This window comes from Micromonospora sp. C28ISP2-4, assembly GCF_030519385.1.
GTDB classification, from domain to species: domain Bacteria; phylum Actinomycetota; class Actinomycetes; order Mycobacteriales; family Micromonosporaceae; genus Micromonospora; species Micromonospora tulbaghiae.
This window is the reverse complement of the sequence record NZ_JAUMKG010000003.1, coordinates 1-55408: the sequence shown is the minus strand read 5'-3', so window position 1 is coordinate 55408 and position 55408 is coordinate 1. Positions and strand designations below refer to the sequence as shown.

At 73.3% G+C, this 55408-nt stretch carries 53 protein-coding genes, 1 tRNA gene and 1 pseudogene (1 of these 55 cut by a window edge); 27 read left to right on the top strand and 28 right to left on the bottom strand.

Annotated features, from left to right (window positions below; translation table 11 throughout):
- From Q3W68_RS13550 to Q3W68_RS28325, 3 genes and pseudogenes are all read left to right on the top strand, one after another.
- Positions 1 to 448: the final stretch of a replication initiator gene (locus Q3W68_RS13550; RefSeq protein ID WP_302906182.1), read on the top strand. It extends 1103 nt beyond the left edge of the window; 448 of the gene's 1551 nt are visible here — the last part of the coding sequence; its start codon lies beyond the left edge, outside the window; it ends in the stop codon at positions 446 to 448.
- Positions 445 to 642, top strand: coding sequence for an excisionase family DNA-binding protein (locus tag Q3W68_RS13545; protein ID WP_089008620.1), 198 nt, complete (start codon positions 445 to 447; stop codon positions 640 to 642). The genes Q3W68_RS13550 and Q3W68_RS13545 overlap by 4 nt, the downstream gene beginning before the upstream one ends.
- Positions 642 to 1861, top strand: a pseudogene (locus Q3W68_RS28325) (tyrosine-type recombinase/integrase). The gene Q3W68_RS13545 and the pseudogene Q3W68_RS28325 overlap by 1 nt, the downstream one beginning before the upstream one ends.
- A gap of 78 nt (positions 1862 to 1939) precedes the next feature.
- On the opposite strand, the gene Q3W68_RS13525 reads toward Q3W68_RS28325, so the two are convergent.
- A tRNA-Val gene (locus Q3W68_RS13525) sits at positions 1940 to 2011 on the bottom strand.
- A 50-nt stretch (positions 2012 to 2061) separates the two neighbouring features.
- Positions 2062 to 2601, bottom strand: coding sequence for a TIGR02611 family protein (locus Q3W68_RS13520; protein ID WP_302905751.1), 540 nt, complete (start codon positions 2599 to 2601; stop codon positions 2062 to 2064).
- 273 nt (positions 2602 to 2874) lie between these two features.
- On the opposite strand from Q3W68_RS13520, the gene Q3W68_RS13515 reads away from it, so the two are divergent.
- Entirely contained in the window at positions 2875 to 3306 is a 432-nt protein-coding gene (locus tag Q3W68_RS13515; protein WP_007457244.1) for an SsgA family sporulation/cell division regulator, read from the top strand.
- 73 nt (positions 3307 to 3379) lie between these two features.
- On the opposite strand, the gene Q3W68_RS13510 is transcribed toward Q3W68_RS13515, so the two are convergent.
- Positions 3380 to 4156: a glucose 1-dehydrogenase gene (locus Q3W68_RS13510; protein ID WP_302905750.1), complete on the bottom strand. Its 777-nt coding sequence runs from the start codon at positions 4154 to 4156 to the stop codon at positions 3380 to 3382.
- 187 nt (positions 4157 to 4343) lie between these two features.
- Between Q3W68_RS13510 and Q3W68_RS13505 the strand changes: the two genes are divergently transcribed.
- Together Q3W68_RS13505 and Q3W68_RS13500 are read left to right on the top strand one after the other, a co-directional pair.
- Positions 4344 to 5261, top strand: coding sequence for a helix-turn-helix transcriptional regulator (locus tag Q3W68_RS13505; protein ID WP_302905749.1), 918 nt, complete (start codon positions 4344 to 4346; stop codon positions 5259 to 5261).
- A 7-nt stretch (positions 5262 to 5268) separates the two neighbouring features.
- Positions 5269 to 5724 (top strand): Rrf2 family transcriptional regulator, encoded by a 456-nt coding sequence (locus Q3W68_RS13500; protein WP_013284925.1) that lies wholly within the window; start codon positions 5269 to 5271, stop codon positions 5722 to 5724.
- On the opposite strand, the gene Q3W68_RS13495 is transcribed toward Q3W68_RS13500, so the two are convergent.
- The 7 genes from Q3W68_RS13495 to Q3W68_RS28320 all read right to left on the bottom strand — a co-directional run bounded on the left by Q3W68_RS13495 (position 5725) and on the right by Q3W68_RS28320 (position 11133).
- Positions 5725 to 6336, bottom strand: a complete 612-nt coding sequence (locus tag Q3W68_RS13495) for a malonic semialdehyde reductase (protein WP_302905748.1) — start codon at positions 6334 to 6336, stop codon at positions 5725 to 5727. It lies immediately after the preceding gene.
- Complete coding sequence (locus Q3W68_RS13490) at positions 6333 to 6893, bottom strand: flavin reductase family protein (RefSeq protein ID WP_302905747.1); 561 nt, start codon at positions 6891 to 6893, stop codon at positions 6333 to 6335. The genes Q3W68_RS13495 and Q3W68_RS13490 overlap by 4 nt, the downstream gene beginning before the upstream one ends.
- The gene (locus Q3W68_RS13485) at positions 6890 to 8224 is read right to left on the bottom strand and encodes an LLM class flavin-dependent oxidoreductase (RefSeq protein ID WP_302905746.1); all 1335 of its coding nucleotides are present in this window, start codon (positions 8222 to 8224) and stop codon (positions 6890 to 6892) included. The genes Q3W68_RS13490 and Q3W68_RS13485 overlap by 4 nt, the downstream gene beginning before the upstream one ends.
- A gap of 11 nt (positions 8225 to 8235) precedes the next feature.
- Entirely contained in the window at positions 8236 to 9084 is an 849-nt protein-coding gene (locus tag Q3W68_RS13480; protein ID WP_302905745.1) for an ABC transporter permease, read from the bottom strand.
- Entirely contained in the window at positions 9077 to 9895 is an 819-nt protein-coding gene (locus Q3W68_RS13475) for an ABC transporter ATP-binding protein (RefSeq protein WP_302905744.1), read from the bottom strand. The genes Q3W68_RS13480 and Q3W68_RS13475 overlap by 8 nt, the downstream gene beginning before the upstream one ends.
- Positions 9892 to 10920, bottom strand: a complete 1029-nt coding sequence (locus Q3W68_RS13470; RefSeq protein WP_302905743.1) for an ABC transporter substrate-binding protein — start codon at positions 10918 to 10920, stop codon at positions 9892 to 9894. The genes Q3W68_RS13475 and Q3W68_RS13470 overlap by 4 nt, the downstream gene beginning before the upstream one ends.
- Positions 10921 to 11055: 135 nt before the next feature.
- On the bottom strand, positions 11056 to 11133 hold the full coding sequence (locus Q3W68_RS28320; RefSeq protein ID WP_349881247.1) for a putative leader peptide: 78 nt from the start codon (positions 11131 to 11133) through the stop codon (positions 11056 to 11058).
- Between the two features lie 264 nt (positions 11134 to 11397).
- Between Q3W68_RS28320 and Q3W68_RS13465 the strand changes: the two genes are divergently transcribed.
- Positions 11398 to 11571: a DUF4236 domain-containing protein gene (locus Q3W68_RS13465; protein ID WP_064498970.1), complete on the top strand. Its 174-nt coding sequence runs from the start codon at positions 11398 to 11400 to the stop codon at positions 11569 to 11571.
- A gap of 178 nt (positions 11572 to 11749) precedes the next feature.
- On the top strand, positions 11750 to 11875 hold the full coding sequence (locus Q3W68_RS13460) for a hypothetical protein (protein WP_302905742.1): 126 nt from the start codon (positions 11750 to 11752) through the stop codon (positions 11873 to 11875).
- Here Q3W68_RS13460 and Q3W68_RS13455 read toward each other — a convergent pair.
- Entirely contained in the window at positions 11841 to 12743 is a 903-nt protein-coding gene (locus Q3W68_RS13455) for a hypothetical protein (protein WP_302905741.1), read from the bottom strand. The genes Q3W68_RS13460 and Q3W68_RS13455 overlap by 35 nt on opposite strands.
- A 47-nt stretch (positions 12744 to 12790) precedes the next feature.
- Positions 12791 to 13312 carry a VOC family protein gene (locus Q3W68_RS13450; RefSeq protein WP_302905740.1) on the bottom strand — a complete coding sequence of 174 codons (522 nt, stop codon included), beginning with the start codon at positions 13310 to 13312 and terminating at the stop codon, positions 12791 to 12793.
- A gap of 50 nt (positions 13313 to 13362) precedes the next feature.
- On the opposite strand from Q3W68_RS13450, the gene Q3W68_RS13445 reads away from it, so the two are divergent.
- Together Q3W68_RS13445 and Q3W68_RS13440 are read left to right on the top strand one after the other, a co-directional pair.
- The gene (locus Q3W68_RS13445; protein ID WP_302906181.1) at positions 13363 to 13833 is read left to right on the top strand and encodes a MarR family winged helix-turn-helix transcriptional regulator; all 471 of its coding nucleotides are present in this window, start codon (positions 13363 to 13365) and stop codon (positions 13831 to 13833) included.
- 48 nt (positions 13834 to 13881) lie between these two features.
- On the top strand, positions 13882 to 15450 hold the full coding sequence (locus Q3W68_RS13440) for a tetratricopeptide repeat protein (RefSeq protein ID WP_302905739.1): 1569 nt from the start codon (positions 13882 to 13884) through the stop codon (positions 15448 to 15450).
- A gap of 3 nt (positions 15451 to 15453) precedes the next feature.
- On the opposite strand, the gene Q3W68_RS13435 is transcribed toward Q3W68_RS13440, so the two are convergent.
- Both Q3W68_RS13435 and Q3W68_RS13430 read right to left on the bottom strand, forming a co-directional pair.
- Entirely contained in the window at positions 15454 to 16857 is a 1404-nt protein-coding gene (locus Q3W68_RS13435) for a cell wall metabolism sensor histidine kinase WalK (protein ID WP_302905738.1), read from the bottom strand.
- Positions 16854 to 17510: a response regulator transcription factor gene (locus Q3W68_RS13430; RefSeq protein ID WP_302905737.1), complete on the bottom strand. Its 657-nt coding sequence runs from the start codon at positions 17508 to 17510 to the stop codon at positions 16854 to 16856. Before Q3W68_RS13430 ends, Q3W68_RS13435 begins: the two co-directional genes overlap by 4 nt.
- 95 nt (positions 17511 to 17605) lie before the next feature.
- On the opposite strand from Q3W68_RS13430, the gene Q3W68_RS13425 reads away from it, so the two are divergent.
- Positions 17606 to 18727 (top strand): sigma-E factor regulatory protein RseB domain-containing protein, encoded by a 1122-nt coding sequence (locus tag Q3W68_RS13425; protein WP_302905736.1) that lies wholly within the window; start codon positions 17606 to 17608, stop codon positions 18725 to 18727.
- Positions 18728 to 18967: 240 nt separating this feature from the next.
- Positions 18968 to 21193, top strand: a complete 2226-nt coding sequence (locus tag Q3W68_RS13420) for an AAA family ATPase (protein ID WP_302906180.1) — start codon at positions 18968 to 18970, stop codon at positions 21191 to 21193.
- A 156-nt stretch (positions 21194 to 21349) separates the two neighbouring features.
- Here the strand turns inward: Q3W68_RS13420 and Q3W68_RS13415 are convergent, their stop codons facing one another.
- Entirely contained in the window at positions 21350 to 21772 is a 423-nt protein-coding gene (locus tag Q3W68_RS13415; protein WP_302905735.1) for a hypothetical protein, read from the bottom strand.
- A gap of 272 nt (positions 21773 to 22044) precedes the next feature.
- Between Q3W68_RS13415 and Q3W68_RS13410 the strand changes: the two genes are divergently transcribed.
- Positions 22045 to 22422 carry a hypothetical protein gene (locus Q3W68_RS13410; RefSeq protein ID WP_302905734.1) on the top strand — a complete coding sequence of 126 codons (378 nt, stop codon included), beginning with the start codon at positions 22045 to 22047 and terminating at the stop codon, positions 22420 to 22422.
- Positions 22423 to 22482: 60 nt separating this feature from the next.
- Here the strand turns inward: Q3W68_RS13410 and Q3W68_RS13405 are convergent, their stop codons facing one another.
- The 3 genes from Q3W68_RS13405 to Q3W68_RS13395 form a co-directional block, all read right to left on the bottom strand.
- Positions 22483 to 23469, bottom strand: a complete 987-nt coding sequence (locus Q3W68_RS13405; RefSeq protein ID WP_302905733.1) for a sporulation protein — start codon at positions 23467 to 23469, stop codon at positions 22483 to 22485.
- Between the two features lie 103 nt (positions 23470 to 23572).
- Complete coding sequence (locus Q3W68_RS13400; RefSeq protein ID WP_302905732.1) at positions 23573 to 24349, bottom strand: DeoR/GlpR family DNA-binding transcription regulator; 777 nt, start codon at positions 24347 to 24349, stop codon at positions 23573 to 23575.
- Positions 24350 to 24383: 34 nt separating this feature from the next.
- Positions 24384 to 26393, bottom strand: a complete 2010-nt coding sequence (locus Q3W68_RS13395) for a beta-galactosidase (protein ID WP_302905731.1) — start codon at positions 26391 to 26393, stop codon at positions 24384 to 24386.
- Between the two features lie 279 nt (positions 26394 to 26672).
- Between Q3W68_RS13395 and Q3W68_RS13390 the strand changes: the two genes are divergently transcribed.
- Genes Q3W68_RS13390 through Q3W68_RS13375 form a run of 4 tightly spaced genes read left to right on the top strand, consistent with a single transcriptional unit; the run spans position 26673 to position 32068 of the window.
- Entirely contained in the window at positions 26673 to 28004 is a 1332-nt protein-coding gene (locus tag Q3W68_RS13390; protein ID WP_302905730.1) for an ABC transporter substrate-binding protein, read from the top strand.
- A 22-nt stretch (positions 28005 to 28026) separates the two neighbouring features.
- Positions 28027 to 28983 (top strand): carbohydrate ABC transporter permease, encoded by a 957-nt coding sequence (locus tag Q3W68_RS13385; protein ID WP_302905729.1) that lies wholly within the window; start codon positions 28027 to 28029, stop codon positions 28981 to 28983.
- Positions 28980 to 29861: a carbohydrate ABC transporter permease gene (locus tag Q3W68_RS13380; RefSeq protein ID WP_302905728.1), complete on the top strand. Its 882-nt coding sequence runs from the start codon at positions 28980 to 28982 to the stop codon at positions 29859 to 29861. Before Q3W68_RS13385 ends, Q3W68_RS13380 begins: the two co-directional genes overlap by 4 nt.
- Positions 29858 to 32068, top strand: coding sequence for an alpha-galactosidase (locus Q3W68_RS13375; protein ID WP_302905727.1), 2211 nt, complete (start codon positions 29858 to 29860; stop codon positions 32066 to 32068). The genes Q3W68_RS13380 and Q3W68_RS13375 overlap by 4 nt, the downstream gene beginning before the upstream one ends.
- A gap of 85 nt (positions 32069 to 32153) precedes the next feature.
- Here Q3W68_RS13375 and Q3W68_RS13370 read toward each other — a convergent pair whose 3' ends face one another.
- Positions 32154 to 33542: a cellulase family glycosylhydrolase gene (locus Q3W68_RS13370; RefSeq protein WP_302905726.1), complete on the bottom strand. Its 1389-nt coding sequence runs from the start codon at positions 33540 to 33542 to the stop codon at positions 32154 to 32156.
- 293 nt (positions 33543 to 33835) lie between these two features.
- Here Q3W68_RS13370 and Q3W68_RS13365 point away from each other — a divergent pair, with 293 nt between their 5' ends.
- The 3 genes from Q3W68_RS13365 to Q3W68_RS13355 all read left to right on the top strand — a co-directional run bounded on the left by Q3W68_RS13365 (position 33836) and on the right by Q3W68_RS13355 (position 36450).
- A complete protein-coding gene (locus tag Q3W68_RS13365) occupies positions 33836 to 34798 on the top strand; it encodes a TIGR03557 family F420-dependent LLM class oxidoreductase (RefSeq protein WP_302905725.1) in 963 nt (320 codons plus the stop codon).
- Positions 34795 to 35631, top strand: coding sequence for an alpha/beta fold hydrolase (locus tag Q3W68_RS13360; protein ID WP_302905724.1), 837 nt, complete (start codon positions 34795 to 34797; stop codon positions 35629 to 35631). The genes Q3W68_RS13365 and Q3W68_RS13360 overlap by 4 nt, the downstream gene beginning before the upstream one ends.
- Positions 35632 to 35796: 165 nt before the next feature.
- Complete coding sequence (locus Q3W68_RS13355) at positions 35797 to 36450, top strand: GAP family protein (RefSeq protein ID WP_302905723.1); 654 nt, start codon at positions 35797 to 35799, stop codon at positions 36448 to 36450.
- Here the strand turns inward: Q3W68_RS13355 and Q3W68_RS13350 are convergent.
- The 6 genes from Q3W68_RS13350 to Q3W68_RS13325 form a co-directional block, all read right to left on the bottom strand.
- Positions 36437 to 37234, bottom strand: coding sequence for an endonuclease/exonuclease/phosphatase family protein (locus Q3W68_RS13350; RefSeq protein WP_302905722.1), 798 nt, complete (start codon positions 37232 to 37234; stop codon positions 36437 to 36439). The two genes, Q3W68_RS13355 and Q3W68_RS13350, sit on opposite strands and share 14 nt — an antisense overlap.
- A gap of 4 nt (positions 37235 to 37238) precedes the next feature.
- Positions 37239 to 38729, bottom strand: coding sequence for a phosphatase PAP2 family protein (locus Q3W68_RS13345; protein WP_302905721.1), 1491 nt, complete (start codon positions 38727 to 38729; stop codon positions 37239 to 37241).
- 100 nt (positions 38730 to 38829) lie between these two features.
- Positions 38830 to 39831 carry a YihY/virulence factor BrkB family protein gene (locus tag Q3W68_RS13340; protein WP_302905720.1) on the bottom strand — a complete coding sequence of 334 codons (1002 nt, stop codon included), beginning with the start codon at positions 39829 to 39831 and terminating at the stop codon, positions 38830 to 38832.
- The gene (locus tag Q3W68_RS13335) at positions 39824 to 40831 is read right to left on the bottom strand and encodes a diacylglycerol kinase family protein (protein ID WP_302905719.1); all 1008 of its coding nucleotides are present in this window, start codon (positions 40829 to 40831) and stop codon (positions 39824 to 39826) included. Before Q3W68_RS13335 ends, Q3W68_RS13340 begins: the two co-directional genes overlap by 8 nt.
- Before the next feature lie 91 nt (positions 40832 to 40922).
- Positions 40923 to 41498, bottom strand: coding sequence for a Clp protease N-terminal domain-containing protein (locus Q3W68_RS13330; RefSeq protein WP_302905718.1), 576 nt, complete (start codon positions 41496 to 41498; stop codon positions 40923 to 40925).
- On the bottom strand, positions 41498 to 41734 hold the full coding sequence (locus Q3W68_RS13325) for an HTH domain-containing protein (RefSeq protein ID WP_302905717.1): 237 nt from the start codon (positions 41732 to 41734) through the stop codon (positions 41498 to 41500). Before Q3W68_RS13325 ends, Q3W68_RS13330 begins: the two co-directional genes overlap by 1 nt.
- A gap of 98 nt (positions 41735 to 41832) precedes the next feature.
- Here Q3W68_RS13325 and Q3W68_RS13320 point away from each other — a divergent pair, with 98 nt between their 5' ends.
- From Q3W68_RS13320 to Q3W68_RS13305, 4 genes are all read left to right on the top strand, one after another.
- On the top strand, positions 41833 to 42633 hold the full coding sequence (locus Q3W68_RS13320; protein WP_302905716.1) for a PP2C family serine/threonine-protein phosphatase: 801 nt from the start codon (positions 41833 to 41835) through the stop codon (positions 42631 to 42633).
- Positions 42634 to 42716: 83 nt separating this feature from the next.
- A complete protein-coding gene (locus tag Q3W68_RS13315) occupies positions 42717 to 43547 on the top strand; it encodes a universal stress protein (protein WP_302905715.1) in 831 nt (276 codons plus the stop codon).
- 128 nt (positions 43548 to 43675) lie between these two features.
- Entirely contained in the window at positions 43676 to 46078 is a 2403-nt protein-coding gene (locus Q3W68_RS13310) for a phosphoketolase (protein WP_302905714.1), read from the top strand.
- The gene (locus Q3W68_RS13305) at positions 46075 to 46941 is read left to right on the top strand and encodes a universal stress protein (protein WP_302905713.1); all 867 of its coding nucleotides are present in this window, start codon (positions 46075 to 46077) and stop codon (positions 46939 to 46941) included. The genes Q3W68_RS13310 and Q3W68_RS13305 overlap by 4 nt, the downstream gene beginning before the upstream one ends.
- Position 46942: 1 nt before the next feature.
- On the opposite strand, the gene Q3W68_RS13295 is transcribed toward Q3W68_RS13305, so the two are convergent.
- A complete protein-coding gene (locus Q3W68_RS13295; protein ID WP_368045736.1) occupies positions 46943 to 49291 on the bottom strand; it encodes a heavy metal translocating P-type ATPase in 2349 nt (782 codons plus the stop codon).
- Positions 49292 to 49445: 154 nt separating this feature from the next.
- Between Q3W68_RS13295 and Q3W68_RS13290 the strand changes: the two genes are divergently transcribed.
- Both Q3W68_RS13290 and Q3W68_RS13285 read left to right on the top strand, forming a co-directional pair.
- Positions 49446 to 50456, top strand: coding sequence for a nitroreductase (locus Q3W68_RS13290; RefSeq protein ID WP_302905712.1), 1011 nt, complete (start codon positions 49446 to 49448; stop codon positions 50454 to 50456).
- A 93-nt stretch (positions 50457 to 50549) separates the two neighbouring features.
- Positions 50550 to 52217, top strand: a complete 1668-nt coding sequence (locus Q3W68_RS13285) for a GAF domain-containing sensor histidine kinase (RefSeq protein WP_302906178.1) — start codon at positions 50550 to 50552, stop codon at positions 52215 to 52217.
- Positions 52218 to 52223: 6 nt separating this feature from the next.
- Here the strand turns inward: Q3W68_RS13285 and Q3W68_RS13280 are convergent, their stop codons facing one another.
- Entirely contained in the window at positions 52224 to 52862 is a 639-nt protein-coding gene (locus tag Q3W68_RS13280) for a response regulator transcription factor (RefSeq protein ID WP_302905711.1), read from the bottom strand.
- Positions 52863 to 53046: 184 nt separating this feature from the next.
- On the opposite strand from Q3W68_RS13280, the gene Q3W68_RS13275 reads away from it, so the two are divergent.
- The gene (locus Q3W68_RS13275; protein WP_302905710.1) at positions 53047 to 54021 is read left to right on the top strand and encodes a nitroreductase; all 975 of its coding nucleotides are present in this window, start codon (positions 53047 to 53049) and stop codon (positions 54019 to 54021) included.
- Between the two features lie 156 nt (positions 54022 to 54177).
- Here Q3W68_RS13275 and Q3W68_RS13270 read toward each other — a convergent pair whose 3' ends face one another.
- Positions 54178 to 55179: an NAD-dependent epimerase/dehydratase family protein gene (locus tag Q3W68_RS13270; protein WP_302905709.1), complete on the bottom strand. Its 1002-nt coding sequence runs from the start codon at positions 55177 to 55179 to the stop codon at positions 54178 to 54180.
- Positions 55180 to 55408: the final 229 nt, after the last annotated feature.

Below are 55408 nucleotides of genomic sequence, written 5' to 3'. Positions count from 1 at the left end.
CACGATCGACGACTACGCCGCCCCCGCAGGCGACCACGTCGCCCGCCTCATCGACGCCTGTTGGCACCTCGGCCGCCCCACCCACACCGACACAACCGGCGGCGCCGCAACCGCCGACGACCGTCAAGACAGCCTTGACACCAAACCCAACATCTACGGCGGCCTGCGCCGCTGGGCCCACATGCTCGGCTACGGCGGCCACTTCCTCACCAAAGCCCGCCGCTACTCCGTCACCTTCGCCCAGCTCCGCGACACCCGCACCACCTACCGCCGCACCGAAGACGACGAACCCGACGACACCCTCACCGTCGGCACCCTCACCTACATCGGCTCCGGCTGGCTTTCCGAGGGAGACGCCCTGCTCGCTAACACCGCCGCCCGCCAGCGGCGCGAGAGCAGACGCATCGGCCGAGAAGAACTCACCCACGAAACCTGGGTGGCCGCATGAGCCGACACCTGACCCCGCGCTGGTACTCCCCCGCTGAGGTCGCCGTGCTGCTCGGCTTCGGCATCTCCAAGGTCAAGATGAAGATCGCCACCGGCGAGCTGCGCTCCATCAAGGACGGCAAGTACCGCCGCATCCTCCCCGAATGGGTCGACGACTACATCCGCGAACAGGTCGAACGCCAGGAGGCCGCCTGATGCCCGCACGCGCCCGAGCCAACGGCGAAGGCTCCATCTTCCCGTACCGGAACGGCTTCGCCGCGTACGTCTGGGTCACCAAGCCCGACGGCCGGCGCACTCGCAAGTACGTCTACGGCAAGACCCGCGACGCCGTCCACGACAAGTGGATCAAGCTGCACCAGCAGGCGAAGCAGGGTCCGGTGGCGACCAGTGTCCCCACGGTCGGCAGCTTCCTCACCTACTGGCTGACCGAGATCATCAAGCCGAACCGGGCACCCCTGACCTACGCCACCTACGAGACGTTCGTCCGCCTCTACATCTCCCCCGGCGTCGGCGCGAAGCGGCTCGACCGGCTCTAGTCACGCGACGTGCAGACCTGGATCAACCAGGTCGCCCGCACCTGCCAGTGCTGCGCACAAGGCAAGGACACCGCCCGCCCGAAGCACAAGCGCCGCTGCTGCGCGATCGGCCGCTGCTGCCAAGCGGTCCCGTCGACTCGCACAGTGAGCGACATCCGGGCCGCACTGCGGGCCGCCCTCACCCACGCCCAGGCCGAAGACCTCATCACCAGGAATCCCGCCGTGCCGGTCACCCTCGCCACCGTCCGCCGTCGGCGGGGCAAGTCCTGGTCGAGCGACGAGGCACGGAAGTTCCTGGAGTCCGCGAGAGCCGACGACGACCCGCTCTACGCCGCCTACGCCCTGGTCCTCGTCACCGGCCTCCGCAAGGGCGAAGCGCTGGGATTCACCTGGGAGGACGTCGACCTCGACGCCGGAGAGCTGACCATCGGCCGCCAGCTCCAACTCGTACGCGGACAGCTCCTGCACCGCGACACCAAGACCCAGGCATCCGACGCCACCCTCCCCCTGCCCGACATCTGCCTCACGGCCCTGAAACTGCGAAGCGAGCAACGCGACGAGGCGAGAGCAGTCGCCGGCAAGGCGTGGCACGAAACCGGACTCGTCTTCACCACCCCTACGGCACACCGGTCGAGCCCCGCAACTTCCAACGCTCCTGGCAGACGCGATGCGACAAGGCAGGCGTCAAGCCGATCACCGTCCACGACGCAAGAAGAACCTGCGCCACCCTCCTGGCCGACCTCGACGTCCACCCCAGAGTCGCCATGCAGGTGCTGAGGCACGCCCGCTTCTCCGTAACGATGGAGATCTACACGCAGGTCACATCGACAAAGACGAGAGAAGCGCTCAAGCGCCTCGGCGATTCCCTGAGCCGCTGACGAGAACTGCTGTACAAAGCTGCTGTACGCAAGCAGAAAGGCCACCTCCCGAAGCCGGGAAGTGGCCTTTGACCTGCGTGGGCGATACTGGGATCGAACCAGTGACCTCTTCGGTGTGAACGAAGCGCTCTCCCGCTGAGCTAATCGCCCTCAGCGCGCATGACTCTACCCGATCACCCGCCCGGACCAAAAACCGGGCCTCAGTGCGTCGCGAGGTAGTGCAGCGCCTCCGCCACCACGTCGATGCCGAAGCTGTACTTGAGCGACAGCCACACCACCACCGACACGAACACGAGCCCGACCGCGCCCAGCACGAACCGCACGCCCAGCGACTGCCTCTTCACCCATTGCGTCCAGGAGTTGACGTGCCGGCGGGTGAACGCGAGCAGCCGTCGCGCCCAGTGGAACTCGACCGCCCAGACACCGAGGCCGGCGATGACCAGCAGCCAGCCGGGGCCCGGTAGCGGGATCAGCGCGATGCCGACTGTGACGACGATGGCGCCGAGGATGCCGATGAAGATCTTCAGGGCGACGCGGCCGGTGGGGTTGGCGCGGATGAGGTCGAGCGTCGTGTGCAGGCGTCCCCGCCAGCCCTGTCGCCGCCGGCGCTGCTCCATGAGAGCGCCTTGCGACCGCCCTTCCACCGGCACCTCGTACCCCCGACTTTCGGCTGCTCGGACCGCACCTTTCGGCGATTCGGCCGTGGTCCGCGACGTCACCGAGGAGCCCCTCGTGACCATTTCCACCCCCAGTGTCGCGCGGGACCGTCACCCCTGCTCACGACTGGACGTTACCGGAGTAAGTCGACGACTGAACCACCCGTTGCCGGGCGGAACGACGGAGTGGGCGGAACCGGAAATTCTACGCGGGGCCAGGCGGTCCCGGGGGCTTTCGGAACCCCTTCCCACCACTGGGTGAAGTCAGCGTATGGCGGAGCGTAGCCAGGAGCAGCACCTGAGTATGGGAAAAGCGGGACACGCGCGTTCCGCAGCGGTGCCGGGGGGAGAACGTCCATGAGTGTCATCCGACCGACGACCGTAGAGGTCGAGACGTCGCTAAGGCTCGTCGCGCCTGACGCCACCGCCTTGCCGGTGCGTGCCAGTCTGCGTTACGACCCTGCTGACCCGTATGCGGTCCATGTCCTGTTCCATGCCGAGTCCGCCGGCGGCGAGGCGGTGAGCTGGTCGTTCGCACGCGAACTGCTGGTCACCGGGCTCGACGAACCGGCCGGCATCGGTGATGTGCGGGTCTGGCCGTGGGCCACTCCGCGCGGCGACTTCGTCGCGCTGGCGCTGTCGTCCCCGGACGGCAATGCCCTGTTCGAGGTTCCGCGCAGCGTGCTGGTGCGTTTCCTGCGCCGGACCTACGTCGTCGTCCCGCGCGGCCGCGAGGCCGAGCACCTGGACGTCGACACCGCGGTGAACCGGCTGCTGGCCGGTCGCTGACACGGCGACACCCGGGGCCGCGCGGATCTGCCGAGTCCGCGCGGCCCCGGGCCGTCTCCAACCGGGGTACGCCTCAGCCGCGCGTGGTGATCCCGCCGTCGACCGGGATGACCGCTCCGGTCAGGTACGCGCCGGCACGCGACGCCAGGTAGATCGCCGTGCCCGCCATGTCCTCGGGCCGGCCGATCCGGCCCAGCGGCACCTGCTGCTCGATGGCGGCGCGCGACTCGGGGTCGTCGAGTGCGAACGCCATCATCTTGCTCTCGAACGGTCCGGGTGCGATCGCGTTGACGGTGATCTGCTCGCCGGCGAGCTGGTGGGCGAGGCCACGGGTGAGCATGTGCACTGCCGCCTTGGTGGCGGAGTACGCATACACCTCCATCCACGGCACCCGGATGCCGTCGATCGACCCGATGTTGATCACGCGGGCGGGGTCGTCGGCGCCGGCCGCGGCGCGCAGTTGCGGCAGCAGCGCGGTGGTGAGCCGGAAGACGGCCTTGACGTTCACCGCCCAGAGCTTGTCGAAGGCGCTCTCCGGGTATTCCTCCAGCGGCGCGCCCCAGGTGGCGCCCGCGTTGTTCACGAGCACGTGCAGCCGGTCGTGGCGTTCCCGCACGGCCTCGGCGAGCGCCAGCGCGCCCGCGTCGCTGCCCAGGTCGGCCGGGATCGCCTCGCAGTGGCCCTCGGCGGAGAGTTCCTTGGCGACCGACTCGCACACGTCGGCCTTGCGCGAGGAGATGATCACCTTGGCGCCGGCCCGGACGAAGCCGCGCGCGATCATCAGCCCGATGCCGCGTGAGCCGCCGGTCACCAGGACCGTCTTGCCGTCGACCGAGAACAGATCCGTCATGCCCATCCCATCGCCGTCGCCCGGCCGCGGGCCGGTCGGCCGGGGCCGCGTGGCCGGGTGTCCAACGCACGCCGGCCCGAGTCTTACCGATCGGTAACCTAACCGTCCGGCTCGGCTGCCGACAAGAGCGGCCCGAGCGGGTGAAACCGTCGAGATGCAACGTGCGGGCGCTCCGGTTACCGTCGGGATGATGGTCACTACCGGTCAGCCCTCCCCGGCCACGCGCACCGGCCTGCCGGATTTCCACCCCGGCGCCGACGAGATCGTCACCGGTGTGCTCGGCGACCTCGCCGCCGAGCCCGGCTGGCCCCGCCCGGTCCTGCTCGACCGCGATCTGCTGATCCTGGTCACGCACGGCCACGGCACCGCCGAGCTGGACTTCCGGACGGTCCCCTGCCGTCCGGGCACGCTGCTGCGCGCCCACCCCGGCCAGGCGCTGCGGTTCGTCGGCTCCCAGCTCGACGCGACTGTGGTGAGCTGGGCGCCGGACGCGCTGCGCGGCCTCGACGTCGACCCGGACGCGGTGCCCGCCCACCGTCAGCTCGCCGGCGAGGACGAGGACGCGGTGATCAGCGAGGTGAGCCAGCTCGCCGTGGACGCCGACCGGCACGCGCTGGTGCCGGCCGCCGCGGCGCTGTTGCGCCACCAGCTCGCCGTACTGCTGCTGCGGCTGAGCCTGCTGCCGCATCCGCGCAACGGCGCTACGCCCCGGGCCGAGACGGAGACGTTCCGGCGGCTGTGCCGGGAGGTGGAACGCGGCTACCGGCACACCCGCCGGGTGGAGGACTACGCCGCCCAGCTCGGCTGTTCGGTGCGTACCCTGACCCGGGCCTGCCTGGCGGTGACCGGCCGCAGCGCCAAGCAGGTGATCGACGAGCGGGTGGCGTTGCAGGCGTGCCGGCTGCTCGCCGCCACCGACGAGTCGATCGCCGCGATCGGCCGGGAGCTGGGTTTTCCCGAGCCGACGAACTTCGGCCGCTTCTTCACCCGGGAGGTCGGGGTGAGCCCGGGGACGTTCCGGGCCGAGCGGGAACGCCCGCTGCCCGTCCGTCTGGTGCGACCCCGGCCGCCCGCCGACTCCCCCGCACCCGGCGGCCAGGCATGATGGCACTGTGCAGATCTCCGCGCGCGGCGACTACGCGGTCCGGGCAGCCCTGAGCCTGGCCACCGCGTACCCCACCCTGCTGTCCACCCAGGCCATCGCGGCGGAGCAGGACATGCCGCGCAAGTTCCTCGAGGCGGTCCTGGCGGACCTGCGCCGGGCCGGGGTGGTCCGGGCGCAGCGCGGCGCCGAGGGCGGCTACACGCTGGCCCGGCCGCCGCGGGAGATCACCATCGGGCACGTGTTGCGCGCCGTCGACGGTCCGCTCGCCGGGGTACGCGGGCTGCGCCCCGAGGAGACCCGGTACGAGGGGGCGGCGGAGAACCTGCCCCGCCTCTGGGTGGCGGTGCGCGCCTCGGTGCGCCGGGTGGTCGACGAGGTGAGCCTGGACGAGCTGGTCAGCGGCCGGTTGCCGGCCCACGTGCGCAAGCTGACCGCTCAGCCGGACGCGTGGGAGCCGCGCTGATCACAGCGTGCTGACCACCTCCTCGTAGGGCAGGCGGGGCAGCCGTTCCCGCCAGGCGTCCGGCGCCGGGCGGCCGATGTTCATCAGCAGCAGCACCCGGTGCCGCCCGTCGGGGAAGAACTCCCGTTCCACGCCTGCGGCGTCGAACCCGGCCATCGGCCCAGCGGCCAGCCCGGCGGCGCGTACGCCGACCAGCAGGTAGCCGATCTGGAGCGCGGCGTTGAAGCGGGCCTGTGCCTCCCGGCCGGCCGGGTCGCCGGCGAACCAGTCCCGCGCGCCGGGGCGGTGCGGGAACAGCTCGGGCAGCCGGTCGTGCCAGTCCACGTCGGCGGCGAGCACGGCGGCCAGCGGCGCGGCGGCCGTCTTGTCCCGGTTGCCGGAGCTGAGGTACGGCAGCAGCCGCGCCCGGGCCTCCGCCGAGCGCAGCAGCAGCACCCGCAGCGGCTGGGCGTTCATCGCGGTCGGGCCGTACCGGACCAGGTCGTGGATGGCGCGGACGTGCTCGTCACCGACCGGCTCGGCGGTGAACGCGTTGGCCGTGCGGGCCGCCCGGAACAGCAGGTCCTGGGCGGCCCGGTCGAGCGCGATCAGCTCGTCGGCGGCGGTGGTCACCACGCCTCGGGCCAGTCGCCGAGCGTGGTGGTGTAGCGGCCGCGGTGGTGCAGCAGCGGGTCGCCGTCCTCGCCCGCGCCGAGCGCGAGCGGCTCGCCGAGCAGGATGGTGTGGTCGCCCGCCTCGATCCGGCGGACCACCCGGCACAGCAGCACTGCGAGCGCGTCGCCGATCAGCGGCACGCCGAACGGCCCTGTGGTCCAGCCCGGATGGGCGGTGAACCGGTCGATGCCGCTGGTGGCGAAGATCTGCGCGATCTCCTGCTGGCCGGAGGCGAGCAGGTGCACCGCGACGTGTTCGGCCTGCTCGACAGTGGGCCAGCTCGACGAGGCGCGGCCGAGGCAGACCGAGACCAGCGGCGGGTCCAGCGACACCGAGGTGAACGAGGTGGCGGTGAAGCCGGCCGGCGGCAGGTCCGGCCGCATCCGGTTGCCGCGCAGGCCGGGGGTGGTGACCACGGTGACGGTGGACGCCTGGCGGCGCAGCAGGCCGCGGAACGAGTCGACGTCGACCGGGCGCAACTCGACGGCGGCGCCGGGCCGGTCCACGGTGGTCACGACGCCACCAGCTCACGGGTCGCGTAGACGCTGGCCGGGCGGGGCAGGCCGTAGTGCTCGCGCAGGGTGCGCCCGGTGTACGCGGACCGGAACAGCCCGCGCCGGCGCAGCAGTGGTACGACGTGGTCCACGAAGGCCTCCAGTCCATCGGGTAGCAGCGGTGGCATGACGTTGAAGCCGTCGGCGGCGCCCTGGGCGAACCAGAGCTCGATCTGGTCGGCGATCTGTTCCGGGGTGCCGACCACGACGCGGTGCCCGCGCCCTCCGCCGAGGCGGCCGATGAGCTGCCGCAGGGTGAGCAGTTCCCGCCGGGCCAGGTCGACGACGAGCTGGTAGCGACTCTGGTGGGACTGCACGGCGCCGGCGTCCGGCAGGTCCGGCAGCGGGCCGTCCAGCGGCAGCCCGGTCAGGTCGAGCCCCGTCATGCCGGAGAGCTGGGCGAGCGCGTGCTCGGGCACGATCAGGGCCTCCAGTTCGTCGGCGAGGTCGCGGGCCTCCTTCTCCGTACCCCCGATGACCGGCGCGATACCGGGCAGCACCTTCACCAGTTCCGGATCACGGCCGGCGTCGGCGGTGGCCCGCTTCAGCGCGGCGTAGAACGCCTGCCCGTCGGCGAGCGTCTGCTGGGCGGTGAACACGGCCTCGGCGTACCGGGCGGCGAACGCGATGCCGTCGGCGGACGAGCCGGCCTGCACCAGCAGCGGCCGGCCCTGCGGCGGGCGGGGCGTGTTCAGCGGTCCGCGGACCCGGAACCGCTCGCCGGCGTGGTCGATCTCGTGCACCCGGCCGGTGTCGGCGAACACGCCCGCGGCGGTGTCCAGGACCAGCGCGTCGTCCTCCCAGCTGTCCCAGAGCTTGATCGCCACGTCGACGTACTCGGCGGCCCGCCGGTAGCGGTCGGCGTGCGCGGGGTGGTCGTCGAGGTTGAAGTTGCGGGCCTCCCGGGCCTGGGCGGAGGTGACGATGTTCCAGCCGGCCCGGCCGCCGCTGAGGTGGTCGAGCGACGCGAACGCGCGGGCCAGGTTGAACGGTTCGGTGTACGTGGTGGAGGCGGTGGCGATCAGGCCGATGTGCTCGGTCGCGGTGGCGAGCGCGGCGAGCAGCGTGATCGGTTCGAAGACGGCCTGGATGTTGTGCCGCACGGCCGGTCCGACGGCGAGCCCGTCGGCGAGGAACACCGAGTCGAGCGTGCCCCGCTCGGCGATGCGGGCCAGTTCCTGGAAGTGGCGTACGTCGGCCAGGCGGCTCGGGTCGGCGCGCGGGTGCCGCCAGGCCGCCTCGTGGTGGCCGACACCCATCAGGAAGGCGTTGAGGTGCAGGGTCCGGGACATGGCGGTTCCTCTCAGGCGGTGGTGACGTCGGCGCGCCAGGTGGAGAAGCGACGTTCCCCGGCGACGAGGAGCTGGTTGACCACCAGCCCGATGGCGGAGATGGTGATGATCCCGGCGTACATGTCGGGGATCGCGAAGTTGTACTGCGCGTAGTTGACGAGGTAGCCGAGCCCGGCCTTCGCGCCGACCATCTCGGCGGCGACGAGCACCAGGATCGAGTACGCCCCGGCGAGCCGGACGCCGGTGAACACAGTGGGCACGGCCGCCGGCAGGATCACCTTCTGGAACAGCCGCAGGTGGTTCAGCCCCATCGAGCGGGCCGAGCGGATCAGCAGCGGGTCGACGCCCTTCACGCCCGCGACGGTGTTGAGCAGGATCGGCCAGGAGCAGGCGTAGACCACCAGGGCGATCTTCGACGTCTCACCGAGCCCGAGGATGAGCACGAAGACCGGCAGCAGCGCGAGCGCGGCGGTGTTGCGGAACACCTCCAGCAGCGGGCTGAGCAGGTCGGCGAGCGGCCGGTACCAGCCGATGAGCAGGCCGAGCGGGATGGCGGTGACCACAGCGAGCGCCAGGCCGGTCAGCGAGCGGGTGAGGCTGGCGCCGACGTGGTCGGCGAGCTGCCCGCTGCGCAGCAGCTCCCACCAGGCGGCGAGCACCTCGGACAGCGGCGGCAGGAAGACCCGGTCGACCAGCCCGGCGCGGGGTGCCGTCTCCCAGATCGCGGCGAGGGCCAGCAGCGCGGCGCTGCGGTGCAGCACCCGGCCGCCGAGGCCGAGCAGGCGGCGGGGCCGGGCGGGCACGGCCGCCGGGGCGGGGGGCGCCACCGGCCGGGCCGGCGGTGCGGCGACGTCAACCAACGCGGGCCTCCTCGCGTACGGCGGACTGCGCGGCGCGTACCTCGTCGCGCAGCAGCGTCCAGATCCGGTGCCGGTGGTGGCGGAACGCGTCGGTGGAGCGGACGTCCTCCTCCGCCTCCCGGTCGCCCAGCTCGATGTCGATGACCTGCTTGATCCGGCCGGGCCGCGACGTCATCACGGCGACCCGCTGGCCGAGGTGCACCGCCTCGTCGATGCCGTGCGTGATGAACACGACGGTCTTGCCGGTGGCCTGCCAGATCCGCACCAGCTCGTCCTGCAGCGAGTCGCGGGTCTGCGCGTCCAGCGCGGCGAACGGCTCGTCCATGAGCAGCACGTCCGGGTCGTACGCGAGGCTGCGGGCGATGGCGACGCGCTGCTTCATGCCGCCGGACAGCTCGTGCGGGTAGCGGTCGGCGAAGCCGGTCAGCCCGACCAGGTCGAGGTGGTACGCGACCAGTTCGGCGCGCTCGGCTCGGGGCAGGGCCTTGGCCTCCAGTCCGAACGCGACGTTGCCGGCGGCGGTGCGCCAGGGCAGCAGCGCGTACTGCTGGAAGACGATGCCCCGGTCCAGGCCGGGCCCGGTGACCGGGCGGCCGTCGACGAGCACCTGCCCGCCGGTCGGGGTGGCCAGCCCGCCGAGCAGGTCGAGCAGCGTGGACTTGCCGCAGCCGCTGGGACCGACGACGACGAGGAACTCGCCGGGGCGTACCCCGAGGGTGAGCCCGTCGAGCGCGGTGACCGCGCCGCCGCCGCCACGCCGCCCCGGGAAGACCTTGCGCACCCGGTCGAAGAGGATCTTGTCGGTGCTCACGCGCCACCGCCGGGGGCCGCGAACGTGTTGAACCGGTTGGTGTAGAGGTCGGACGGCTTCGGCCGCTCGCCCTTCAGCTCGCCGGTGTCGGCGAGCCAGTCGATCCAGGTGGCGAACTCCCGGTCGGTGATGACGCCGCCGGGTTCGGCCACGCCGCTGGACTTCCAGTACTCGACGAGCGTGGCGTCCTCGTTGTGCCCCCGCTTGGCGATGACGGCCTTGAGCCGGGCCACCACCGTCTCGCGCGGCTGGGTGCGCGCCCACTCGATCGCCTTGCCCACTCCGGTGACGAACGTCCGGACCGTGTCCGGGTTACGGGCGAGGAAGTCGTCGCGGAAGACGTAGCTGCCGGCGCTGAACGCGCCGAGGAGTTCGTAGTCGGTGAAGACGGTGCGGATGCCGCCGTTCGCGACCGCCTTGTCGCGGATCACGCCGCCGAGCACGGCGACGTCGATCTGCCGGGCGCGCAGCGACTGCTCGGTGTTCACCGGCGGCAGCGCGACCAGCTCGACCTTGCCGATCTCGGCGGCGGTGAGGCCGCCCCGGGCCAGCCAGGTACGCAGGACGGCCTCGGCGTGCGCGCCGAGCGTGTTCATGCCGACCCGCTTGCCGATCAGGTCGCGGGGGCCGCGGATCGGGCTGTCGTCGAGCACGTAGTAGCCCTGGAACGTCTGGGCGTCGGAGCCGTAGTAGCTGACCACTGCGGTGATCGGCGCGTTCGCGGCCTGGAGCTTGACGATCGCGCCGTTGAACGCGCCGCCGAAGTCGCTCTGACCGGTGGCGGTGGCCTGGATGTCGGCCGGGCCGCCGGTGACGTTGCCGATCCAGTTCAGCTTGACGTCGCCGAGGTAGCCGAGGTCGGCGGCGAGTTCGGGGAGGGTCACCTGGCCCACCGAACCCTGGTAGCGCAGTTCCTTGGTCTGTGCGCCGCCGGCGGCGTCGGCGCCGCACGCGGTGGCGGTGGTGAGGGCGAGCAGGGCGACGGCGGCGGTGAGGGCACGCCGCGGTGATCGGGTCGAGGGCATGGCGGAGTCTCCTGATCTGTCCACGATGCGGTGGAGGGGGCCCGCGCGGGGCCGGGGAGCACGCCGTGCCGCGCCGGGCCACGATGCGCCGGCTGCGGGAACGGACGGGCGGAGAGGGGACGACGAGCGCTCGGCTCAACAGAGCGCGCTCGCGTGCCGGACCAGGTCGACGTGCACGCGAGCGGTGAGGAGAAGCTCGTCCCGCTGCGACATGCCCTCATGCTGCCGACCGTTCTCCACGCCGGTCAATGCCCTTCCAGACAGTGAGACTTTCGTCGCTGGCTTTGTTACGACCCGCCTCCACCAGCATTTACGACTCCTTAACACCTACCCGTTGGATAGAGATTTTGCCGGGCGGCAGGCCCACCGTCCAGAGCGGACCGGGCAGGGTTTCGCGAATCGTCGATCCGGGCATGTTCGATGCCGCGAAGGCACACAGACGACTGCAGAGGCAGGGAGACGAAGGAGGCACCCCCGATGGGCGTCCAGTTCCGCAAGCGTAAGAAGTACGGGCCGCTGATCCTCCACTTCACCCAGAACGGCTTCTCGTCGTGGAGCATCAAGATCGGCCGCTGGTCCTGGAACTCGAACACCCGCGCCCACCGCGTGGACCTTCCGGGCCCGCTGTCGTGGAAGCAGGACAAGGCCTGACCTTCCCAGGCGACGAGCGGGGTGACGGCTGACCGCCGGCACCCCGCTCGCCGTCTGCGGCCGGGTTCGCGGTTCCGCCGGCCACGGCGTCCCGGCGACCGGAGAATCGCCGCATGGCGGGCGTGTTCCTGCGCCGGTTGCGCCGGCGGGCCGCGGCGGCCTGCGCTGCTACGGCGACGTGCACGCCCAGGGCCAGATCGCCCGGGTGGCGGTGTGCGCGCAGATGGTGTTCAGCATCGAGGTGGTCGCCACCGGGGCGTCGATAGTGGTCAAGCAGATGACCCAGCGCTCGGGACGGCGCTGATCAGCACGTCCCCGCCGAGCCGGCCGTGCTCCGGGTCGCGGGTCACCGCGCCCGAGGCGAGCAGCGAGGCGAGCGCCCGGTTGGCGTCGGCGGCCCGGTAGACGGTCGCTGTGGTGGCGAAGCGGCGCAGCTCGGTGACCGTACGCGGGCCGGAGCGGGCCAGCTCGGCCAGCAGCTCGCGGCGCAGCGGGCCGGGCTCGGGGTCGAGCGAGATGTCGAGCAGCCGGCCCTGCGGGTCGGCCGGGTCGCGGTAGCGCACACCGGCGTACTCGTCGACCGCCCAGAGCGCCTCCTTGACCGCCTCCAGCCCCCGGTCGGAGCCGGTGCCGTAGCCGAGCAGCCGCGCCGGGCCGTCCCCGTCGGGCACCAGCTCGACCTCGGTGACGAGCGGGAACCCGGCACCGGTGAGTGCCGGGCGCAGCGACCGGCCGGGCGTGGTGACCAGCAGCAGCTCGGCCGGGCGCCCGGACGCGGCGGCGGCCAGCAGGGCCGGGTCCGGGTCGGCGCCGTCGGCCACGACGAGCAGCGGCGCGCCGGCCGCGCCAGCGGCCTTGAGCGCCACCGGCAGCCGGTCCGGGCCGCCGGGCACGAGGTGCACGGCGACGTCGGCGGGCAGCGCCGCCTCGGCCGCGCCGAGGCGTGTCGGCAGGCCGGTGCCGTCGTCGGCCACCACCAGCACTGTCAGCCGCCGCCCGCGCAGCCGGTCGGCGAACTCGGCCACCACCCGCAACGCCTCCTCGGCGCCGGCGGCGTCACCCCCGGCGTACGCGAGCGCGAGCGTGGCCCGCCGCGCCCGGTGCAGCGCGGCGGGGAGCCAGTGGTCGAGCTGGCGGACGAGCAGCTCACGCAGGACGGCGTCGGTCGACATGGTGCCGTTTCTACCGCACCGCGCGGCGGCCCGGCCGTGAACCCCGCTCAGACCGGGACGGAGATGCCCACGCCGCCGCGGGTCTGCCCGCCGTAGCGCTGCCGCTCACGGTCGAGGTCGAGCCGCCCGATGCGGGTACGCGCGGTGAGCGCGGCGTCGTCGAGCAGGTCGGCCGGGACGATCCAGACGATCTCGAACTCCAGCCCGTCCGGGTCGCGGCCGTAGAGGCTCTTGGTGGTGCCGTGGTCGGACGCGCCGACCAGCGCTCCGGCGGCGGAGAGCCGCTCGGCGGTGGCGGCCAGCTCGTCGAGCGTGTCCAGCTCCCAGGCCAGGTGGTAGAGCCCGACGGTGGCCCGGCCGGCCTGGGACGCCCCGGCCGCCGCGCCGATGGAGAACAGGCCGAGGTCGTGGTCGTTCGTGGAGTCGGGCGCTTGGAGGAAGGCGGCGCCGCGGAAGCCCTCGGGCGTCATCGGCACCCGGCGGAAGCCCAGCACGTCGCCGTAGAAGGCGACGCTGCGCTCCAGGTCACTGACGTAGAGGACGGCGTGGTTGAGTCGGTGGATGCCCATGCCACCGACCGTACCCGGGTTTTGTTGAGCGTTCAACTATCTGCGCTATGATGGGCGTCATGACCCGGTGGCTGGACCCTGACGAGCAGCGGACCTGGCGCGCCTTCCTGACCGCCTCCCGGGCGCTGATGGAGACGCTCGACCGCGAGCTGCAGCGCGACGCGGGCATGCCGCACGCCTACTACGAGATCCTGGTCCGCCTCTCCGAGGCCCCCGACCGGCAGCTGCGGATGAGCGAGCTGGCCGAGCTGACCGGCTCGTCCCGCAGCCGGCTGTCGCACGCCGCCGCCCGGCTGGAGGCGGCCGGGTGGATCCGCCGGGAGGACTGCCCCACCGACCGGCGCGGGCAGATCGCCGTGCTCACCGACGAGGGCTTCGCCACCCTTGCCGCCGCCGCGCCCGGGCACGTCGAAGGGGTGCGCCGGCACCTGTTCGACGCGCTCAGCCCGGCCCAGGTCGACCAGCTCCGCCGGATCAGCGAGACGCTCGCCGGCCACCTGACGGATTCGGGACCAAACTGATCCACTCCGGGTCTTGTACATACCGTCGCCGGACGAGCACGATGGGGCGTGTCCTCCGGCTTCGCTGACCTGACCGTCCAGGCGCACCAACTGGTGTCCGAAGGCGACCTCACCGGCGCGGAACGGCTGCTCGCCGACGCGCTCAGCGACGCCGATCCCCGTCCCGGCAACGCCTCCCCCGAGCTGGCCGAGGCAGCCGGTCTCCAGGCCCGGGTGCTGGTCGCGCTCGGCGAGCCGCACTCCGCCCGCGGCTGGGCCGCGTTCGCGTACGCGGCGGCCGCCCGCCTGTTCGGCCGCTCCGACGAACGCACCGTCACCGCCGCCGCGACGCTGGCCGCGGTGCTGCACCGGGTCGGCAGCGACGCCCGGGCGGCCCGGCTCTACTCCGACGTGATCATCGAGCTGACCGCCCGCGACGGCCCGGAGTCGCAGCGGGTCCTCGCCGCGCACGCCGACCTGGCCACCGTGGAGTACGCGCGCGGCCAGTGCGAGGTGGCCCGCGACCGGTTGCAGGACGCCTGGGAGCTGCACCGGGAGGTCTACGGCGACGGCCACCCCAGCGGCATCAAGATGCTGGCGAAGCTCGGCGCGATGGAACGCGACTGCGGCCGGTACGCCGACTCGCACGAGCACCTGACGCTCGCCGAGGAGCTGTGCCGCCTGCACCTGGACGCCGACGACCCGCTCGCCGCCCAGGTGGCCGGGCTGGCCCGCGCCGCCGCCGACCCGGACCACGTCTGCACCGCGCCCGCTCCTGCTCCGGCGCCCGAGCCGCCGCCCGCCCGCACCACGCCGGTGGTGCCCGCCGCCCGGGTTCCCCCGCCCACCGAGGGCCCGCACGACCTGCCGCCCTACTCGCCGCCCGCGCTCGACGACCCGGTCGAGACGCCGCTCTACCACCCGCCCGGCCGGGCCGCCGAGACCGCGCACGTGCCGACGCCGCGTACCGCGCCCGAGGCCGACGGGTTCGACGACTACCCGTGGCCGCCCGACGAGCCCGCCGAGCAGCCGTGGCGCCCCGGCGCGGACCCGCTGCCGCCCACAGTGGTCGGGCTCGCCGACGACGAGCCCGACGGCGTACGCCGGGTGCCGCCGCCCCCGCCCGAACCGCCGTCGCGCTACCTGCCGGTGCACGTGCCCCGGTCACCGGCCGCCGAGCGGCGCACGCTGCCCTGGCTGCCGCTCGTGGTGCTCGGCGTCGTGGTGGCGCTGCTGCTCGGCACCATCGCGGTGATCGCCGGGGTGTCCCGGGTGGACGACGGCCGTGACACCCCGCCGCCGGCCACCAGCGCGCCGCCGCCCACCTCGGCCGCTCCCGCGCCCACCACAGCGGCGGCCGCCGCCCCGGGCACGCCGCCCGGGCGGTTCACGCTCACCGACCGGCGCGACAGCATCGTGCTGAGCTGGACGTACCCGGCCGGCGCGGAAGGGCCCGTCGTGGTCGCCGGGGGCCGGTCCGGGCAGCCGCAGGGCACGTTCGCCACGCTGCCCGCCGGGTCGGCCGACTACATCGCCTACGGGCTCGACCGCACCACCGACTACTGCTTCACAGTGGCCCTCGTGTGGTCCACCGACACCGTGGCCCGCACCGCCCCGGTCTGCACCAGACGCCGCTGACGTTCACTCCGGGTCCGGCTCGGCCAGCGCGGGCAGCCGTACCGTCGCGCGCAGCCCCGGCGCGGCGGCGCCGGGCGTCGCGTCGGCCAGCTCCACCGTGCCGCCGGCCCGGCGCACCAGCTCGCGCACGATGGCCAGGCCGAGGCCCGCGCCGCCCGCGTCGCGGGCCCGCGCGTCGTCGAGCCGGGTGAACCGGGCGAACACCCGCTCCCGGTCCGCCGCCGGGATGCCCGGCCCGTCGTCGGTCACCGTGATCAGGTGGTACGCACCGTCCGGCCCGCTCACGGCCAGATCCACACCGGTGTACGCGTGCCGCAGCGCGTTGTCCACCAGGTTCACCAGCACCCGGCGCAGCTCCCCCGCGTCCCCCTCGACCCACCGGGGCGCGTCCGGCGGCGTCAGCCGCACCGGCGGCGACGGGTAGCGGGCCGCCACACCGCGCAGCAGCTCACCCAGCTCCACCGGGCCGACCGGGGACGGCCGGGCGTCCTGCTCGTCCAGGCGGGCCAGCAGCAGCAGGTCGTCCACCAGGCGGCTCAGACGTTCGGTGTCGGCGAGCAGGTCGTCGGCGACCGCCGGCCAGTCGGTGTCGTCGCCGAGACGCCGCGCCACCTCCAGCTCGGTGCGCATGTTCGTCAGCGGGCTGCGCAGCTCGTGCGCGGCGTCCGCGACGAACGCCCGCTGCCGGTCCCGGGACGCGGCCAGCCGGTCCAGCATGTCGTTGAGCGTGACCGCGAGCCGGTGGATCTCGTCCTGCCCGGCCGGTACGGGCAGCCGCTCCGCCCCGGCCCGCCCGGTGATCTCGGCGGCGCCGCTGCGCAACTGCTCGACCGGGCGCAACGTCGCGCCCACCACCCGCCAGGCCACCACGCCGAGCCCGGCGACCAGCAGCGGGAAGCCGACGAGCAGCAGGTTTCGGACCACGCGCAGGCTGTGCCGCACGTCGGTGAGCGACTTGGCGACGAGCACCGTGCGCGGCTCCTGCGGCGTGCCGGCCGGCACCGTGACCACCCGGACCGGGCCGGGCATGCCGGCGCGCCGACCGTCCACCACCAGCCGCTGCCGCTGCCCCGGGCGCAGCTCGTCCGGGCCGAGCATCGGCACGAGGCGGTCCGCGTCGATCGAGGCGGCCCGGATGCGGCCCTGCGCGTCGACCACCTGCACCCGCAACTGCCCGCCGGCCACCGGCAGCGGGTCCGGCAGCGCGTCCTCGGCGGTGAGCAGCGCCACCGCGTCGGCGGTGCGCAGCGCCTCCTCGTCGACCGAGCGCTGCAACGTCCAGCCCAGCGCGCCGACCAGCAGCGCCCCGCCGAACGCGAACCCGACAGCCAGTCCCAGCACCCCGAGCGCGAGCAGCCGGGCCCGCAGGCCCAGCCGCGGCAGCGGGCCGCGTACCCACCGGCTCATGTGGCCAGCCGGTAACCGGCGCCGCGCACCGTCTCCAGCCGCTCCCGGCCGATCTTGCGGCGCAGGTAGCCGACGTAGACCTCCACCGCGTTCGGGGCGGTGTCGACCGAGGCGTCCCAGACGTGGTCCAGCAGCTCGGTCTTGGAGACCACCTCGCCGGGGCGGCGCATCAGGTAGTCCAGCAGCGCGTACTCCCGGCTGGTCAGCACCACCTCGGCGTCGGCCCGGGTGACCCGGCGGCGGGCCGGGTCCAGACGCAGGTCGCCGACTGTGAGCACGGTCGGCCGCCGGGGCGCGCCGCGACGCAGCAGCGCCCGCAACCGGGCCAGCAGCACCACGTACGAGAAGGGCTTGGTCAGGTAGTCGTCGGCCCCGCAGTCCAGGCCGTCGGCCTGGTCGTACTCGCCGTCCTTGGCCGAGAGCATCAGCACCGGCAGCCAGCGCTGCTCGGCGCGCAACCGGCGGACCACCTCGTAGCCGGAGAGGCCCGGCAGCATCACGTCGAGGATCATCGCGTCGTACTCGCCGTGCCGGGCCGCGTCCAGCCCGTCCGGGCCGGTGGCGGCCACGTCGACCACGAAGCCCTCCGCCGACAGGCCCCGGCGCAGCGCCGCCGCGAGCCGCGTCTCGTCCTCCACCACCAGCAACCGCACCGGTCCAGGGTGCCACCACCGGGTCACCCGTAGGGGATCTCCTCAGCGTGGTCACAGCGACGATCGCGCAGCATGGTGCGCAGGAGGTGCACACTATGTCAGTGATGAAGAACCGCGCCGTGCTGCGCTGGCTGGTCCCGGTGACCGCGGGGGTCGCCGTGATCGGCGGTGGCGCCGCCGTCGGCACGTTCGCCGCCGGCGCCGACCCGGCGCTGCCGCCGCGCAGCGCCGCCCAGCTCCTGGAAGACCTGCGCACGTCCCGCCTGGACGGGCTCTCCGGCACCGTGGTGCAGCGCGCCGACCTCGGCCTGCCGCCGATCGCCGCGCTCGCCGGGCGGGCCGCCGGCAACGACCTGGCCGGCCTGGTGTCCGGCACGCACACGCTGCGCGTCTGGTACGGCGGCGAGGACCGGCAGCGGCTCGCCCTGGTCGACACGCTCGGGGAGCAGGACATCCTGCGCAACGGGCGCGACGTCTGGACCTGGAACAGCCGGGAGAACACCGCCACGCACCGCAAGCTGCCGGCCGACGCGCCGGACCGGGCCGCCGTGCCGGCCACGCCGGTCGACGCCGCGGACCGGGCGCTGGAGGCGATCGACCCGACCACCGCGGTCACCGTCGGCCGCACCGCGACCGTGGCGGGGCGCAGCGCGTACGAGCTGGTGCTCACCCCGCGCGACAAGGCGTCCCTGGTGCACCAGGTCCGGATCGCGCTGGACGCGGAGGAGCACGTGCCGCTGCGCCTGCAGGTGCTCGCCGACGGCCAGGACGAGCCGGCGTTCCAGGTGGCGTTCACCCAGGTCGACTTCCGCACGCCGGAAGCCGACCAGTTCCGGTTCAACCCGCCGCCCGGCGTGAAGGTCACCGAGGCGACCGAGGGCGAGCGGCCCGGACCGGCGGGCAAGAAGCTCGACCGGAAGGACGCCGAGAAGCCTGACGTGCGTACCGTCGGCACCGGCTGGACCACTGTGGTGGTCGCCAAGATCGACGGCGCGGCGACCGGCGACGGCGCGAAGCCCGCTGCGAAGCCCGGCGCGGACGCGCCGGACGCCCAGATGCTGGCCGGCGTGCTCGGTGACCTGCCGAAGGTCAGCGGCGACTGGGGCAGTGGCCGGCTGCTCAGCGGCAAGCTGTTCAGCGTGCTGCTGACCGACGACGGCCGGGTGATCGCCGGTCTGGTCACGCCGGAGCGGCTCTACGAGGCCGCGAAGGGCTGAGACTGCCGTGCCCGGGGCTCGGTCGGCTGACGCCGGCCGGGCCCCGAGTCGTGTCCGGGCTTGGTCGAGTGGCGGCCGACGCGCTATCTTTCTCAGTTCAGGCACAAAAAAGGAATGGCTTCTGAATGCCATTCCTGCGGCAATTTTAGTCAATGAGGAGCCGGATTGTCAACGCACTCCGACGTGTCGGCTGACCTGCGCCAGGACGACGAGATCGGCCGGGAGCAGGAATACGTCTCGATGCTGTACGACCGGCTGGACGGCATGCGGGAACAGGCCGCCCGGCGGCTCGACGAGGAGTTGCGCCACACCGGTGGCACGCAGCAGGCCCGGTCACAGCGCGACTCGACCGTGGCGATGTACGCCGACCAGGTCGAGCAGTTCTCCGCCGTGGAGAGCGGCCTGTGCTTCGGCCGCCTCGACGGCGACGACGGCGCCGTCCGCTACATCGGCCGGATCGGGATCTTCGACTCCTCCGGCGACTACGACCCGCTGCTGATGGACTGGCGCGCCCCCGCCGCCCGCCCGTTCTACCTGGCCACCGCCGCCAACCCGCAGGGCGTACGCCGCCGCCGCCACCTGCGCACGCGCGACCGCAAGGTGACCGGGCTCAACGACGAGGTGCTGGACATCACCGCCGCCTCCCCCACCGCGCACGAGGAGCTGACCGGCGAGGCGTCGCTGCTCGCCGCGCTCAACGCCGGGCGCACCGGCCGGATGCGCGACATCGTCGAGACCATCCAGGCCGAGCAGGACCGGATCATCCGCGCCGACCTGCCGGGCGTGATGGTGGTGCAGGGCGGCCCCGGCACCGGCAAGACGGCGGTGGCGCTGCACCGGGCCGCGTACCTGCTCTACACCCACCGTCAGCAGCTCTCCACCCGCGGCGTGCTGCTGGTCGGCCCGAACGCCACGTTCCTGCGCTACATCTCCCAGGTGCTGCCCACGCTGGCCGAGACCGGCGTGCTGCTGCGTACCCAGGCCGACCTGTTCCCCGGCGTGCAGGCCCGCCGCGCCGAGCCGGCCACCACCGCGGCGCTCAAGGGTCGCGCGGTGCTGGCCGACGTGCTCGCCGCGGCGGTCCGCGACCGGCAGTGGGTGCCGGACGAGCCGGTCACCATCGAACTGCCGCAGCGGGAGGTGCTGACGCTCGACCCGGAGACCGTGCGGCAGGCCCGCGACCGGGTACGCCGCACCGGCCGCCCGCACAACCTGGCCCGCGCCGTGTTCGACGTGGAGATCGTGCACGCGCTCGCCGACCAGGTGGCCGAGCGGATCGGCGCCGACCCGCTGGGCGGGGAGAACCTGCTCTCCGAGGCCGACCGCGCCGAGATCCGCCGCGAGCTGCGCGAGGAGCCGGAGATCCGGGCCGCGCTGGACGAGCTGTGGCCGGTGCTGACCCCGCAACGCCTGCTCGCCGACCTGTACGCCTCGCCGGAGCGCATCGCCACCGCCGCGCCCATGCTCACCGACGCCGAGCGGGCCGCGCTGCACCGCGAGCCGGGCGGCTGGACGCCCGCCGACGTGCCGCTGCTGGACGAGGCCGCCGAACTGCTCGGCGAGGACGAGCGCGCCGCCGTCGCCCGCCGGGAACGGATCCGCGCGCTGGAACGCGAGTACGCCGAGGGTGTGCTGGAGATCTGGCGCGGCTCCCGCTCCATCGACGTCGAGGACGAGGCCGACGGCGGTGAGATCCTCGGCGTCACCGACCTGATCGACGCCGACCGGCTCTCCGAGCGGCAGGAGGAGTCCGACCGGCTCACCACCGCCCAGCGCGCCGCCGCCGACCGCACGTGGGCGTTCGGGCACGTGGTCGTGGACGAGGCGCAGGAGCTGTCGCCGATGGCGTGGCGGCTGCTGATGCGCCGCTGCCCGAGCCGGTCCATGACCATCGTCGGGGACGTGGCGCAGACCGGCGCGCTCGCGGGCACGCCGTCGTGGGGCGAGGCCCTGGCGCCGTACGTGGCGGACCGGTGGCGGCTGGAGGAGCTGACGGTCAGCTACCGCACCCCGGCCGAGATCATGGCGGTCGCCGCCGACGTGCTCGCCGAGATCGACCCGGCGCTGCGGCCACCCCGCTCGGTACGCGCCACCGGCGTACCGCCGTGGGACCGGACCGTACCGGCGGACCGGCTCGTGGACGAACTGGTCGAGGCCACCGCCCGGGAGGCCGCGTCGCTCGGCGACGGGCGGCTCGGCGTGCTGGTGCCGACCGGCCGGGTGGCCGAGCTGGGCGGCGCGGTCGTGGCGGCGCTGCCCGAGGCGACTGTGGGTGAGCAGCCGGAGCTGGCGAACCGGGTGGTGGTGCTGACCACCGAGCAGGCCAAGGGGCTGGAGTTCGACTCGGTGCTGGTGGTGGACCCGGCCCGGATCGTGTCCGAGTCCCCGAGGGGCAACAGCGACCTCTACGTGGCCCTCACCAGAGCCACCCAACGCCTCGGCATCCTCCGCACCCACCCCGCCTAACTCCCACCCCGCCCCCGCCCACTGCGTTGATCATGCAGTTTCGGCTCGTGCGAACTGCGCCAACCGGGCATTTTGGGGGCCGAAAGTGCAAGATCGGCGAGCAGGGACGGCGGGGGCGGCCCTGAAGGGCCGCCCCCGCCGTTCGGTCTGCCCCGGTCAGCCTGGGTTGGGGCGGTTGTTGGTGAAGTTGCCCACCTGGGCGCCGGTGGCCGAGTTGTCGCTGGTGGAGCCGCCGGCCGGCGTGCTCAGGCCACCCGTGGTGGCGTCACCGGTTGTCGTCGGCGCAACCTTGCCCCGGTGCTTCTCGGGCTGCCGGGCCACCCGGCGGACACTGGCCGGACCGGCGGTGCCACCTGTCGTGGTCACCGCGCCCTGCCCCCGGGTCGGTCCGCCGTCGCGCAGCACAGTCGGGTCGACCGGCACGTCCGCCGGGTCGTCCGGGTCGAGTTCCTGCCGCATCCGTTCCACGTCGGTCTGCGGCACAGTGACCTCGTCCAGCGCACCCTCGCCGTACACGCCTCCGGCGACCCGCTGCTCGGCCTGCCGGGCGGCGTCCTGCCGCATGTCGTCCTCACGCATGTCAACCACCTCGCAGCTCTCTCGGGACATCGGTCGTGCGTGCCCGAGGCCGGGTGGCTGAAACCGGAACCAGGGGCGAAGCGCACGGTCCGTGCCCGGATGACCGTTTCCCCAGCGCGGCCACCATTTGACGGTGACCGGCGGTTACCTTGTCTCCGGCCCGGGGTAGACCCAGGGTGCCCCCGCCACAGAGCGCGAACCGTGCCGTGGCCGACCTGCGGTAGCGGGGCGAGGGTGTGCAGGTAACGACTCATCAATCCTGAGGAGGACAGATGAGCACGCAGGCTGCATCCACCAGGCCGGCCAACCGGCCGATGTCCGACGTCCAGAACCGGTCGAGCATGCAGGACACGTCGACCCAGCAGATGCCGGCGATGCACAACGGTCACCGGGAGCCGCAGCCGTCTCCGGGTACGGAGACGAAGCAGGCGTTCCTGACCACCGAGTTCTGGGTGTACGCAGCAGCGGTTGCGCTCGTGGCGATCGCCGCGTTCTGGAAGGGCACCACCGCCAACGGCCTGAACATCAACAACCCGAACCAGGCCTGGTGGTACCTGACCGCGCTGACGGGCGCGTACCTGGTCAGCCGTGGTCTGTCGAAGGCGGGCAGCGCGCGCCGCTCCGGCGAGGAGCGTCGAGCCAAGCGCTGACGCGCGCCACGCGAACGGCGACGCCCCCGGGATCCGTCCCGGGGGCGTCGTCGCGTGCGCTCACTCCTCGCCGAAGTCCCCGAAGTCGTCGCCGCCCTCGAACGCGTCCTCGAGCATCTCACCGGCGATCATGCCGCCGGCGACACCGAGCGCGGCGCCCGCCACCACGCCGCCCATGCCCGGGCCGCGCCGCCCGTGGCCGGCGTAGCCGTGGTGACCCGGGTAGCCGTGGCCGCCGCGCGGCATGCCGAAGCCCTGGGCCCGCAGGCTGCCGTAGCGACCGGTGGTCTCCCGCAGCCAGCCGTCGACGACCTGCACCCAGTCGGTACGGGCGGCGTCGCTGTGCGGGACCGAGTACCGCCCGATGACGTCGTGCCCGGCGCTGAGGAAGCCGCCGCGCTTGTCGCACTCCAGGATCACCTCGACGCCCTGCTGGCTGGTCACGAACGTCAGCTCGACCTCGGTGACCGTCTGCGCGTACTGCGGCGCGGCGAAGAACTCGATCTCCTGGTAGAACGGCAGCGTCTGCGGCACCCCGTAGATGTGGCCCCGCTCCAGGTCGGCGTGCTTGAACCGGAAGCCCAGCGCCTGGAACGCCTCCAGGATCCGCTCGTGGATCGGCAGCGGGTGCACCGACACCTGGTCCAGGTCGGACTTGTCGACCGCGCGGGCCACCGCCAGCTCGGTACGCAGGCCCATGGTCATGCCGTGCAGGCGCTGGCCGTACACGTCGGTGATCGGGGTCTCCCACGGCACCGGCATCTGGAACGGGATGGAGAGCTGCTGCTTCGGGGCCAGCTCAAAGGCGCCGCTGACCGGCATCCGGTGGAACTCCATCACGCCCGCGAACTCGTGGTCGCCGCTCTCGATCTCGACCCGGGTCACGAGACCGATGTTGATCTGCTCGATGCGGGCCGGTGCGTCGCCGCCGACCAGGTTCACGTGCCCGTCCAGGGCCAGGCCCGGCCGGGTGTTCGGGTTGCTGAGCACCGTGTCGACGCTCGGACCGCCCACGCCGAACGCGCTCAACATCTTCTTGAAGACCATCGGTCACTCCCGTGCAGCTGCGCTCCGACATGGACCGTCGGGCACTTCGTCAGGGCACCCTAGACGGCGGGGCTGAGAACTGTCTGTGAGGCGCGCCGTGGCCTCAGTCCGCCGGGACCACCACCAGCTCGCCCACCTGCTCGCCGAGCTGCCGGCGGGCCTCCGGCGGCAGGCCGCCGTCGGTGATCAGCACGTCGGCCTCCTCCAGCGGCGCGATGGTGGCGATGCCGATGGTCTCCCACTTGGTGTGGTCGGCGAGCACCACGAGCCGGCGCGCGGACCCGATCAGCCGCCGGTTCACCGCCGCCTCCAGCAGGTTGGGCGTGGTGAACCCGGTGCGCGGGCTCATCCCGTGCACGCCGAGGAAGAGCAGGTCGACGTTGAGAGCGGCGATGGCCGCCTCGGCGACCGGGCCGGTCAGCGCGTCCGACGGGGTACGGATGCCGCCGGTCAGTACGACTGTCTGGTCGGCGCGGGGGTTCTGGTAGAGCGCGTCGGCCACCGGGATCGAGTTGGTGACCACTGTCAGCCCGCGTACCTCGGCCAGCCGGGCGGCCAGCGCGGCGGTGGTGGTGCCGGCGGAGAGCGCGACGGCCATCCCCGGCTCGACCAGGCCGGCGGCCCGTTCCACGATGGCGCGTTTCTCGGCCTGCTGGCGGACCGACTTGGCGGCGAAGCCGGGTTCCTCGGTGGAGCCGGGCCCGGCCAGCGTGGCGCCGCCGTGCACCTTGTCGATCAGGCCGCGGTCGGCCAGCACCTCCAGGTCGCGACGGATCGTCATGTCGGACACCCCGAAGCGGCTGACCAGGTGAGAGACCCGGACGCCGCCGCGCTGGCGGATCAGCTCCAGGATGGCGCTCTGCCGTTGCTGGGCGAGCATGGGAACCTCCTCGGCGCGAACGGCAGGGTGCCGGTCAGGCGGTAGCGGGCACCGGCGCGGGCTCCTCGCGGACCACAGCCACCTCACCCGCCGGCACCTCCAGGGTGCCGTCATACCTGACGCCACCCAGCAACTCGGTGCCGCTGACCGCCAGCCGGGCCGGCTCGGTGGTGTGGTTGACCACGAACAACCAGCTCCGGTCCGCCGAGCGGCGCCGGACCACCTCCACCCCGGGCGGCGCGTCGACCGGCGGGCGCACGCCGGTCTCGTCGAGCAGCCGGGCCACCAGCCGGTCGGTGGCGTCGTCGTCGAGCCGGGTGCCGACGTACCAGGCGGCGCCCGCGCCGAGGGTGTTGCGGGTCAGCGCCGGCACGCCGGGCAGCGGCCCGTCGGTGTACGCGGCCAGCACCTCGGCGCCCTCGGCGTGCAGCCACTCGGTCCACACGTCGGCGCGGGCGCCGTCGTCGAGGCGTACCGTCTCGCCGGCCCGCAGCGGGAAGAACTCCTCGACGCGTACGCCGAGCAGGTCGCGGAACGCGCCGGGGTAGCCGCCGAGCCGGATGTGGTCGTGCTCGTCGACGATGCCGCTGAAGTAGGTGACCACAGCGGTGCCGCCGGCCTCCACGAACCGGCGCAGCGCGTCGGCGTCGGCGTCGCGGACGAGGTAGAGCGTCGGCGCCAGGACGAGCCGGTAGCGGGACAGGTCGGCCGAGGGGTGCACCACGTCGGCGGTGATCCCGGCCCGCCAGAGCGCGGCGTGCAACGCGAACAACCGGTCGGTGTACGTGACGTCGACACTCGGGTGGGAGTCGAGTTCGGCGCCCCACCACGCCTCGTAGTCGAACAGGATCGCCACGTCGGCGTCGACCCGGCTGCCGCGTACCTCGGCGAGCGCGCGCAGGTCGGCGCCGAGCCGGCAGACCTCGCGGAACACCTTGGTGTCCGGGCCGGCGTGCGGGACCAGCGCGGAGTGGAACTTCTCCGCGCCGGCCCGGGAGGCCCGCCACTGGAAGAACAGCACCCCGTCGGCGCCGCGCGCGACGTGGGCGAGGCTGTTGCGGCGCATCTGGCCGGGCGTCTTCGCCACGTTGCGGGGCTGCCAGTTGACCGCGCTGGTGGAGTGCTCCATCAGCAGCCACGGCGCGCCGCCGGCCACGCCCCGGGTGTGGTCGGCGGCGAGTGCCAGGTTGACCTGCGGCTGCGGGTCGGCGGCGGTGAGGTAGTGGTCGTTGGCGACCACGTCCACGTCGGCGGCCCAGGAGTGGTAGTCCAGGTACTTGATGCCGGTGCCGATCATGAAGTTCGTGGTGACCGGCTGCGGGACGAGCCGGTTCAGCAGTTCCCGCTCGGCGCGCAGCTGGGCGCGCTGCTCGTCGGAGGAGAACCGCAGGAAGTCCAGTTGCTGGGTCGGGTTGGCGAACGTCGGCGCGGTACGCGGCGGGTTGATCTCGGCCCAGTCGTGGTAGCGCTGACTCCAGAACGCGGTGCCCCAGGCCGCGTTGAGCGAGTCCAGGTCGCCGTAGCGCTCGCGCAGCCAGCCGCGGAACGCCTCGGCGCTGACGTCGCAGTAGCAGTGCACGTTGTGGCAGCCGAGTTCGTTGGAGACGTGCCAGAGCACCACGGCGGGGTGGCGCGCGTACCGGCGGGCGACGGCCTCGACCAGGGCGAGCGAGTGGTCCCGGAACACCGGCGAGCTGGGGCAGTACGCCTGCCGGCCGCCGGGCCAGAGCACAGTGCCGTCGTCGCGGCGGGGCAGCGTCTCCGGGTGCCGGTGCGCCAGCCACGGTGGCGGGCTGGCGGTGGCGGTGGCGAGGTCGACGCTGATGCCGCCGGTGTGCAGCAGGTCGATCGCCCGGTCGAGCCAGTCGAAGACGTACCGGCCGGGGCTGGGCTCCAGCAGTGCCCAGGAGAAGATGCCGACCGAGACCAGGTTGACCCCGGCCCGGCGCATGAGTTCGACGTCCTCGGTCCACGTCTGCTCGGGCCACTGCTCCGGGTTGTAGTCGGCGCCGTACCAGATGCCCTCGCCGTGCCAGTTCCGCATGACAGCAGAGGCTCCCCCCGAACAGTACCCAAGTCAACACTTTCCAACATCGACTGAGTTCCCCGCGTGCGCCGGCCATTCACCCCGCGCCACCGGCGGCGGCGCTTTCTTCTTGCCCTCTTGACAGCACCGAGCCAAGGGGTAGCTTCAAGCGCCACCGGCTGTTGGTGTTCGGACGTGTGGGTTCTCGGTGGATCCGCTGCGACCGGCACGAACATCGCCCACCGCCAACGATCACGGTCCATGAGCGCAGCGCACCTCTTCCACGCAGGAGGATCCATGTCCCGTCCCCGCTCACAAGCCGAATACCTCGCCCGTCTCGTACCCCCGTCCGTCGCCGGTCTGAACCGGCGCTCGCTGCTGGCCGGCGCGGCCGGCGCGGGGGCGCTGCTCGGCACCGGTCTGCTCGCCGGCTGCGGCGACTCCGACTCCGGATCGGCCGGTGACGCCAAGAGCGTCTCGCTCGGGTCCAACCAGTCGGACCCGAAGCCCAAGGACGTCGTCGCGAAGGTGATGGACGGCTTCAAGACGTCCTCCGGGGTGACCGTCGACATCAACACGGTCGACCACAACACGTTCCAGGAGAACATCAACAACTACCTGCAGGGCAAGCCGGACGACGTGTTCACCTGGTTCGCCGGCTACCGGATGCGGTTCTTCGCCGCCAAGGGCCTGGCCGGTGACCTCAGCGACGTGTGGGGCAAGCTCGACGGCTTCTCCGACGCGTTCAAGAAGGCGTCCACCGGCGACGACGGCAAGCAGTACTTCGTGCCGGCGTCGTACTACCCGTGGGCGGTCTTCTACCGCAAGTCGGTGTGGCAGCAGCGCGGCTACGAGGTGCCCAAGACGCTCGACGACCTGAACACGCTCGGCACGCAGATGAAGAAGGACGGCCTCGTCCCGATCGCGTTCGCCGACAAGGACGGCTGGCCGGCGATGGGCACGTTCGACATCCTCAACCTGCGGATCAACGGCTACCAGTTCCACATCGACCTGATGGCCGGCAAGGAGGCGTGGACCTCCGACAAGGTGAAGAAGGTCTTCGACACCTGGGCCGGGCTGCTCCCCCTGCACCAGCCGGACGCGCTCGGCCGCACCTGGCAGGAGGCGGCCCAGTCGTTGCAGCAGAAGAAGAGCGGCATGTACCTGCTCGGTCTGTTCGTCGGCCAGCAGTTCAGCGGCGCCGACCTGGAGGACCTGGACTTCTTCACGTTCCCCGAGGTCGACTCCACGATCGGGGCGAAGGCGCTGGACGCCCCGATCGACGGCTACATGATGGCCCGCAAGCCGAAGTCCAAGGACGCGGCGCAGAAGTTGCTGACGTACCTCGGCTCGAAGGAGGCGGCGGACATCACCGTCAAGAACGACCCGAGCACGCTGGTCGCGAACGGCGGCGCGGACACCGGCGCCTACAGCGCGCTGCAGAAGAAGGCCGCCGACCTGGTCGGCTCCGCCACCGAGATCGCCCAGTTCCTCGACCGGGACACCCGGCCGGACTTCGCCTCCACCGTGATGATCCCGGCGTTGCAGCAGTTCATCAAGGACCCGAAGGACATCGGCGGGCTGCTCACGAGCATCGAGAACCAGAAGAAGTCGATCTTCACCAGCTGACGGCGGAAGGGGGAAGGACATCATGTCCGACCTGCCCCTGATCCAAGCGGATCGCGCCGTGCCGCCGCCGGCCGCGACCACCACGAACGGTGGTCGCGGTCGCCGGCTACGGCTCCTGTCCCGCACCGACCGCGTGGTGATCACGCTGATGGTGCTGGTACCCCTGCTGCTCGTCACCGGCCTGGTCTGGCTGCCCGCGGTGGCGACGGTGCTGCTCTCCGGCACGAACTGGGACGGCATCGGCCCGATCGGCGAGATCGAGTGGGTAGGGTTCAAGAACTACGACGACGTGGTGAACATCTACCCGCCGTTCGTCCCCGCCGTGCAGAACAACCTGCTCTGGCTGGCCGCGCTGTTCGTGGTCGCCACCCCGATCGGCATGTTCCTCGCCGTGCTGCTCGACAAGGAACTGCGCGGCAGCCGCTTCTACCAGACAGCGCTCTACCTGCCGGTGGTGCTGTCGCTGGCGCTCATCGGCTTCATCTGGCAGCTCATCTACAGCCGCGACCAGGGCCTGCTCAACGGCGTGTTCGGCGGTGAGACCGACTGGTACGGCGACCCGAACGTCAACATCTGGGCCGTGCTGGTGGCGGCCGGCTGGCGGCACGTCGGCTACATCATGCTGCTCTACCTGGCCGGCCTCAAGGGCGTCGACCCGTCGCTGCGCGAGGCCGCCGCGGTGGACGGCTCCTCGGAGACCAGCACGTTCTTTCGGGTCGTCTTCCCGGTGATGCGCCCGATCAACATCATCGTGCTGGTGGTGACGGTGATCGAGTCGCTGCGCGCGTTCGACCTGGTCTGGGTCATCAACAATGGCCGCAACGGGCTGGAGCTGATCTCCGCGCTGGTCACCCAGAACGTGGTGGGCGAGGCCAGCCGCATCGGGTTCGGCTCCGCGCTGGCGACGATCATGCTGGCGGTGTCGCTGGTCTTCATCACCATCTACCTCTGGACCGTGATGCGGGAGGACAAGCGATGACCGCCGTCTCCGCCGGCCGCCGCCGCCCCGTGCGGCCCGCCCGGGTCGTCCTGCACCTGTTCCTGGGTACGGTCGCAGTGGGCTGGCTGTTCCCCATCCTCTGGGCGGTGCTCACCTCGTTCCGCTCCTACGAGTACACGGCCGTCAACGGCTACGTGTCGCTCGGCGGCTGGACGATCGACAACTACGTCACCGCCTGGCGTACCGCCGAGTTCGGCAAGCACTTCCTCAACTCGGCCTACATCACCGTCCCCGCGGTGCTGCTCACGCTGTTCCTCGCCTCCTGCGTGGCGTTCGTGATCGCCCGGTTCAGCTGGAAGCTCAACATCGCGCTGCTCGGCCTGTTCACCGCCGCGAACCTGCTGCCGCAGCAGGCGCTGCTCATCCCGCTGTTCCGGATGTTCACCGAGATCCCGCTGCCGGCCTGGATGAGCGACTCGGAGCTGCTCTACGACAGCTACTGGGGGCTGATCCTGGTCAACGTCGCGTTCCAGTGCGGCTTCTGCGTGTTCGTGCTCAGCAACTACATGAAGGCACTGCCGCACGAGCTGTACGAGGCCGCGATGGTGGACGGTGCGAACGTGTGGCGGCAGTACTGGCAGGTGACGATGCCGCTGTGCCGCCCGGCGCTCGCCGCGCTGGCGACGCTCGAGGTCACCTGGATCTACAACGAGTTCTTCTGGGCCACTGTGCTCATGCGGACCGGCGACAAGTTCCCCGTCACCAGTTCGCTGAACAACCTGCGCGGCGAGTTCTTCACCGACAACAACCTGGTCTCGGCCGGTTCCGTGCTGGTCGCGATCCCCACCCTGGTGATCTTCTTCCTGCTCCAGAAGCAGTTCGTCCGGGGCCTGACGCTGGGAGCCTCCAAGGGATGACGATCGTCCACCTGCGCCGCGCGCGGACCAGCCTGGTGCTCGACGCACGCGGCCCGGGGCTGCCCCGGGTCGTGCACTGGGGTGCCGACCTGGGCCCACTGCCCGACGGGGACCTGCCCGCGCTCGTCGACGCCACGGTGCCACCTGTCGTGCCGAGCAGCTTCGACGCGCCCACCGTGCTGTCGCTGCTGCCCGAGGCGAGCGCCGGGTGGAGCGGCCGGCCCGGTCTCGCCGGTCACCGCGACGGCCGGGATTGGTCCACGGCGTTCCGCCTGACCGGCCTCGACGTGCACGACGACCTCGTGGCGCCGCCGCCCGACCTGTTAGGAGGGGACCCTTCACATGCACCAGGCGTTAAGAAGGGGCCCTTCCTTACCTCCGGGCGGGTGACGGTGCGGGCGGCGGACCCGGGCGCGGGGCTGAGCCTGACCGTCGAGATCACGCTGGACGCGGCGGGCGTGCTGACGCTGCGGCACCGGCTGCGCAACGACGGCGACGGCCGGTACGAGGTGCGGGAGCTGACGCCGGTGCTGCCGGTGCCGGCGGTCGCCACCGAGCTGCTCGACCTGACCGGCCGGTGGTGCCGGGAGCGCGCGCCGCAGCGGCACCCGTGGCCGATGGGCGCGTGGGTACGCGAGGGGCGCCACGGCCGCACCGGCCACGACGCCACGTTGCTGCTGGTCGCGGGCACGGCCGGGTTCGGCTTCCGGCACGGCGAGGTGTGGGCGGTGCACACCGCGTGGAGCGGCGACCACGTCACGGCCGCCGAGCGACGCCCGACCGGTGAGGCCACGCTCGGCGGCGGTGAGCTGCTCACACCGGGCGAGATCGTGCTGGGGCCGGGCGAGGAGTACGCCACTCCCCTGCTCTACGCGGCGCACTCGGCCGACGGGCTGGACGGGCTCAGCGACGCGCTGCACACACACCTGCGGGCGCGCCCGTCGCACCCGCGCACGCCGCGGCCGGCGACGCTGAACGTGTGGGAGGCGGTCTACTTCGACCACGACCTGGACCGGCTGCGGGCCCTCGCCGACGCGGCCGCCGAGGTCGGGGTGGAACGCTTCGTGCTCGACGACGGCTGGTTCCGCGGCCGGCGGCACGACCAGGCCGGGCTCGGCGACTGGTGGGTCGACGGCGAGGTCTGGCCGGACGGGTTGCAGCCGCTGATCGACCACGTACGCGGGCACGGCATGCAGTTCGGGCTCTGGGTGGAACCGGAGATGGTCAACCCCGACTCCGACCTTTTCCGCGCCCACCCCGACTGGGTGCTCCAGGCGCCGGGCCGGCTGCCGCCGCCGTGGCGGCACCAGCAGGTGCTCGACCTGGCCCACCCGGACGCGTACGCGTACCTGCTCGAACGGCTCGACGCGGTGCTGGGCGAGCACGACGGGATCGCGTACCTGAAGTGGGACCACAACCGCGACCTCACCGAGGCCGGGCACGCCGGACGGCCGGGGGTGCACGCGCAGACGCTCGCGGTGTACCGGCTGCTCGACGAGCTGCGCGCCCGGCACCCGGACGTGGAGATCGAGAGCTGCTCCTCCGGCGGCGCGCGGGTCGACCTGGAGATCCTGCGCCGCACCGACCGGGTCTGGGCCAGCGACTGCAACGACGCGCTGGAACGGCTGTCCATCCAGCGCTGGACCGGCCTGCTGCTGCCGCCGGAACTGATCGGCACGCACATCGGTCCGGAGCGCTCGCACACCACGCGCCGCGTGCACGACCTGAGCTTCCGCGCGGTCACCGCGCTGTTCGGCCACCACGGCATCGAGTGGGACATCACCGCGATCGACGCCACCGAGCGGGCCGAACTCGCCGCCTGGGTGGCGCTGCACAAGCGGCTGCGCCCGCTGCTGCACACCGGCCGGGTGGTCCGGGTCGACCACCCGGACCCGGCCGTGCAGGCCCACGGCGTGATCGCCCACGACGGCTCGCATGCGGTGTACGCGGTCAGCCGGGTCGCCACGTCCGCGGCGCAGGTGCCGGGCGCGGTCCGGCTGCCGGGGCTGGACCCGGCGCGGCGCTATCTCGTGCGCCCGCCGGCCGGGGTGCCCGAGCCGGCGATGCTGGAGCTGTACCCACCGGGCTGGCTGGCCTGGCCCGGCGACGGCATCACGGTCAGCGGTTCGGTGCTGGGCTCGGTCGGCTTGCAGCTGCCAGCCCTGCACCCCGAACAGGCCCTCCTGCTGGAGGCGACCGCGGCCTGACCGCCGCCACCCCGGGTGATCAAGGAGTTTGTGTCACCGCAGGCGTCCGGACGGGACACAAACTCCTTGATCACCGGTTAGGGGGTCAGCTCGCGGTGCAGGTCACCGTGGGGGTGGGGTTGGTGCCCTGCCAGGTGCCGATGAAGCCGAAGCTGGTGCTCGCGCCCGCGCCCAGCCGGCCGTTGTAGTCGACGTTGCGGGCGGTGTACGCCGACCCGCTGTTGCTGACGCTCGCGTTCCACGCCTGGGTGACGGACTGGCCGTTCGCGTACGTCCAGCGCACCGTCCAGCCGGTGATCGCCGCGGCTCCGGCGGTCACCTTGACCTCGCCCTGGAATCCGCCCTGCCAGGAGTTGCCGACGGTGTAGGTGGCGGTGCAGCCACCGGACGGCGGGGGCGTGGTGGTCGGCGGCGGGGTCGGGCTGGGGCTGCTGGTGGGCGTCGGGCTGGTGGTCGGGCTGCCGGTGGGGCTGGCGGTCGGGGTGCTGCCGGCGTACACCGACGCCTCACGGGAGGTGGCGGCGATACCGTTGGCGCCGTTGAAGATCCGCTGACCCCAGCTCGTGAGCTGGGCCGGGTTGAACGCGGTGGTCATGTCCAGGTACTCCACGCCGCCGCCGTTGCCGCTCCACGACCAGCCGAGGTAGCCGATGCCGTTGGCCTGGCTGTACGCCATGATGGCGTCCTCGTCCGGGTTGCCGTCGGAGTGGTTGAAGCCGAACTCGCCGACCACGATCGGCAGCCCGGCGGTCCGGAACCGGCCCAGGTAGTCGCTGATCTCGGCGGCGGTGTCGAACACGCCGTACATGTGGATGGAGAAGACGGTGTTGCGCTGCGGGTCGGCGGCGAACACGGTGCCGGCGTTGTCGCGCATGGTGAACGACCAGTCCTGGCCCCAGTTCGGCGCGTCCACCATGATCGTGTGCGTCAGGCCGGCGGCGCGCAGCCGCTTGATCGCGTTCGAGGTGTCGGTGGTCCAGGCGCTGTAGCCCTGGTTGCCGAACGGCTCGTTGCCGATGTTGACGATGACGTACTTCTCCTGGCCCTTGAGCACGTCGGCGATGCTCAGCCAGTAGTCGGTGGCCTCGGCGAGCGTGGCGGCGGCGCCCTCCTCGCCGTACCCGGTGGTGTCGTGCACCTCCAGCACGCAGATCAGCCGGTTGGCCTTGCACAACGAGATCACGTTGGCCACGTCGGCGGCGCTGTTCTTCGTCCAGCGGTCGCCGCTGGCCAGCACCACCCGGACGGTGTTCGCGCCTAGCGCCTTGATGTTTGCGAACGAGCTGGTCTGCTGCGGGTACCAGGTGTGCGCGTGGTTGACCCCGCGCATCACGAACTCGACGCCGTTGGCGTCGTAGAGCCGCCCGTTGAGGACGGAGAACCCGGTGGCGGCGTGGGCCGGCTGCCCGAGGGCGAAGACGGCGGCGAGGGCCGTCAGCAGGGCGGCGCCCGCGACGGAGAGCAGTTTCTTCATGGCTGTCCTCAGGGGAAGGTCTCCCCCGTGCCCGAGCGGGGGTGCGGTGACGGTGACGAGGTGGTGGCGACTGAGCCCGGTAGCCGCCGCCCGGTTCCCGAACGGACGCAGGCATCAGCGTAGGGCGATGGAAGGCGTCAGGCAACCGGTTAAGCGGGATCGGCCGGGAGGCGGCGACCGCTGACGGGCCACATCAGCTGAACCGGTTAAGAGTCCGCCCGGAAGCGGACAGCAGGGTTGACCCGCGCCGGGTGGGGTATCCGGGGACGATCCGCCCGGGAAGGAGACGCGCCATGGTCAACGTCGGTTACACCCTCATGTGCGAGCAGGCCGGCCCGAAGGAACTCGTCGACCACGCCGTACGCGCCGAGGCCGCCGGCTTCGACCATCTGGTCATGTCCGACCACTACTACCCCTGGCTGGAGTCACAGGGCCACTCCCCGTACGCCTGGTCGGTGCTCGGCGCGGTCGCGCACGCCACCAGCCGGGCCGAGCTGATGTCGTTCGTTACCTGCCCGATCCGGCGGTACCACCCGGCGGTGGTGGCGCAGAAGGCCAGCACCATCGGGGTGCTCTCGGACGGCCGGTTCACGCTCGGCCTCGGCGCCGGGGAGAACCTCAACGAGCACGTGGTCGGCGGGTGGCCGCACGTGCAGCAGCGGCACGAGATGTTCGAGGAGGCGCTGCAGATCATCCGGCCGCTGCTCAACGGCGAGACGCTGACGTTCTCCGGCAACCACTTCGACGTGCCCGACGCGTACGTCTGGGACCGCCCGGAGCGGCCGGTGCCGATGGCGGTGGCCGCGTCCGGGCGGCAGTCGGCCACGCTGGCCGCCGAGTACGCCGACGCCATGATCGCCACCGACCCGCTGTCCCATCTGATCGACATGTACGAGGACGCGGGCGGCGCGGGCCGTCCCCGCTACGGGCAGGTGGCCATCTGCTACGGTCCGGACGAGGACGAGTGCCGCAAGATCGTGCACGACCAGTTCCGCTGGTTCGGCCTGGGCTGGAAGGTGAACGCCGACCTGCCCGGCCCGGAGTCGTTCGCCGCCGCCACCCAGTTCGTCCGCGAGGAGGACGTGGCCGAGGGCGTCTCCTGCGGCCCGGACACCGACCGGCACGTGGAGGCGTTCAAGAAGTTCGTCGACGCGGGCTTCACACACGTCGCGCTGATCCAGGTGGGCGGCGACACCCAGCCGATGTTCCTCGACTGGGCCCAGGAGGAGCTGCTGCCCCGGCTGCGCGAGCTGTGACAGTCGTACCGTCCCCGCCGGGGCGCTTCGGCCCGGCCGAGCTGCGCCTGGCGCTCGCCGCGCCCCGGCCGGCCGCCGGGCTGACCAGCGAGTTCCGGCAGGTCGGCGGGCTGCGGGCGCACACCCGCCGCTCCGCCGGCCCGGGCGGGGACGGGACGCCGGTGGTGCTTGTGCACGGCCTGGCCGTGTCGCACCGCTACCTCACCCCGCTGGCCGTCGCGCTGGCGCCGCGCCGGCCGGTGTACGTGCCGGACCTGCCCGGCTTCGGGCTGACCGAACGTCCCGGCGCTCCGTACGACGTGGACCGGCACGTGGCCTTCCTGGTCGACTGGCTCGACGCGTACCGGTTGGGTCCGGTCTGCCTGCTCGGTCACTCCTTCGGCGCGGAGGTCGCCGCCGCGCTCGCCGCCCGTCACCCCGGCCTGGTCCGCGCCCTGGTGCTGGCCGGCCCGACCTGCGACCCGGCCGCCCGGTCCCGGCGCGGGCTGATCGGACGGTGGCTGCGGGACACGCTGCGGGAGGCGAGGTGGCAGGCGCCGATCCTGCTGCGCGACGTGGCCGACGCCCGGCCGTGGCGGGTGTTCGCGACGCTGTCCCACTCGGTCCGCAACGCGGTCGAGGAGGACCTGGCCCGGGTCAGCGCGCCCACGCTGGTGCTGACCGGCGCCCGCGACCCGGTCGCCCCGGCCGCCTGGCGGGACCAGGTGGCCCGCCTGGTGCCCGGCGCCCGGTCGGTGGCCGTCCCGGGCGCGGCGCACAACGTGGCCACCACCGCCCCGACCGAGGTCGCGGACGCCGTCCACGACCTGCTCACCACCCCAGCGAGGAGTTGACGCCATGCGTATCGGAAACACCGAGATCCGTCCCGCCGGAGGCGGGCTCGGCTGCCTGCTGATGATCCTCTTCTCGATCGTCGCCTCGGTGGTGCTCACCGTGCTGCTCAACCTGGTCCTGTAGAACCCGGCCCGGCGGGTGCGACGGCGACACCAGAATGGGGCATGCCCCTGCTGACCGCGCTGCCGCTGGCGCTGGAGATGGTCGCCGGGTCGAAGCTCGTCAGCGCCGTCGTCCTCGCCGCCGGCCGCCACCCGCGCCGCAGCTCGGTGGCCTACCTGGCCGGCGTCACTGTGGGGGTGCTCGGGCCGCTGACGCTCTGGTACGCGGCGTTCCGGGTGGTGCGGCACACCGCCGTGCACGGCATCGGGGCGGGCGGCAGCCGCCGGCTCATCGACTGGATCGTGCTGGCGCTGCTGGCGGTCCTCATGGTGGTCACGTTCCGCAGGCGGCGGCGCGACCGGCCGCCCGGGTGGCTGAGCCGGTTGCAGGACCCGCGGCCCGCGTACGCCTTCGGTCTGGGGCTGCTGCTCGCCGTCGCCGTGCCGAGCGACGAGCTGGTCATGGCGTCGGTCGCGGGCAGCATGGCCGGGCACGGCCGGCCGTGGTGGCATCTGCTGCCGTTCACGGCGCTCACCGTGCTCCTGCTGGCCCTGCCGCTGCTCACGCTGCTGCTGGCCGGCGAGCGCGCGGAGCGGCTGCTGCCCGCGTTCCGCTCCTGGACCGACAGGCACTCCTGGCTGGTCAGCGAGGCGGTCATCCTGATCTTCGCGGCCTTCGTGGTGGCCGACCTGGCGGGGTCGTTCAGCCGGCCGTGAGGTCCACCTCGGCCAGCACGGGATAGTGGTCCGAGGCCGAGTCGGCGTCACAGTCGCGGACCACCCGCACCGCGCGTACCCGATCGGCCAGCGCCGGAGTGGCGAGCAGGTAGTCCAGGCGCATTCCGGCGAACTCGGCGCCGCCGTGCCGGGTCGGCACGGTCAGGCCGCCGGATTCGTCGCCGCCGGAACGCGGCCACAGGTCGACCAGCCCGCCGTCGAGCAGCCGGGCCACCGCCCGCGTGTCCACGGTACGGCCGTCGCGGCGCAGGTGCCGCCGCCGGTACGGGGTGGCCAGCCCGGCCAGCCGGGCGGTGTGGTCGGCGGTGGGCTCCAGCGTGTTCAGGTCCCCGGCGAGCAGGGCCAGCGCTCCCCCGGTACGCCGCAGCGCTGCCGCCAGCCAGTCCGCCTCCATCCGCCGCCGCCCGCCCGAGTAGGGGTACAGGTGGGTGCTGACCACTGTGAGCGGTCCCGCGCCGGTGGCCACCTGGACCCGGGCGGCGGCGTGGTGGAACGGGCGGCGGACCCGGCCGGCGCGCAGCACCCGCAGCGGCGGGCGGACCAGCACCGCCACCGGCTGGCCGAAGCAGGACCGGGCCAGGTGCGCCTCCATCCCGAGCCGCCCGGCCAGGCCGTCCAGCGTGGCGTCCATGCCGCGCAGTTCCTGCAAGGCCAGCACGTCGGGGCGCTGCGCGGTGACGACCGAGACGATCCGGTCCCGGCGGTCGGTGCCGCCTGCGTCCCGCCCGCCGGTCCGGATGTTCCAGGTCATCACCCGCAGCATCGGCTCAGTCCGGCCGCGCGGCCTTGGCCAGCTCGTCGTCCAGCTCGTCGACCTGTTCGGACTCGATCGCCGGCCGGTTGCCCTCGTGGACGTCGGCGTTCGGCTTGATCACCCAGTACAGCAGCGACAGCCACAGCGCACCGAGCAGGATCGCGCCCATGAAGTCGGTCGGGTGGTGCATGCCCCGGTACATCCGGGAGGTGGCCACGCCGACCGGCATCAGCACCGCCATGCCCACGAACAGCCACCGCCACCACCTGTCGGTACGCGGGAAGACGATGACCGCCATGGCCACCCAGAGGCAGATGGTGGCCGCGATGTGCCCGGAGGGGAACGACGAGGTGGGCATCGGCCCGTCCAGGTTCTCCACCGGCGGCCGGGGCCGGTCCACCACCCGGGCGCTGGCCAGGAACAGGCTCAGCTCGCCGAACATCGCCAGCACCACGTACAGCACCGGCCGCCACCGCCGCCACACGGCCAGCACGATCGGGCAGAACACCAGCGAGACCAGCAGGATGGCGTGGGTGTCGCCGAACTTGCTCCACCACCAGCTCAGCTCCGTGAGCGCGTCGGTGTGCCGCTCGGCGAACCAGCGCGGCACCTCGGTGTCGAGCGTGTCGAAGAACGTGCCCTTGGCGTGGTAGCTGACGAACATGCCGAACGCGTAGAGCACGCCGAAGACGAGGACCCAGCCGACGAGCAGCTCGGCCACCGCCGAGCGCGGGTGCTCCAGCACCTTCTCCTCGTCCGGCGCGAGCGCCAGCTCCTCGCCCGCCTCCGGCTCCAGACCCTCGCGCAGCGGCGGCACCGGCCGGCCGCGCTCGCGCCGCCACAGCCGGAAGGCGTACGCGGTGACGCCCAGCCAGGCCGCGCCGAGCAGCCAGCCGCCGAGCACGTCCGACACGAAGTGCACGCCCAGCGCGATCCGGGTCAGCCCGACCAGGAAGATCAGCACACCCGCGACGGCGATGGCGGGCTTGCGCCAGCGCGGCGACATGGCCGGCAGGAACACCAGCAGCAGCGCCCCGTACGCGACGAACGAGCCGAGCGCGTGACCACTGGGGAAGCTGTTACCCGGCGCGCTCGCGATCGGCACGTCCACCACCGGGCGCAGCCGCCCGACCAGCGCCTTGAGCGACGGGTCGAGGATCAGCCCGCCGGCGCCGGTGACGATCAGGTAGACCGCCAGCCGGGACTGGCGTCGGATCAGCAGGCCCACCACGGCGATGGTGACCAGCCAGATCAGCACCGGCCGCCCGCCCAGGTCGGTGATCGCCTGGAGCACTGTGACCAGCGGGCCGTGCGGGGCGACCAGGTCGTTGAACCACTCGGCCACCGCGTGGTCGGCGTCGCCCAGCGGGCTCCACCGGAAGCGGACGAGCATGAGCAGCACGCCGAACCCGACTCCCGCGCCGGCCACGGCGAGCAGGCCCGCGAGGCTCCGCTCCGCGAAATGGCTGAGCGGCCGGCTCCCGGCTTCCTTGACCGCGGTCACACCGCACCTCCCTCGTTCTTCTGCGAGGCGCGCTGTACCCGATCGGCGTGTCCCGTACACGCCGTACCGGCGCGGCGTCCACGCCGGACCGGTCGTGGCGTCAGAGCGAGGTCATCTCGCCGGTGTCGAACAGCTCCTCACGTTGCGCCTCCGGCTCCCACAGGTCCGGCTGGGCGGGCTCCTCCACCCCGATACGCATCGCTTCGAGCTGCGCGGCGAAGGCCAGCCCGCCGAACAGCGCGATCCCGGTGAGGTTGGCCCAGAGCAACAGGGCCATCATGCCGGTCAGCGCGCCGTAGGTCTGGCCGAATCCGCCGCTGTACTTCACGTAGGCGGCGAGCAGCAGGCTGGCCAGCCACCAGATCGCGATGGCGATGGACGCGCCGAAGAAGAGCCAGGACAGGCCGGGCTGGCGGCGGCGCGGCGCGTGCCGGAACAGCACAGCGACGGCGAGCACTGTGAGACCGAGGCTCAGCGGCCAGCGGATCACGTCCCACCCGGCCATGGCGAGATCGCCCCACTCGTAGTGCCGCCGTACCGACTCGCCCATCGCCCGGCCGCCGACCAGGATCAGGAAGCCCGCGAGCGCGGGCACGCCGGCGACCACCGCGAGGACGGCGGCACGCAGGTACTTCGCGAGCGCCGGACGGTCCCGCTCGACGCCGTAGATCCGGTTGGCGCCCCGCTCGATCTGCGCCATCGTGGTGGTCAGCGCGACCAGCCCGGTGAGCAGACCGAGCGTCAGCGCCAGCTCACCGGCGTCCTCCGTGCGCTCGCTGTCGGTCAGCAGGTCCTGCACCATGGCTTCGCTCTGGCCGGGCGTGATCGCCAGCACCGTGTCGGCGACGACCTTGCCGCCCTCGTCCACGCCCAGATCGGTGATCAGACCGGTGAGCGCGATCAGGAACGGCACCACCGCCAGGCAGAGCTGCAACGCCAGCGCCCGGGAGTGGCTGAAGCCGTCGCCGTAGCGGAACCGGATGAACGCGTCCCGCAGCAGGCACCAGCCGCCGTGCCGGCGCAGTGTGTGCCAGGCGTCGTCGGCGGAGAGCTGGTCCTCGGTCATCAACCGGGTCTCGGGGACCAGCTTCGTGCTACTCACGGCGGGCCTCCTCGACCAGGTGCTCGCCGCGCTCGCCGACCGCGTCGGCGTCCTCCGCGAGGTCGGGGTGCTCCTCCGGGCGCGGTACGCAGAGCCAGAGCGACTCGGGGCGGATGGTGGCCTTCAGCGACCGGCCCGGCTCGATCAGGTCGCCGTCGAGCTGCCGCGGCTGCGCCCGGGTGCTGGTGATCTCGACCGAACGGGCCCGGAACACCTCCATCCCGGGCACCCGGTCGCGGCGGCGCAGCACCGCCCAGCCCATGGCGAGCCAGTGGCGCAGCGTACGCGGCGTCAGCACCGCCACGTCGAGCCAGCCGTCGTCCGGCTCGGCCTCGGTGAGCAGGCGTACCCCGCCCTGGAGCCGGCCGACGTTGGCGACCAGGACCGAGCGGGCGCGGCGGCGCAGCGGCGGCTTGCCGTCGATGCGCACCGAGACGCGCATCGGCCGGTCGCGCAGGTGCCGGGCGGCGCCCACCACGTACGCGGGCCAGCCGATCCGCTTCTTCGTGGTCTCGGAGGTGGAGTCGAGCATCTGGGCGTCGAAGCCCATCCCGGCCATCACCGCGAAGCACTTGTCGCCGACCACGCCGACGTCGAGGCGGCGCATCCCGCGCTCGACGGCGACCTCCAGCCCGGCGGCCAGGTCGCCGGAGAGGCCGAGGTTGGCGGCCAGCAGGTTGCCGGTGCCCTGCGGCAGCACCGCCAGCGCCACGTCGGTGCCGGCCAGCGCGGTCACGCAGGCCATCACCGTGCCGTCGCCGCCGCAGGCGAAGACGACTTCCGCGCCCGCCTCGACAGCCTGTTCCGCCTGCCCGCGGCCCGGATCCTCGACAGTCGTCTCGTACCAGGTCGGGGCCGGCCACCCGGCGGCGGCGAGCGCGCCGTCCACGGTGCGGCGGAACTCGTCCAGATCGGCCACCTTCACCGGGTTGACCACCACTGCCGAGCGCGGGGTGCGGTTCTCCGCGTTCACCGGGCGCTTGTCGTCTGCACCGTCCACGGCGTCAGTGTGCAGGACACGGGGCGTGACGGCGACCCGGCGGGGCGGGACGTTGCGAGGACCGCAAACAGGTTTGAGATCCGGGTGCGGGTCAGGCCGCCTCGCGCAGCGCCGCGTCGACGCGCCGCCGCAGGTCGTCGATGTCCACCCCGGCCTCGGTGAGCACCACGGCAGCCAGGCCGCCGCCCTCGCGCAGCAGGCCGAGCAGGATGTGTTCGGTGCCGATGTGCCGGTGGCGCAGCCGCAGCGCCTCGCGCAGCGACAGCTCCAGCACCTTCTTCGCCCGGGGCGAGAACGTGCCGTGGTGCGACCCGCGACGCCACCACCGGCGCGGACGCGGGGTCGCCTCGCGCAGCGCGTCGGGGCCGAAGGACTCCTCGATCCGGGCCACGATCGCGGCGAGGTCGATGCCGATCTCACGCAGCGCCGCGGCGTCCGCCGCGCCGAGCCCGTCCACGCCCTGCGCGGTGTGGCGGGCCACCGCGGCCCGCAGGGCGTCGGCGTCGACGCCGCCGGCTGCCAGCAGCCGTACCGCCAGGTTGTCCCGGTCGGCGAGCACGCCCAGCAGCAGGTGCTCGGTGCCGACCGGCCGCCGGCCCTCGGCGCGGGCCTCGTCGAGCGCGTGGTGCACCACGCTCCGGGCCCGGTCGGTGAATCGTTCGAACATCACGCCTCCCAGCTCTCGCGCACCGCCGGTCGCCCGGCGTGCTTCTTGTGGACCGCCTGCCGGCTGACCTCGAGGGCGTCGGCGATCTCCTGCCACGACCAGCCCTGCCGCCGGGCGTTGTCGACCTGGATCACCTCGAGCCGTTCGAGCAGCCGGCGCAGGGCGAGCACCGCGCGCAGGCCGACCCTGGGGTCGGTGCTGCCGGCGGCCGCCGCGAGTTCCGTCGCCTGACTCATGCTGTCAATGTAGGTTGACACGCCATCGCCTGTCAACCGTGGTTGACAGGCGATGCGGCCTGCCGCTGTCCGGCCCGTCTCGGTGTTACGGTCCGCTGGTGTTCCGCCGCCGTCCGCTGGACCGGCCGGTCGAGTCCGCGCGCCGGCTCACCGCCGGCCGCCTCACCCTGGAGATCGCCGGCGGCAGCGTGGTCGGGCACCGCTACCCGCAGAACTACGACGTGCTGCACGTCGACCCCGAGCTACCGCTCGCGGCGGTCTGCGACGGGATGGGCGACGGCGAGGGCAGCCGGGTGGCCGGCACGACCGCCGCGGAGACGTTCACCGCGCAGGTCCGCGCCGGCTGGCCCGCCGTCGGCGCCGCCGCGCTGCGGGCCGCCGTCGCCGAGACCCAACGGCGGGTACGCCAGGCCGGCGCGGCGCAGTCCGGCCTGACCGGGTGCACGCTCACCGCGCTCGTGGTCGAGCCGGACGGCGAGCAGGGCTGGCTGGTGCAGCTCGGCGACTCGCGGGCGTACCGGCTGCGCGACGGGCTGCTGGAACTGGTCACCGTCGACCACACGATGGCCTGGCTCGGCCTGCTGCACGGCTGGTGGCCGCCGGACTCGCCGGAGGCGGCGCGGGCGCGCTACCAGCTGCTGCGCTACGTCGGCCACCCGGACCGGCCCGAGCCGGACCTGCTCGCCGTGCCGCTGCGCCGGGGCGACACCTGGCTGCTGTGCACCGACGGGATCAGCGACCAGCTCGGCTACCACCGGTTGCGCGACCTGCTCTCCGCGCGGCGCGACCCGGCGCGCACCGCCGAGGCCCTGCTCGCCGCCAGCCTGGACGAGGGCGGCGAGGACAACGCCACGGCCGTCGTGCTGCGCGTACACCCGGCGCTGCCCGCCCCGCGCTGAGCGCCAGTTCCGCCGACCCGCTCCGGCGCACCCGATCCCGCGACTACGGTGGGTGAAAAGCAGGGGTCGGGAGGTGAGCCGGGGTGGCCGCACCCAGCCACGGCGCGGTGGTGGTCGGCGTCGGCCGGTCCGAGGCCGATCTGACTGTGGTCCGCACGGCCGCCGACGAGGCCGCCGCCCACGACCGGCCGCTGCACCTGCTGCACGCGTTCAACTGGGCCGCGACGCCCGGTCCCGCCCCGGCCGGCGGCACCCGCACGGACGCGGAGAACGTGCTGGAGCACGCCGGACGGGTCGTCGCCGAGTGCGCGCCGCAGGTGCCGGTCAGCGGCCGGATCGTCGAGGGCTCGCCGGTCGAGGCGCTGCTGCGGGTCGCCGACACCGCGTTCCTGATCGCGCTCGGTGACGGGGGCATGTCCGCGCACCCGGACCGCGTACCCGCCGACACGCCGGCCGTGGACGTGGCCGCCCGGGCCGGTTGCCCGGTGCTGGTCGGGCGCACCGAGCCGGCCCCGCCCGGCCCGCTGCTCGTCGGCTTCGACGGGTCGCCCAGTTCGCGGGCCGCTCTCGGGTACGCCTTCGACTGCGCGCAACACCGCGGCGCCCGCCTGCTCGCCGTCCGGGTGATCGAGCCGGAGTCCGGCGACCGCGACGACGGGCGGCTGGAGGAGGCGGTCACCCGGACGGCCCTGCGGTACCCCCGGGTCGCCGCCGACTGCGAGACCGTCCACGGTGACCCGAAGTCCGTCCTGCTCGACCGGTCCCGCGCGGCGCAGCTCGCGGTGGTGGCCGCCTGGGGAGACGGGCCGGTAGGGTCCACTCTGGGCGCGGTCAGCCAGTCCCTGCTCTACCATTCGCCGGCCCCGCTGATCGTCGTACGGGGCATCGCCGCGGACGCCGGGGACGGGTCATGACGCCCGCGCGAGGCGGGACCTACGGCCCTGACCGACGACCCCCGACGGGGGCGAGGCTGGACGCGCCGGGGAAGAAGATGTCGTCCCCGAGTGGCCGCCGACCCCGAGCCACGAGAGGCTAAGGCAGCATGGACACCGCGGTGAACCTGCACAGCCCCCTGACCGAAGACGAGTTGCGCCGGCTGGACGCCTACTGGCGCGCGGCGAACTACCTGACCGTCGGCCAGATCTACCTGCTCGACAACCCGCTGCTGCGCGAACCGCTCAAACCCGAGCACGTCAAGCCGCGCCTGCTGGGCCACTGGGGCACCAGCCCCGGGCTCAACCTGCTCTACACGCACCTCAACCGGGTCATCGTGAACCGGGACCTGTCCGCCATCTTCGTCACCGGTCCGGGCCACGGCGGCCCGGCGCTGGTGGCGAACACGTGGCTGGAGGGCACCTACAGCGAGCTGTACCACAGCATCCCCCGGGACGAGACCGGCATGCAGCGGCTGTTCCGGCAGTTCTCCTTCCCGGGCGGCATCCCGAGCCACGTGGCGCCGGAGGTGCCGGGTTCGATCCACGAGGGCGGCGAGCTGGGGTACGCGCTGAGCCACGCGTACGGCGCCGCGTTCGACAATCCGGACCTGCTGGTGGCCTGCGTGATCGGCGACGGCGAGGCGGAGACCGGCCCGCTGGCCGGGAGCTGGCTGTCGAACGTGTTCCTGAACCCGGCCCGCGACGGTGCGGTGCTGCCGATCCTGCACCTGAACGGCTACAAGATCGCCAACCCGACGGTGCTGGACCGGATCCCCGGCGAGGACCTGCGGGACATGATGCGCGGCTTCGGCTACGAGCCGTACGTGGTCGAGGGCGACGACCCGGCGACCGTGCACCAGCTGCTGGCCGCGACGCTCGACCGCGCGGTCGACGAGATCGCGGCGATCCAGCGCCGGGCCCGCTCCGGCGAGCACGTGGAGCGCCCCCGCTGGCCGATGATCATTCTGCGGACGCCCAAGGGCTGGACCGGTCCGTCCCGGGTCGACGGCAAGCAGGTCGAGGGCACGTTCCGCGCCCACCAGGTGCCGATCTCGCAGGTCCGGGACAACCCGGAGCACCTGGCCGAGCTGGAGCGCTGGCTGCGCAGCTACCGGCCGGAGGAGCTGTTCGACGCCACCGGCGGCCCGGTCGCCGAGGTGGCCGACCTGCCGCCGGCCGGTGACCGCCGGATGAGCGCGAACCCGGTCGCCAACGGCGGCAGCCTGCTGCGCAACCTGGAGCTGCCGGACTTCCGCGACTACGCGGTCGACGTGCCGACGCCGGGCGAGCCGATGGCCGGCGCCACCGGTGTACTCGGCCCCTGGGTCCGCGACGTGATCGCGCGCAACCCGGAGACGTTCCGCCTGTTCGGCCCGGACGAGGTCGCCTCGAACCGGCTCGGTGCGGCGTTCGAGGTGACCGACCGCGCGTTCGTGGGCGCCGAGGTGCCCGGCGACGACCACCTCTCCCCCGACGGCCGGGTGATGGAGGTGCTCTCCGAGCACCTGTGCCAGGGCTGGCTGGAGGGCTACCTGCTGACCGGCCGGCACGGCATCTTCACCAGCTACGAGGCGTTCATCCACATCGTCGACTCGATGGTCAACCAGCACGCCAAGTGGCTCAAGGTGACCCGGAACATCCCGTGGCGGGAGCCGGTGGCCTCGCTGAACTACCTGCTGTCCAGCCACGTGTGGCGCCAGGACCACAACGGCTTCTCACACCAGGATCCGGGCTTCATCGACCACGTGGTCAACAAGAAGGCCGAGGTGGTCCGGGTCTACCTGCCGCCGGACGGCAACACGCTGCTGTCCACGATGGACCACTGCCTGCGGAGCAGGCACTACATCAACGTGGTGGTGGCCGGCAAGCAGCCCGCGCCGAACTGGCTGACCATGGACGAGGCGATCCAGCACTGCCGCCGCGGCCTGGGCATCTGGGACTGGGCCAGCAGCGACGACGGCGCCGAGCCGGACGTGGTGCTCGCCTGCGCCGGTGACGTGCCGACGCTGGAGACGCTGGCCGCGGCCGACCTGCTGTGCCGGCACCTGCCGGACCTGAAGGTGCGGGTGGTCAACGTGGTCGACCTGATGCGCCTGCAACCGCCGTCGGAGCACCCGCACGGCCTGCCGGACAACGAGTTCGACACCATCTTCACCAGCGACAAGCCGGTGATCTTCGCGTACCACGGCTACCCGTGGCTGATCCACCGGCTCACCTACCGCCGTACCAACCACGAGAACCTGCACGTGCGCGGCTACAAGGAGGAGGGCACCACCACGACGCCGTTCGACATGGTGATGCTCAACGACCTGGACCGCTTCCACCTGGTCATCGACGTGATCGACCGGGTGCCCGGCCTGCGGTCGCGCGCCGCGCACCTGCGCCAGGACATGGTGGACGCCCGCCAGGCCTGCCGCGACTACACCCGCCGCTACGGCGAGGACGACCCCCGGGTCGCCGAGTGGCGCTGGATCAGGGAGAGCGACCCCGCGCTGAGGAGTGGCGAATGAGCGACGACGAGATCCTGGTCGGCTACGACGGCTCCTCGGACGCCGCCGTCGCCCTGAACTGGGCGCTGGACGAGGCGGGCCGCTCGGGGCGGCCGGTACGCCTGGCGTACGTCTTCGAGTGGTTGACGGTGACCGGCTGGATCGGGCCCGGTGTGGCGCCCGGGGTGTGGCCGGACGAGGCCGCCCGGCAGCAGGTCGAGGAACTGGTCCGCAAGGCGGCGGCGGACGCCGCCGCCGATCGGCCGGGCCTGACCGTGTACGGCGAGGTGTTCGACGGACCGCCCGCGCTGGTGCTCCAGGAGCGGTCCGCCGACGCCGGCATGCTGGTGCTCGGCAGCCGGGGCCACGGTGGCTTCGGCGGGCTGCTCGCCGGGTCCACGGCGGTCTCGGTCACCGCGCACGCCCACTGTCCGGTGGTGGTGGTCCGCGACGGTCAGGCCGCCACGTCCGGGCCGGTGGTGGCCGGGTCGGACGGCTCGGAGTCGGCGCTGCGCGCGCTCGGCTTCGCCGTCGAGCGGGCCGCGCAACGGGACGTGCCGCTTCGCGTGCTGCGGGTCTGGGATCCGCCGGGTGACAGGTGGGTGCCGCCGGACTTCGACCCGGAGCAGGTCGCCGCGAGCGAACGGGCCGCCGCCGAGGCGGAGCTGGCGCCGTGGCGGGAGGGCTTCCCCGACGTGCCGGTCGAGATCGAGGCGGTCCCCGGCAGCGCGTCGGCGTTGCTGGTGGAGGCGAGCCGGTCGGCGCAGCTGGTGGTGGTCGGCAGCCGGGGCCGGGGCGGCCTGCGCGGCATGCTGCTCGGATCGGTCAGCCAGCAGCTCATCCAGCACTCGCACTGTCCCGTCGCTGTGGTCCGCGAGCGCTGACTCAACGGCCGGGCGCGGTGGAGCCCTCCTCCGGGTTGAGCGAGAAGTAGTCCTCCTCCTCCTGGGCCAGGTGCAGGCGCAGCACCGCGTCCAGACCGTAGAGCGCGGCCAGCAGATCGGGCACCTCGTCACGGCGCAGCCGGCCGTCCGGCTGCGCCGTGAGGTGTCCGCCGATCCGCTCCACCAGCCGCACGATCTCCACGTGCGCCCGGCTCATCGTGGAGGTCGCCTCGGCGCTGCCGAGCGGCCCGGCCAGCGCCGGGTAGAGCTGCCGGTCCTCGGCCGCCTCGTGCGGCAGCACCTCGTCGACCAGACGCCGGTGCACCTCGCGCAGCGCCGGCAGGCACGCCGGGTCGTCCGGGCGGGTCGCCACCAGGTCGGCGGTGTCCCGCAGCCCGGCGAGCACGTCGCGCACACCACCGTGCTCGCCCGCGTACCTGTCGATCAGCTCGACGGTGTGCGCCGGCAGGTCGCGCCGCCGCAGGCCGCCGCCGAGCGCGCGCAGCGCGTTGAGGATCACCAGGACGTCGATGCCCTCCTGGAGGAACGCGCCGGCCACCGGGGGCAGCCGGCCAGCCGCGGCCACGAGCATCGCCAGCACCGCCAGGCCCATGCCGACTGTGGCACTCTGCACCGCGATGCGGCGGGCGTACCGGGCGATCTCGACCGCGTCGGCGAGCCGGTCCAGCCGGTCCACGGTGAGCACCGCGTCGGCCACGTCCGCGGAGGCGGTCGCCCCGGTCGCGCCCATCGCCACCCCGACGTGCGCCTCGGCCAGCGCGGGCGCGTCGTTCACGCCGTCGCCGACCATCACGGTCACCGCGTGCGCCGACTCCTCGCGTACCCGATCGGCCTTCTCCCGCGGCGAGCACCGCGCGATCACGTCGTCCACGCCCACGACCTGCGCCACCTGCCGGGCCGTGCCCGGCCGGTCGCCGGTCACCATGACCAGGCGGGAAAGGCCCGCCTGGCGCAGCCGCCGCACGGTCCGGCGGGCGTCCGGGCGGACCGGGTCCTCCAGCAGGATCGCGCCGAGCGGCCCGTGGTCGTCGCTGACCCAGACCGCGGAACGCCCGGCCCGTTCGGCGCGCTCACCGAGCCGGCCCGCCCACTCCGGCGGTTCCCCGGCGAGCTGCCCGACGTGCACCATCCGCCCGCCGACGCGCCCGCTCACCCCGTGCCCCGGCTCCTCGGTGACCTGCGTCGGCTCGGCCAGCGGCAGCCCGCGCTCGCGGGCCTGCCGGACCAGCGCGGCGGCGAGGACGTGCGGGGAGAGCTGCTCGACCGAGGCGGCCAGCCGCAGCACCTCGTCCCGGTCGCCGCCCGGCGCCACCACCACCTCGGCCGCCCGGGGCCGGCCCGCGGTGAGCGTGCCGGTCTTGTCCAGCAGCAGGGTACGGGCGCGGCCGAGCTGTTCCAGCGACCCGCCGTCACGGACCAGCACGCCACGCCGGGCCACCCGGGACAGCCCGGAGACGACGGCGATCGGGGTGGCCAGCAGCAGCGGGCACGGTGTCGCCACCACGAGCACCGCCACCGCCCGGGTGAACTCGCCGGACAGCAGCCACGCCAGGCCGGCCAGCACCAGCGTGAACGGCACGAACGCGGCGGCGTACCGGTCGGCCAGCCGCACCATCGGGGCCTTGCGGGCGGTGGCCTCGCCGGCCAGGCGGACGATGCCGGCGTAGGTGCTCTCCGCCGCGTTGCGGCGGGCCCGAAGCCCGAAGCCGGCGCCCGCGTTGACGACGCCGCTGGCCACCTCCTCCCCGGCCGCGCGGGTGACCAGCTGCGACTCGCCGGTCACCACCGACTCGTCGAGCGTGGCCGCCTCCTCGACCACACCGTCCACCGGCACCACGTCGCCCGGCCCGACGACGAGGCGGTCGCCCACCGCGACGCGGTCCAGCGGCACCAACTCGATCCCGCCGTCCGGGGTGCGCCGGCGTGCCTGCCGGGGCGCGCGTTCCAGCAGCGCCCGCAGGTCGCGGGTGGCGCGGCGCTGGGCGTACTCCTCCAGCGCCCGCCCGGTGGCGACCATCACCGCGATCACGGCGCCGGCCAGGTACTCCCGCACCAGCAGCGCGCCGAGCAGCGCCAGCACCGCGATGACGTCCACCCCGAACTGCCGCAGCCACAACTGGCGCAGCGTCGTCCAGGCCGCGGGCACCAGGGCGACCACCGTGACCGCCGCCCAGACCAGCCGGGCGGCGTCGCGCGCGCCGGCGAACCACAGCGCCGCCCCGGCCAGCACCGCCGCGGTGAGCAGCACCAGCGGCGCCCACTCGGTCCAGGCCCGCCGCGGGGCGCGGGCCGGGCGCTCGGGTACGCACTCGCGTGGTTCGCTTCCCACGTGTGGATCGTCGCAGCCCGGAGGTGGCGCGGGCGGGGCGACGCGGGTAATCCGGCCCTGCGGGGCGGCCCGGCATGCCCGAGGATGGAGCGGCATCCCCACCCGGGCGTCCCGGGCGTGGGGCACGATGGGGAAAACAGGAAAGGTCGTGACGATGAGCCACGAGACGCCGGCGGGCGATCGCCCGTTGACCACCGCGCTCGCGGAGGCCGCCGGGATGGCCGGCCACGCCCCCTCGGTGCACAACACGCAGCCGTGGCACTGGACGGTCCTGCCCGACGCGCTGGAGCTGCGGGTGGTCCGCGAACGGCACCTCAGCGCCCTGGACCCGGAAGGGCACCTGCTGGTGGTGAGCTGCGGCGCCGCGCTGCACCACGCGCGGGTGGCGCTGGCCGCCGAGGGCTGGACCCCGGTGGTGGAGCGGCTGCCCGACCCGAAGGAACCCGACCTGCTGGCCCGGATCACCAGCCTGAAGCACACCGGCGCCGACCCCGACGCCATGCGCGTCGTGCAGTGCATGCAGGTGCGGCACACCGACCGCCGGCCGGTCAGCGACGAGCCGATCCCCACCGCCGCGCTCGGCGACATCGACCGGGCCGCCACGCTGGAGGGGGTGAACCTGCAACTGCTCGACGACACCCAGAAGATCCAGCTCGCCGGCGCCGCCCAGCAGGCCGCCGCCGTCGAGGCGGACAGCCCGGAGCTGCGCGAGGAGCTGGCGTACTGGACCAGCCGGGCCGGTACCGGCACCGGGCTGCCGCCGGAGGTGCTGCCCGAGCAGGCACCGCAGACGACCGTTCCGGCCCGCGACTTCGGCCGCGCCGGGTCGCTGCCGATCGGCCCCGGCCACGACAAGACCGCCGTGTACGGGATCCTGTGGGGCTCCGACGACGAGCTGATCAGCTGGCTGCGCGCCGGTGAGGCGCTCTCCGCCGCCTGGCTCACCGCCACCCGGCACGGGGTGTCGCTGGTGCCGCTGTCCGGTGTGGTGGAGGTCGAGAGCACCCGCGCGGCGCTGCGGCAGATGCTCGCCGGCCTGGGGTTCCCGTACATCAGCATGCGGCTCGGCGTGGCCGACCCGACGCACGCCGGCCCGCCGCACACGCCCCGGCTGGACGTCGCGCAGACGGTCGACACCTCGGCGGTTCGCGACCGTCTCACCTGACCGGTCTCGATCACGGCGGCCACCGGGCGATACCATCGCCGGGTGGCCGCCGCACCCCAGTCCCGGCACGAGCACCTCACGCCGTCGCTCGGGCTGACCCCGCTGTCCCGCGTCCGCCTGGACGAACTGCTCCAGGAGATGCTCGACCGCGTCGGCGAGGTGGTGACCAGCCGCGAGCGGCTCCGGGCGCTGCTGGACGCGGTCGTCGGCATCGGGTCCGACCTCGACCTGCGCAGCACGTTGCAGCGGATCGTGCAGTCGGCGTGCGAGCTGGCCGGCGCCCGCTACGGCGCGCTCGGCGTGATCGGGCCGGACCGCATGCTGCACGACTTCATCGTCCACGGCATCAGCCCCGAGCTGCACGCGAAGATCGGCGAGCTGCCGCACGGGCGGGGCGTGCTCGGCCTGCTCATCGACGACCCGAAGCCGCTCCGCATGCCGGACATCACCAAGCACCCCAACTCGTACGGCTTCCCGCCGAACCACCCGCCGATGCACAGCTTCCTCGGCGTGCCGGTGCGCATCCGCGACCACGTGTGGGGCAACCTCTACCTGGCCGAGAAGCAGGGCGCGGCCGAGTTCACCGAGGACGACGAGGAGATCGTGGTGGCGCTGGCCGCCGCGGCCGGCGTGGCGATCGAGAACGCCCGCCTCTACGCGCTGGCGCACCGCCGGGAACGCTGGCTCGCGGCCGCCGCGGAGATCACCTCGGTGCTGCTCGGTGAGGTACGCCGCACCGACGCGCTGACGCTCGTGGCCCGCCGCGCCCGCGAGGTCGCCGAGGCCGAACTGGCCCTGGTGCTGCTCTACGACGAGGACGAGGCGCAGTTCACAGTCGAGGTGGTCGACGGCGCGGACCCGGTCGCCCGGGAACTGGTCGGCGCGGTGCTGCCGGCCGCCGAGACCAGCTTCGCCGCGTCGGTCACGCAGGGCCGCCACGACCAGGTCGACGACCTCGCCGCGGCGGCGCCCTGGCCCCGGCCGGTGGTCGCCGGGCCCGCAGTGGTCTCCCCGCTCGCCGCCGCCGACACGCTGCACGGCGTCCTGGTGATCGGCTACCGGCCCGACCACGGGCCCGCCGCCGACGACGACCTGGCGCTGCTCGCCAGCTTCGCCGGGCAGGCCGCGCTGGCCATGGAGCGGGCCCGCGGCCAGGAGGAGCGGGAACTGCTGGTGGTCCTGGAGGACCGCGAGCGCATCGCCCGTGACCTGCACGACGTGGTGATCCAGCGGCTGTTCGCCACCGGCCTGCAGCTGCAGAGCGGCGCGATGAACGCCCGCCCCGAGGCGGCCAAGCGGATCAACCAGGCGGTCGACGACCTGGACGCCACCATCCGCGACATCCGCCGCACCATCTTCGAGCTGCGCACGCCGATGAGCGCGGCGCTGCGCACCGAGATCCGTGAGGCGATCGAGGTGGCCGCCGAGTCGCTCGGCTACCGACCGGACCTGGAGCTGATCGGCCCCATCGACAGCGCCGTCCCGGACGACCTGCGCCCCGAACTCACCGCCGTGCTGCGCGAGGCGCTGTCCAACGCGGTACGCCACGCGCGGGCCGACCGGGTGTCGGTGCGCGTACGCGTCGACTCCGGCCGGGTCGAGATCACCGTCACCGACGACGGTGTCGGCTGCGACCCGGAGGCGGCCCGCAGCGGCCTGGTCAACCTGCGGGAGCGGGCCGAGCGGCTGGGCGGCGAGTTCTCGCTGCGCCGGGCCGAGCCGCGCGGCACCGAGGTGCGCTGGAGCGTCCCGCTCGACTGACCGGCGTCAGGTGTTCTTGCCGAGCAGGCGGGTGGCCAGCACCGCCGCCTGGGTACGCCGTTCCAGGCCGAGCTTGGCCAGCACGCTGGAGACGTAGTTCTTCACCGTCTTCTCGGCCAGGAACATCTTCCCGGCGATCTCCCGGTTGGTGAGCCCCTCCGCCACGTACTCCAGGATCCGCCGCTCCTGCTCGGTGAGCGACTTCAGCTCCCGCGGCTGCTCCACGCCGCTGCGGATGCGATCCAGCACGCGGGTGGTGATCGCCGGGTCGAGCAGCGACTGCCCGGCCGCCACCCGGCGGACCGCGTCCACCAGGTCGGTGCCGCGGATCTGCTTGAGCACGTACCCGGCGGCACCCGCCATGATCGCCGCGAACAACGCCTCGTCGTCCTCGTACGAGGTGAGGATCAGGCCCTTGATCGAGGAGTCCACGGCTCGGACGTCCCGGCAGACGTCGATGCCGTTGCCGTCGGGGAGCCGGGCGTCGAGGATCGCCACGTCGGGGCGCAGCGCCGGGATGCGGCGTGCCGCCTCCTGGGCCAGGCCGGACTCGCCGACCACCTCGATGTCGCCGCTGCTCTCCAGCAGGTCGGCAAGGCCACGACGGACGACCTCGTGGTCGTCGAGCAGGAACACCCGGATCATCAGTCCTTTCTACCCGCTTTCCCGCTTCCGTAGCACGGGTCGAAAGTCCCGTCCTGCCCGCGCCGGCCGGGACTGACGGCCGGGCCCAGGTGGGGACCTCCGGCCCTGCTCACCGCGCCGTCCGCTGACGCACCGTAGTGGAGTACCCGACGGAGGAGCCGGCGGCACGAGAGGGAGCACGACCATGACGACCGAATACACCACCGCGGACCTGCGGGCCGCGGTCGCCGACGCGGTCCGGGCGCCGTCGCTGCACAACACCCAGCCGTGGCGGTTCCGGCTCGTCGACGGCGGCATCGAGGTGTCCGTCGACCCGCTGCGCGGCCTGCCCGCCACCGACCCGACCGGCTGGGGCGCGCGCATCGCCGCCGGCGCTGCCGTGTTCAACCTGCGGCTCGCGCTCGCCGTCGCGGGCACCCCGGCCACCGTGCGGCTGCGTCCGTACCCCGCCGACCCGGACGTCGTGGCCCGGCTGGTGCCGGACGTGCCGCGCCGTCCCACCCCGGTCGAGCAGAGCCTGTACGGGGCGATCGGCCACCGGTTCAGCAACCGCGCGCCGTTCTGGCCCGACCCGGTGCCGGCCGAGGCCCGCTGGCGGCTCGGCGAGGCGGCCCGCGCCGAACAGTGCTGGCTGGAGCTGGTGATCGGCACCAGCGCCGTCAACGCGGTCGCCGAGGTCGCCCGCAGCGCCCACCGGGTGCTGGAACGCGATCCCGCGTACGTGGCCGAACGGGCGGAGTGGATCCGCTCCGAGCCGGCCCCGGACGGCGTGCCCGCCGGCGCCGGCGGACCGCAGAGCGAGCCGCAGGACCTGCTGCCCCAGCGTGGCTTCGGCGGACGCAACCGCGCCCCCGGCCGCGACTTCGAGCCGGAGCCGCTGGTCGCGGTGCTCGGCTCGGCCGGCAACACCTCGGCCGACCAGATCCTCGCCGGGCAGGCGCTGCAGCGGGTGCTGCTCACCGCCACCGACGCCGGGCTGAGCGTGTCGATGCTGTCCCAGCCGATCGAGGTGCCCGCCGCGCGGGAGGCGCTGCGGATGTCGCTGGGCCGCTTCGGCACCCCGCAGATGGTGATGCGGATCGGGTACGGCCAGCCGGGCCGGGCCACCCCCCGCCGCCCGGTCGAGGAGGTGCTTGACCTGCCGGTCGTGCGGGCCTGACCCGAACCCCTCCGCGGGTCGGGCCAGGAGCGCCCGCTCCGCCCGCCCGCGCGGGCCGGGCTCAGGCCGCCCGTGCGGGCCCGGGTCCGGCCGTGCGAGCCCCGGGTACGCCCGTGCGGGGCCCCGGGCCCGGCGGTGCGGTGCTTGCTCCCGGGGTCAGGCCGGGAGGGCGGCCAGCAGGGTGGCCTCCCGCTCCGGCGCCAGGCCGACCGGGGCGCGGGCCGGCCGCCCCGCGCGCTCGGGCACCCGGCCCACCTCGCGCAGCCACCGCCAGGTGTCGGCGACCGTCTCGGTCACCGGCCGGCAGACCAGCCCCGCCGCGTACGCGCGTTCCACGTCCCGCTCCTGCAACCAGCGGTACTCGTGCCCGCGCGGAATCCACACCGGCAGGTCGTTCCACGGTTCCACGCCGGCGGCCAGGATCGGCTCCGGCGCCGTCCACCGCAGCGTCGCATCCGACCCGGTCGCGGCCACCGCCGCGTCGAGCAGGTCACCCATCGTCGCGTGCCCGGTGCGACCCACCACGTTGTACGCCCCGCCGACGCCCTCGGCACCCCGGTCCAGCAGCCAGGTCGCCAGGTCCCGGACGTCCACGTACTGGATCGGGAGGTCACGCGGCCCCGGCGCCAGCACGTCCCCGCCCCGTGCGATCCGGTTCAGCCACCACGGCAACCGCCCGATGTCCTCCCCCGGCCCCAGGATCAGCCCGGCGCGCGCCAGCAGCGCCCGGTCACCGAAGACCCGCGTCGCCGCGAGCTCCCCGCCGGCCTTGTTCGCCGGGTAGTCACCGTCGCCGGCGTCCGGGTCCGCCGCCACTGTGGGCGCCTCCTCGCCGCTGCCCGGCGCGACAGGTGGCGCGTACACCGATCCGCTGGACACGTAGACGTAGTGCGCCACCGCGCCTTCCAGCGCCGACGTCGCGTCCCGCACCGCCCGGGGCGCGCCGTCCCAGGTGTCCACCACCAGATCCCACTCGCCGCCGGTGAGCGCGGCCAGACCGTCCGGCGCGGTCCGGTCACCCCGCAACCGGTGTACGCCGTCCGGCACCTGCCCGTGCACACCCCGGTTGAACACGGTCACCTGCCAGCCGCGGCGTACCGCCTCGGCCACGACCGCACCACCGACAAAGCCCGTACCGCCAAGCATCAGAAGTCGCATACGTCCCAGCGTGCCGCCGCCGGTCGGGTGTGGCTGCCCTGTTTCACGGTCAGCGGATCTGCCAACGGCAGAACCCCGTCCTCCCGTAACTCGGACAGCACCGCACTCGTCCCCCGCGATCTTGCACTTTGGTGCCCCGCAAACCGCGCGAATGGGACGTGTGGAGGGCTGGAACTGCAAGATCGCCGGCGGCGTCCCGTTTGTCGCTGGCAACTTCATGATCGACCGC

Excerpts from the sequence above, each read along its gene's own strand:
- Q3W68_RS13545 (WP_089008620.1), top strand. The coding sequence starts at position 445 with ATGAGCCGACACCTGACCCCGCGCTGGTACTCCCCCGCTGAGGTCGCC.
- Q3W68_RS13520 (WP_302905751.1), bottom strand. The coding sequence starts at position 2,601 with ATGGTCACGAGGGGCTCCTCGGTGACGTCGCGGACCACGGCCGAATCG.
- Q3W68_RS13515 (WP_007457244.1), top strand. The coding sequence starts at position 2,875 with ATGAGTGTCATCCGACCGACGACCGTAGAGGTCGAGACGTCGCTAAGG.
- Q3W68_RS13510 (WP_302905750.1), bottom strand. The coding sequence starts at position 4,156 with ATGACGGATCTGTTCTCGGTCGACGGCAAGACGGTCCTGGTGACCGGC.
- Q3W68_RS13505 (WP_302905749.1), top strand. The coding sequence starts at position 4,344 with ATGATGGTCACTACCGGTCAGCCCTCCCCGGCCACGCGCACCGGCCTG.
- Q3W68_RS13485 (WP_302905746.1), bottom strand. The coding sequence starts at position 8,224 with ATGTCCCGGACCCTGCACCTCAACGCCTTCCTGATGGGTGTCGGCCAC.
- Q3W68_RS13470 (WP_302905743.1), bottom strand. The coding sequence starts at position 10,920 with ATGCCCTCGACCCGATCACCGCGGCGTGCCCTCACCGCCGCCGTCGCC.
- Q3W68_RS28320 (WP_349881247.1), bottom strand. The coding sequence starts at position 11,133 with ATGTCGCAGCGGGACGAGCTTCTCCTCACCGCTCGCGTGCACGTCGAC.
- Q3W68_RS13465 (WP_064498970.1), top strand. The coding sequence starts at position 11,398 with ATGGGCGTCCAGTTCCGCAAGCGTAAGAAGTACGGGCCGCTGATCCTC.
- Q3W68_RS13455 (WP_302905741.1), bottom strand. The coding sequence starts at position 12,743 with ATGTCGACCGACGCCGTCCTGCGTGAGCTGCTCGTCCGCCAGCTCGAC.
- Q3W68_RS13450 (WP_302905740.1), bottom strand. The coding sequence starts at position 13,312 with ATGGGCATCCACCGACTCAACCACGCCGTCCTCTACGTCAGTGACCTG.
- Q3W68_RS13445 (WP_302906181.1), top strand. The coding sequence starts at position 13,363 with ATGGGCGTCATGACCCGGTGGCTGGACCCTGACGAGCAGCGGACCTGG.
- Q3W68_RS13435 (WP_302905738.1), bottom strand. The coding sequence starts at position 16,857 with ATGAGCCGGTGGGTACGCGGCCCGCTGCCGCGGCTGGGCCTGCGGGCC.
- Q3W68_RS13425 (WP_302905736.1), top strand. The coding sequence starts at position 17,606 with ATGTCAGTGATGAAGAACCGCGCCGTGCTGCGCTGGCTGGTCCCGGTG.
- Q3W68_RS13420 (WP_302906180.1), top strand. The coding sequence starts at position 18,968 with ATGCTGTACGACCGGCTGGACGGCATGCGGGAACAGGCCGCCCGGCGG.
- Q3W68_RS13415 (WP_302905735.1), bottom strand. The coding sequence starts at position 21,772 with ATGCGTGAGGACGACATGCGGCAGGACGCCGCCCGGCAGGCCGAGCAG.
- Q3W68_RS13410 (WP_302905734.1), top strand. The coding sequence starts at position 22,045 with ATGAGCACGCAGGCTGCATCCACCAGGCCGGCCAACCGGCCGATGTCC.
- Q3W68_RS13405 (WP_302905733.1), bottom strand. The coding sequence starts at position 23,469 with ATGGTCTTCAAGAAGATGTTGAGCGCGTTCGGCGTGGGCGGTCCGAGC.
- Q3W68_RS13400 (WP_302905732.1), bottom strand. The coding sequence starts at position 24,349 with ATGCTCGCCCAGCAACGGCAGAGCGCCATCCTGGAGCTGATCCGCCAG.
- Q3W68_RS13395 (WP_302905731.1), bottom strand. The coding sequence starts at position 26,393 with ATGCGGAACTGGCACGGCGAGGGCATCTGGTACGGCGCCGACTACAAC.
- Q3W68_RS13390 (WP_302905730.1), top strand. The coding sequence starts at position 26,673 with ATGTCCCGTCCCCGCTCACAAGCCGAATACCTCGCCCGTCTCGTACCC.
- Q3W68_RS13385 (WP_302905729.1), top strand. The coding sequence starts at position 28,027 with ATGTCCGACCTGCCCCTGATCCAAGCGGATCGCGCCGTGCCGCCGCCG.
- Q3W68_RS13380 (WP_302905728.1), top strand. The coding sequence starts at position 28,980 with ATGACCGCCGTCTCCGCCGGCCGCCGCCGCCCCGTGCGGCCCGCCCGG.
- Q3W68_RS13375 (WP_302905727.1), top strand. The coding sequence starts at position 29,858 with ATGACGATCGTCCACCTGCGCCGCGCGCGGACCAGCCTGGTGCTCGAC.
- Q3W68_RS13370 (WP_302905726.1), bottom strand. The coding sequence starts at position 33,542 with ATGAAGAAACTGCTCTCCGTCGCGGGCGCCGCCCTGCTGACGGCCCTC.
- Q3W68_RS13365 (WP_302905725.1), top strand. The coding sequence starts at position 33,836 with ATGGTCAACGTCGGTTACACCCTCATGTGCGAGCAGGCCGGCCCGAAG.
- Q3W68_RS13355 (WP_302905723.1), top strand. The coding sequence starts at position 35,797 with ATGCCCCTGCTGACCGCGCTGCCGCTGGCGCTGGAGATGGTCGCCGGG.
- Q3W68_RS13350 (WP_302905722.1), bottom strand. The coding sequence starts at position 37,234 with ATGCTGCGGGTGATGACCTGGAACATCCGGACCGGCGGGCGGGACGCA.
- Q3W68_RS13330 (WP_302905718.1), bottom strand. The coding sequence starts at position 41,498 with ATGTTCGAACGATTCACCGACCGGGCCCGGAGCGTGGTGCACCACGCG.
- Q3W68_RS13325 (WP_302905717.1), bottom strand. The coding sequence starts at position 41,734 with ATGAGTCAGGCGACGGAACTCGCGGCGGCCGCCGGCAGCACCGACCCC.
- Q3W68_RS13310 (WP_302905714.1), top strand. The coding sequence starts at position 43,676 with ATGGACACCGCGGTGAACCTGCACAGCCCCCTGACCGAAGACGAGTTG.
- Q3W68_RS13305 (WP_302905713.1), top strand. The coding sequence starts at position 46,075 with ATGAGCGACGACGAGATCCTGGTCGGCTACGACGGCTCCTCGGACGCC.
- Q3W68_RS13290 (WP_302905712.1), top strand. The coding sequence starts at position 49,446 with ATGAGCCACGAGACGCCGGCGGGCGATCGCCCGTTGACCACCGCGCTC.
- Q3W68_RS13280 (WP_302905711.1), bottom strand. The coding sequence starts at position 52,862 with ATGATCCGGGTGTTCCTGCTCGACGACCACGAGGTCGTCCGTCGTGGC.
- Q3W68_RS13275 (WP_302905710.1), top strand. The coding sequence starts at position 53,047 with ATGACGACCGAATACACCACCGCGGACCTGCGGGCCGCGGTCGCCGAC.
- Q3W68_RS13270 (WP_302905709.1), bottom strand. The coding sequence starts at position 55,179 with ATGCGACTTCTGATGCTTGGCGGTACGGGCTTTGTCGGTGGTGCGGTC.